The organism is Mesorhizobium sp. (assembly GCF_005063415.1).
Lineage (GTDB): Bacteria > Pseudomonadota > Alphaproteobacteria > Rhizobiales > Rhizobiaceae > Mesorhizobium.
This window is the reverse complement of sequence record NZ_SUEG01000007.1, coordinates 17,989-71,245: the sequence shown is the minus strand read 5'-3', so window position 1 is coordinate 71,245 and position 53,257 is coordinate 17,989. Positions and strand designations below refer to the sequence as shown.

Here is a 53,257-nt window from a genome sequence, read left to right as displayed (position 1 = left end):
GCATCCGTTGTCCTCGACATCGGCGGCAGCGTCGACGGCTATGCAATCCCGCCGACAGGTGGCGCCGGCATGAAATTCGGCTCGGGCCTGCACAGGGCGCCGACCAGCGATGCCGACTGGAACCGCCAGCCGGTGCCGGGCGAGGGTGAGGCGATCCGCAACCTGTTTTCGCCGCCGATTGCCCGCATCGAGGAATACAAGGTCACCGAAGTGGTCACCTGCGCCTACACCTTCACCGCCGAGAAGTTCCTGGCCCACCGCAAAGGCAAATGCCTGGTCGTCTCGGCCTGCTCCGGCCACGGCTACAAGTTCGGCGCGGCAGTTGGCAGAAGGGTTGCGGCCTGCGTCAGCAATGGCGATGTCGACGGCCTGAAGAAATGGCTCAGGGCCGAGGCGGCCTGAGCGCCTAGTATCGGCAATGCCTCGGAATATGCACGCGCCGCCAGCTCGATGAGCCCTCCCTAACAACCACGCGGCGAACCACTGTCTGATAGGACGCCGGAATGTCGATGATGCGCCGCTGCTCCGGCCGCACCAGCACCTCTTCGGCGACGCTCTCATATTCGGCGGGGAGGACAACGCGCCGACGGCGTTCCGGCTCAACCACGACGATTTCGGCCACGCGTTCATAGCGCGCCTTGTGCCTGACCTTGCACAGCACCTTGCGGCCATTGATGATGCGCCATTCCCAGGAATAGCCGCCGTCATCGACCCTCACGGAGCGGTAGATGGTGCGGGTAATGGCGGGCACGATCTCATAGCTGACGCGCGCCGACGCGATCTGCACCACGCGCTCGCGCGTCCCGTAGATTGGCGCCTCGTATTCCACCTGCTGGCCGGCTGGGCTGACGAGCACGTCCTCATAGACCGTGTCGTAGACGGCCGGCCGGTTGACCTGCTCGTAGCATTCGACCGCGCGTCCGCCGGCCGCCGCCTCGGACGCCATGCCGAGAACGGTGATGCCGGTAAGGGCCAAGGAAGCAGTTTTCCTGATCATCGCACTCCCCCTTATTTGAACTGCGTGAAGCGGGTTCAACGTTGGATTGTAGGGCAAGCCGCGGCCGGAAAAAGCGGTTTCACCACTTTTCGTTAAGCGATGCGGTTAAGAAACTGCTAAACAACGGCCAGGCATGAGCGCCCCTTCCCACCGCAGGAGAGGGGCTGCCGGCACGGCGACAGGCGAAACTGGTTTGGAAACCTTGATTCGACTTAACCGGATGGCTAGGAGAGGCGGCCTTGCGCTAGGGTGAGCCGGCATCCTATTTACACAATAACGATCCAGAACCGATTCTGCCCGATTGCAAATCTCCGGCGCCGGAATCCCATCCTCAAAAAGGGATAGTCCATGAAGAACCCCGTCGAAACCTACATGAACCTCGTTCCGATGGTGGTCGAACAGACCAATCGCGGCGAACGGGCCTACGACATTTTCTCGCGGCTCCTCAAGGAGCGCATCATTTTCATCACCGGCCCGGTCGAGGACGGCATGGCGACGCTGGTCTGCGCGCAGCTGCTGTTCCTCGAGGCGGAGAATCCGAAGAAGGAAATCAACCTCTACATCAACTCGCCCGGCGGCGTAGTGACCTCCGGCATGGCGATCTACGACACAATGCAGTTCATCAAGCCCGCTGTGTCGACGCTGTGCATCGGCCAGGCCGCATCGATGGGCTCGCTGCTTCTCACTGCAGGCGAGAAGGGCATGCGCTTTGCCACGCCGAACGCCCGCATCATGGTTCACCAGCCTTCCGGCGGCTTCCAGGGCCAGGCTTCCGACATCGAGCGTCATGCCCAGGACATCATCAAGCTGAAGCGCCGCCTCAACGAGGTTTATGTCAGGCACACCGGCAAGAGCTACGATGAGATTGAAAAAACGCTCGACCGTGACCATTTCATGACTGCCGACGAGGCCAGGGATTTCGGCCTCATCGACAAGGTCATTTCGTCACGTGAGCCAGTCGAAGGTATTGCCTTATAGGTCCGCGGTGGCCCCGCGGTGGCAATGAGTGGCGGGATCACGCGCTTTTGGCGCAGCTTGCGGCATTTCGGCCACAATTGGCTGTTCCCTCGACGGGTGCAATTGCCTACGTTAAGGCTATGTTGATTTTCGACGGCTTAGCTTTGCGCGTGGGGTTGTTCGAATCATTGCCCCGTTTTCCGATTTGTGTTTCGTACGGAATGCGTTGCGGGAGCCGGGGCACTGGCGGCAGCGGATTCCCGCGATAGATTGAATATACGCCCTTTCAACCAGACCATCGGCGGGCGGCCATGAAAGGACAGGAAAATGAGCAAGGTCGGCAACAACAGCGGTGATTCCAAGAACACGCTTTATTGCTCGTTTTGCGGCAAAAGCCAGCACGAAGTGCGCAAGCTGATCGCCGGGCCGACGGTGTTCATCTGCGACGAATGCGTCGAACTGTGCATGGACATCATCCGCGAGGAGAACAAGACCTCGATGGTGAAGTCGCGCGAGGGCGTGCCGACCCCGCAGGAAATCCTGAAAGTTCTCGACGACTACGTCATCGGCCAGCCCTACGCCAAGCGCGTACTGTCGGTGGCCGTCCACAACCACTACAAGCGCCTCGCCCATGCCGGCAAGAACAACGACGTCGAACTGGCGAAGTCGAACATCCTGCTCATCGGCCCGACCGGTTGCGGCAAGACGCTGCTGGCGCAGACGCTGGCCCGTATCATCGACGTCCCCTTCACCATGGCCGACGCGACGACGCTGACCGAGGCCGGCTATGTCGGCGAGGATGTCGAGAACATCATCCTGAAGCTGTTGCAATCGGCCGACTACAATGTCGAGCGCGCCCAGCGCGGCATCGTCTATATCGACGAGATCGACAAGATATCGCGCAAGTCGGACAATCCCTCGATCACCCGCGACGTATCGGGCGAGGGCGTGCAGCAGGCACTTTTGAAGATCATGGAAGGTACCGTTGCCTCCGTGCCGCCGCAGGGCGGCAGGAAGCATCCGCAGCAGGAATTTCTGCAGGTCGACACCGCCAACATCCTGTTCATCTGCGGCGGCGCTTTCGCCGGCCTGGACAAGATCATCTCGGATCGCGGCAGGAAGACCTCGATCGGTTTCGGCGCCATCGTCGCTTCGCCCGAGGATCGTCGCACCGGCGATGTTTTCCGCCTGGTCGAGCCTGAAGATCTCTTGAAGTTCGGCCTCATTCCCGAGTTCGTCGGCCGTCTGCCTGTCTTGGCCACGCTCGAGGATCTCGACGAGCCGGCACTGATCCAGATCCTGACCGAGCCGAAGAACGCGCTGGTCAAGCAGTATCAGCGGCTGTTCGAGATGGAGAATGTCGACCTGACCTTCCACGAGAACGCGCTGTCGGCAATCGCCAAGCGCGCCATCGAGCGCAAGACCGGCGCACGCGGCCTGCGTTCGATCATGGAAGCGATTCTGCTCGACACCATGTTCGAGCTGCCGGCACTGGAAGGCGTGCGCGAAGTGGTTATTTCGGAAGAGGTGGTGTCAGGCAACGCCAGGCCGCTCTACATCTATTCCGAGCAGAAGGAAAAGAAGGGCAACGTCAGCGCCTGACGTGAGCCGGCAATGGATTTTTCTGAAACGGCGCCGCAGGGCGCCGTTTTGCTGTCGCACACCGCGTACGGCGCCGCGAAATGGCCGCGTATTGGAGGGACGGACCGTGTTGACCCTTGATCTTTACCCACTGTGCCTCCAACTAATGCCAGAAGGCCGTGGTGCCGAATTCTGTGCTGTAAAACTCCCGTCACAAACGGTGGTAGGCGGAACGATCCCCGGTCGTTAATATGAGATTCGCGGTTGGCCGATTGGCGGCCGCGACATGAAAGGTTGGACAATGGCCAAATTATCCAAGGCTCCCAGCGACGGCGTCTTTGCAGTCCTCCCACTGCGCGACATCGTGGTGTTCCCGCACATGATCGTTCCGCTCTTTGTCGGGCGTGAAAAGTCGATCAAGGCGCTGGAAGAAGTGATGGGTCAGGAAAAGCAGATCCTGCTCGCGACCCAGATGAATGCCGCCGACGACGATCCGGAGCCCGATGCCATCTTTGACATCGGCACGCTCGCCAATGTGCTGCAATTGCTGAAACTGCCGGACGGCACCGTGAAGGTGCTGGTCGAAGGCGCCTCGCGCGCGAAAATCGTCGCGTTCACCGACCGTCCCGACTTCCACGAGGCCCGTGCTGCTGCGCTGGTCGAACCGGATGAGGAAGAGGTCGAGGTCGAGGCGCTGGCGCGTTCCGTGGTCACCGACTTCGAGAACTACGTCAAGCTGAACAAGAAGATCTCGCCCGAAGTGGTAGGTGCCGCCAGCCAGATCGACGACTATTCCAAGCTCGCCGACACGGTCGCTTCGCATCTTGCCATCAAGATCCCCGAGAAGCAGGAGATGCTCGCCACGCTGTCCGTCAAGGAACGGCTGGAAAAGGCGATGGGCTTCATGGAAGCCGAAATCTCGGTGCTCCAGGTGGAGAAGCGCATCCGCTCGCGCGTCAAGCGCCAGATGGAGAAGACGCAGCGCGAATACTACCTCAACGAGCAGATGAAGGCGATCCAGAAGGAGCTCGGCGAGGGCGAGGACGGCCGCGACGAGGCCGCCGAGATCGAGGCGCGCATCAAGAAGACCAAGCTCTCCAAGGAGGCCCGCGAAAAGGCGGAAGCCGAACTGAAGAAGCTGCGGACGATGTCGCCGATGTCGGCTGAATCGACCGTCGTGCGCAACTATCTCGACTGGCTGCTGTCGATCCCGTGGGGCAGGAACTCCAAGGTCAAGCAGGATCTGGCCTTTGCCCAGAACGTGCTCGATACGGATCATTTCGGCCTCGACAAGGTCAAGGACCGCATCGTCGAATACCTCGCCGTGCAGAGCCGCCAGAAGAAGCTGAAGGGGCCGATCCTGTGCCTCGTCGGACCTCCCGGCGTCGGCAAGACCTCGCTCGGCAAGTCGATCGCCAAGGCGACCGGCCGCGAGTTCATCCGCATGGCGCTGGGCGGCGTGCGCGACGAGGCCGAGATCCGCGGTCACCGCCGCACCTATATCGGCTCGATGCCCGGCAAGGTCATCCAGTCGATGAAGAAGGCGAAGAAATCCAACCCGCTCTTCCTGCTCGACGAGATCGACAAGATGGGCCAGGATTTCCGCGGCGATCCGTCATCGGCTTTGCTCGAGGTGCTCGATCCCGAGCAGAACTCGACGTTCATGGACCATTACCTCGAGGTCGAATACGACCTGTCGAGCGTGATGTTCGTGACGACCGCGAACACGCTGAACATCCCTGCGCCCTTGATGGACCGCATGGAGATCATCCGTATCGCCGGCTACACCGAGGACGAGAAGATCGAAATCGCCAAGCGTCACCTGATGCCCAAGGTGATCCGCGACCACGCGTTGCAGCCGAAGGAGTTCTCCGTCGGCGAGGACGCGATCCGCGGGATCATCCAGACCTACACCCGTGAAGCGGGCGTCAGGAGCCTGGAACGCGAGCTGATGAAGCTCGGCCGCAAGGCGGTGACCGAGATCCTGAAGACGAAGAAGAAGACGATCAACATCACGGCGGACAATCTTGCCGATTACCTTGGTGTTCCGCGCTTCCGCTTCGGCCAGGTCGAGAGCGACGATCAGGTCGGCGTGGTCACCGGGCTCGCCTGGACGGAAGTCGGCGGCGAGCTGTTGACGGTGGAAGGCGTCATGATGCCCGGCAAGGGCCGCATGACCGTGACCGGCAATCTGCGCGACGTGATGAAGGAATCGATCTCTGCGGCGGCCTCTTACGTCCGCTCGCGGGCCATCGATTTCGGCGTCGAGCCGCCGCTGTTCGACAAGCGCGATATCCACGTCCACGTGCCAGAGGGTGCAACCCCGAAGGACGGACCGTCGGCTGGCGTGGCGATGGCGACGGCGATCGTCTCGGTGCTGACCGGTATCCCGGTCAGGGCCGATGTGGCGATGACCGGCGAGATCACGCTGCGCGGCAGGGTGCTGCCGATCGGCGGCCTTAAGGAAAAGCTGCTTGCCGCACTGCGCGGCGGCATCAAGAAGGTGCTGATCCCGGAAGAGAACGCCAAGGATCTGGCGGAGATTCCGGAAAACGTGAAGAGCGGCATGGAAATCATCCCGGTCTCACGCGTTGGCGAAGTGTTGCGCCATGCGCTGGTGCGCATGCCGGAACCGATCCAGTGGGTCGAACCCGTTAGTGCACCGGCCGTGGTCGATGTCGGAGACGAGGCTGGTAAATCGCTGGCGCATTAGTTCTTGCTAAAGTTGCAATGCACAAAGAGAGAGCCGGGCCTTGAGCCCGGCTTTTTCATGTGAAGAACCCCGGATTTCCGGGCTTTTTTCGACATTCTTGGCGCTTTTCGACTTGGTTGCCGGAGCGCTTCTTTCTAAAGTCCGTTTCCTGCCGGATCGAGTCGAGTGTTCCGGTTTTCTCATGGAAGGGAATTTTTATGAACAAGAACGAACTGGTATCCGCTGTCGCCGATGCCGCGAGTATTTCGAAGGGTGACGCGCAGTCGGCGGTTGATGCGGTGTTTTCCGTCATCACCGGCGAACTGAAAAAGGGCGGCGATGTCCGGCTTGTCGGCTTCGGAAATTTCACCGTGTCAAAACGCGCCGCGTCGACCGGCCGCAATCCGCAGACCGGTGCGGAAGTGAAGATCCCGGCGCGCACCGTGCCGAAGTTCTCGGCCGGCAAGGGCCTCAAGGACGCTGTCAACTAAGCGTCTCCTTAAGTCTTTCAGAGAAAAGAAAAGCCGGCATATCCGGTTTTTCTTTTCTGTTGGAAAAGGCGGCGCTATGCCGTCGGCGCGTCCGTGCGCATCAAGCCTTCTTTCTTGAGATCGGCCCACAGCGCCGATGGCAGCTTCGCGTCGAGCAGCGAGCGATTGCTTTCGACTTCGCCCGGCCGCTGGCCGCCGGGGATTACCGAGACGACCGAGGGATGCAGCAGCGGGAACTGCAGCGCCGCCTCGATCAGGCGCACGCCGTGGCGCTTGCAGACGGCCTCGATGCGGGTAACGCGGTCGATGATGTCCTGCGGCGCCTCCGAATAATTGTAGTAGGCGCCGGGCTTCGGCCCGGTTGCGAGGATGCCGGAATTGTACGGCCCGCCGAGAACGATGCCGATGCCGCGTTGCTGGCATAGCGGCAGGAAAGACTGCAGCGCTTCCTGCTCCAGCAGCGTGTAACGCCCGGCAAGCAGGAACAGATCGAAATCGCCGCGCTCCGCCAACGTCTGGGCAACCTGCCACTCGTTGATGCCGCCGCCGAACGCCTTGATCACGCCCTGGTCGCGCAATGCCAGCAATCCGTAGTAGCCGGAGCTCATGAATTCCTGGATGCGCTGGTCCGAGGCTTCCTTGCTGCCATGGGTGAAGATGTCGACATCGTGCACGAAGAGGATGTCGATGCGGTCGACGCCGAGCCGTTCCAGCGAGGCTTCGAAGGAGCGCATGACGCCGTCATAGCTGTAATCGTAGACCTCGCGGCGCGATGGGGTGTCGAAGAATTTGCCGATGCCGGTGCGCTGTTCCGGCGGGCAGGCGCGCATGATGCGCCCGACTTTGCTGGACAGCACGTAGTCGTCGCGCTTCTTCGAACGCAGGAACGGATTGAGCCGCGTTTCGGCAAGGCCCAGCCCATAAAGCGGCGCGGTGTCGAAGTAGCGGCAGCCGACCCGCCATGCCGTCTCCAGAGTGGCACTGGCATCCTCGTCGGAGACGGCGCGGTAGAGATTGCCGAGCGGCGCGGTGCCGAAGCCGAGCTCGGTGAAGTTGATGCCGCCATTGCCGATGCGGTCGAAATGCCGTGTCTTCATATGCTGTCGTTTCCTCATTTGGATTTGCCGTGACACTATCACGGCTATAGCGCATCAAAAGCACTGCGTGTCGTTGGACACCGATTTTCGCGGTGATAGCATGAGTGAAAACAAGCTGTTCGGGGCAGATGTGACTGAGATATTCAAGTGGTTCTCCGGCACCTGCAAGCTGGTGCAAATGTCATGACGGAGGCTGGCGAAAACCTGTTTGGGATTGCGCTGAGCGAGCTTGGCACCGTGCTGGAGCGTATCGACGAAAGCCGCATCGACGCCGCTTGCGCCATCTTGGCCGGAGCTAGAAAGATCGTCACCTATGGCTGCGGCCGCGAGGCGCTGCAGGTCAAGGGTTTTGCCATGCGGCTCCACCATCTCGGCCTGCCGGTGTCGGTTGTCGGCGACATGACCACGCCGCCGCTGGGCGCGGGCGATGTCTTCTTCGCAAGTTCCGGCCCGGGGGAGACATCGACGGTGCTGACCTTGATGCGGGTCGCACGTGAGGCCGGTGCCGCCGTCCTGCTGCTCACCGCGCACGCCGACAGCAATGCCGCGAAGCTGGCCGACTTCACACTGCTTATCCCCGCTCAGACCATGGCCGACGACCAGGGCCCGGAAAAGACATCCGTGCTGCCGATGGGCTCGGTTTTCGAAGGCGCGCTGTTCGTCCTCTTCGAAGTGATGGTGCTGAAGCTCAGGGATCTGACCGGCGTCTCGCCGGAAGCGATGCGCGCCCGCCACACCAATATGGAGTAGGTGTCATGCGCTACGAATTGATGCTGCCGCACCAGATCCGCAAGGCTATCGCCGAGAACCGGCCGGTCGTGTTGCCGCTCGGTGTGCTCGAATATCATGGCGAGCACATGGCCGTCGGCATGGACACGCTGGCGGTGATCAAGAGCCTGGAACTGTTCGAAAAAGAAGCCGAGATCGTCATTCTGCCGCCCTTCTATTACGGCGCGGCGAGCTATGCGGTGGCGGCGCCGGAAGGCAGTGGTTCGGTGCAGGTCGGCGGCAATGTGCTGGCGCCATTTGCGGAAGAACTGTTCTACAGCCTGCTGCGCATCGGCTTCCGCAACATCCATGCCATCATTCACCACCAGACCGAAAACTTTGCCGCCGGCATGCCGACCGATCTCGCCTTCAAGGCCGCCGGCCGGCAGGCGATCTTCCGCTTCCTGGAGAAAGAACGCGGCGAAGGCTGGTGGGGCTCTGCGGCGATGGCCGACTATTATGCCGAGCACGCCGAGGGCATCAATTTCTTCAACTGGGTGCAGGTGCATCCGCTGATGCCGGCTTCAATGCACAGCCTGTACCCGTTTGACCATGCCGGCACCGGCGAGACGTCACTGATGCTTGCGCTGTGCCCGGAAGCGGTGGATGCCGGCCGCTTCGCCGACAACACCGGCTGGTACACGGCAAGTGCGCCCGAAGCCTCGGCGGAATTGGGGCAAAAAGGGGTTGCTATGATTCTCGATCATTTGCGGGGAACACTTTCGGGTTAGCCCGGTTTTCCGTTCTCCCCTTATTGTGGAGAAGGGAGAGCCGGCGCAGTTACTTCACCGCGCCCGCTGTCATGCCCATGATCAGGTAACGCTCGAGCGCGATGCCGATGACGGCGAGCGGTGTGATGGCGGCGGTGGCAAGCGCCGCCATCGACCACCAGTTGATGCCTTGTGAGCCGGTCTGGCTCGCCACCATGACAGGAATGGTCTTGGCGTCGGTCGAGGTCAGAAGCGCGGCGAAGAAATACTCGTTCCAGCACAGCACCATCGCCAGGATGAAGGCGGCGACCATGCCCGGCAGCGCGATCGGCATGACGATGCGCAAGAAAGCGCCCCAGATCGACAGGCCGTCGACGAGTGCTGCCTCCTCCAGCTCCACCGGGATGGAGTTGAACTGGTCGCGCATGATCCAGATGACGATCGGCAACACCATCAGCGTGTAGAGCAGGATCAGCCCGATGCGTGTGTCGAGCAGGCCGACCTCCCGGTAAAGCACGAGGAAGGGCAGGGCCAGCACCACCGGCGGCAGGATCAGCTGTGACAGGAAGAAGAAGGAAATATCCTCGTTCCTGAACCAGGCGAACTTGTAGCGGTAGCGGGTCAGCCCGTAGGCGGCGAGGCTGCCGATGACGATGGCGAGGGACGACGCGCCGACCGAGGTGATGACCGAATTCATGAAGCGCTTGATGAATTCGTCGCGAACCGTCGACGTCCGAAAGATCGAGTCCGGCGACAGGCCGAGCGAACGCCAGCCCTTCCAGTCGGGGTTGAAATCGACGAACGGGATCAGATGGCCCTGGGTGACGTCGACCGCGGTCTTGAACGAGGTGGTTATCGTCCAATAAATCGGGAACAGGCAGATGAAAGCCCAGAAGATGAGGGCGCCGTAGATGAAGACGCGGTTGGCGACGAAGCCCGCCGGCGAGCGGATTTCGGAGGCGGCAAAGTCGGTGGTTTGAACGCTCATCTTGCCGGCCCGATCAGTTGACGTTGCGCACGAAGCGGCTGGCGAATTTCAGCAGCCAGGTCACGAACACGATGATGATGATCAAATAGGCCATCGCCAGCATCGTGCCGTAGCCGACGTTCGAGCGGTCGCGATATTCGCGGTAGATGAAACTGGACACCGAATCGGTCGCGCCGCCCGGTCCGCCGGAAGTGACGGTGATGATGATGTCGGCGAGCTTCAACTTGAAGATGATGCGCAGGATGACCGCCGTCACCGACACCGGCAGCATCAGCGGGAAGGTGACTTGCCAGAAAGTCTGCCAGGCGGTGGCGCCATCGACACGCGCCGCCTCGAGCACCTCGCGCGACATCGCCTGCAGGCCGGCGAGCAGCATGATCATCATGAACGGAATGAAAGTCCAGGCATCGAGCACCATGATCGAGATGCGGGCGGTGATCGGGTTGGAGAAGAAGGCCGGGTTTTCCCAGCCGAGATGCCGCGCCAGCGTCGCGGCGGGCCCGAAGCGGTATTCCATCAGCGACTTGCCGATCATCCACGAAACCGCGACCGGCGACAGCATCAGGGGCATGAGAAACACGACGCGGAAGAATTTTCGTGCCCTAATCTGCGCGTTGAGCAGCAGCGCCAGGCCGAAGGCGATGACATATTCGACGAACACCGCCAGCACGTAGAGCACCATATTGAACAGCGCGTTGCGATAATAGGCGTCGTTCAGCATCTGCCAGAAATTGTCGAGCCCGTTGAATTGCCGGCCGCTGAAGGAACTGAGGTTCCAGTCGGTCAGCGCGATGTAGAAGCCGAACAGCGTCGGGAAGATCACCATGGCAATGGTGAACAGCAGCGCCGGCAGCAGGAACAGCGCGCGCTGGCCGTCCTCGCCGCGCGTCAGCACCTGGCCGATGCCAAGCGCGACACCCCACAGCACATAGGCGTAGACCACCGGCCGCCAGGTCTCGAAGCCGATAGCGTCGACATCGCTCTTGTAAAGGATCTGCAGCGCAATCACCGCCAGAAGGCCGAGCGTTGCAGCAGCCATCAGCGCCCAGCCAAGCCGTTTGCGGCTCCGCGGTATCAGGTCGGATGGCACGGCGCCTGCCGGCCATTCACTTGTCGACAAAGTCTGGTCAGCCAGGGTCCGGTCAGCCACGCGTCTTGCCCGTTCACAGGAGGCTCGATGACCGGCCGAGCCGGTCGAGGCCAAGTCGGTCAAGGGGAGGTCCGGCGGCTGTGCGCTGCCGGACCAAGTTTCACGATCTCAGCCTACATGCCGAGCGAGGCCTTGTAGAGCTTGACCTGGTTGTCGCGGCCGATCTGGTCGGTCAGCTTCTCCCAGGCGGCGGCGATGGCGTCGGCGCCTTCCTGCGCTTTCATCTTGCCGGCAAAGGTGTTGGCCAAAATGTCCTCGGCGGCGCTGTAGTATTGGAAGATGCCGGGGATGCGCGGCTCGATCGCCGCGTTCGGATGGTTGTAGCTGTCGGCTTCCGACTTCAGATACGAGGTGATGAACGCCTCGTCGTAGCCCGCCGCCACCCATTCCGGAATGTTGAAATGCGAGTTGCGATAGGGCTGGAAACCCGACGGATAGGCCGCGCACCAGAGCGACAGGTCCTTGCCGCCGAGATGGGCAGCGGCAGACCATGCCGCCTTCTTCTTCTTTTCGTCGCTGTCGACACGGGCCATGACATAGACGCCCCAGCCGAGATAGGCGCAGTTCGGCGCATGGTTCGGGCCGCTGGCGAGCTTGTCCCACTGGCCGGTCTTGGAGTTGTAGACATCGTCCGAGCCCGGCAGGATCGAGAAGCCGGTGATGTCGCCGACGACCGAGGAATCGTTGGTCTTGACGTTCGAACCGACGTCGCCCCACCAGGTGACCATCGAACCGGTGCCTGCCAGGAATTGCTGGAAGGCGGTGGTGTTCGGGTCGGCGTTGATCTGGTCGGCAGGCTCGGAGGGCAGGGCATCGATGACGTCCTGGATCGCCCGCACCCATGCCGGATTGTTGACGCGCGGCTTCATCGTGTCGGCATCGAATAGCCAGGCCTTGTCATCGGGATGCTTGGCGTAGGCGCTGGCGCGGCTGCCGAGGAAATAAAAGCCGAAACCGCCCCAGGGCTTGGGCGCATCGAGATAGCCAAAGACATCCTGGCCCTTCACCTGCTTGCCCTTGAGGAATTTCGTCACCGCCTGCACCTGCTGCCAGGTCTTCGGCACGCCCCATGCGCCTTCTCCGCCGCCGTCCTTCCAGGCCTTGGCGAGGTCGGCATCGGCGAACACGTCGGTGCGGTAGTTGAAATTATGTGCGTCGCCGTCAACGGTCACGCGATATTGCTTGCCGTCCCATGTGCCGACCGGCGGCTGCAGATAGGCCACGACATCCTTCATGTCGATCTGGTCCTTGACCCAGTCCGGCATTTCGGAGGTGAGACCCTTGCCGCAGACGTCGCCTTCGAACGGTGCCCCCATTTCGATGATGTCGAAATCGACGGTGCCTGTCGCGATCGACTGCTGCAGCCGGGCGTTGTAGTCAGCCTGCGCCAGGTCGATCCAGTTGATCTTGGCGCCGGTATAGGTCTCCCACGGCTTCAGGAAGCCGCGAAACAGCACATTGTGCAGGTTCTGGTTGTTGAGACCCATGAAGGTGAGTTCGACACCGGCGAATTCGCCTTCCTTGACGTTGGCCTTGGTGGCTCCCAGGCAAAGCTCGCCGACCTGCTGGAAATCGGCATCGGTCGGCTGACCCTTGCCGACGCCCGGGATCTGCAGGATCTGCGCGCGCAGGTCATCGGCGGCCGCAGCCGGGCGCGACAGGGCACCAAGTCCGGCGCTTGAGGCCGCGGCGAGGGCGGCCATGCTGGCCGCTCCCTTCAGCACGTCGCGGCGGGTGGCTCCGGCGCGGACAAGTTGGTTATAAAGGCTGACTTTCATCTCGTTCCTCCCAGAAGGTCAATTGTGAATTGGTTCAGATAGTGGAGCGCCGATTATGTCCCCAACGACAGCGACTCCCGTAAATAGCGGCCCGAATTCTCCCTCCCGCGACGCTTGGCATTCAGTACCGGACAAGCGTACCGGTGCGCCCGGAACAGGGTCATAAACCGGGCAGTTGTCACTATTCGCACAACGAAGTGCGGTGTCAACGTGAATGGGTTTTTTATCTATAAGAGACCGACTTGCCCTCGCCGTTTGCGTTGTTTAGCTTCACGGCAAATGAAGGGGGAATGATGGCTCAAGTCGCGATCCGCAATGTGGCCAAGGCGTTCGGAACCGTCAAGGTTCTGCACGATGTCAGCGTCGACATCGCCGACGGGCAGTTCGTGGTGCTGGTCGGGCCTTCCGGCTGCGGCAAGTCCACGCTGCTGAGGATGGTGGCCGGGCTGGAAACGGTCTCCGGCGGCACCATTGCCATCGGCGAGCGCGTCGTCAACCATCTGCCGCCGGCCAAGCGCGACATCGCCATGGTGTTCCAGAACTACGCGCTCTATCCGCACAAGACGGTCGAGCAGAACATGGCCTTTGCTCTCAAGCTGCGCAAAACCGACCCGGCGGTGGTCACTGACCGGGTCAAGCGCGCCGCCGACATCCTCGACCTCAACCCATACCTCAAGCGCTATCCGCGCCAGCTCTCCGGCGGCCAGCGCCAGCGCGTCGCCATGGGCCGCGCCATCGTGCGCAACCCGCAGGTGTTCCTGTTCGACGAGCCGCTCTCCAATCTCGATGCCAAGCTGCGTGTCCAGATGCGCACCGAGATCAAGGAACTGCACCAGCGGCTGAAGACCACCACCATCTACGTCACCCACGACCAGATCGAGGCCATGACCATGGCCGACAAGATCGTGGTGATGCGCGACGGTCGCATCGAACAGGTCGGCGCGCCGCTGGAATTGTTCGACCGGCCGGCCAACCTGTTTGTCGCCGGCTTCATCGGCTCGCCCTCGATGAACCTGCTCAAGGGCGTCGTGCGCAAGGGCGACAAGTCCGTCGTCGAGATCGCCGGGACGCCGTTCCCGATTGCGGCCAAGAGTGCCGTGGAAGATGGCCGTAATGTCGTCTACGGCGTGCGGCCCGAGCATCTCGAAATCCATCCCGATGGTGTTCCGGCGAAGATTTCGGTGGTCGAGCCGACCGGTTCCGAGACTTTGGTGTTCCTGCGCTTCGGCGAGGGCGAGATGGTGGCGCTGTTCCGTGAGCGCCACGACTTCAAGCCGGGCGACACACTGCACCTGAAACCGCGGCTCGACCAGGTGCATCTCTTCGACGCAGAGACCGGCAAGCGTCTCTGATTTCGCCCCAGCAAACTTCGCGAGGAATACCATGCTCAAAGGAATCAATCCGCTGCTCAATGCCGATGTGCTGCAGGCGCTGCGGGCGATGGGACACGGCGACGATCTGATTATCGCCGACACTAATTTCCCGTCCGATTCGGTGGCGCGCCAGACTGTGCTTGGCCGGCTGCTGCGCATCGATGCGTCGGCGGCCGACGTGGTCAAAGCGGTGCTTTCGCTCTATCCGCTGGACACCTTCGTCGACGATGCCGCCGCGCGCATGGAGATCGTCGGCAGGCCGGACGAGATTCCCGCCGTGCAGCAGGAAGTGCAAAAAGAGATCGATGCCGCCGAGGGCAAGGCCTGGCCGATGATCTCGGTAGAGCGCTACGCCTTCTACGAACGCGCCAAGAAGGCCTATTGCGTCATCCAGACCGGCGAGCGCCGCTTCTATGGCTGTTTTGCCTTCCGCAAGGGCGTCGTGCCACCGGATGCGGAGTAGCGGCATGCCGGCGAGACCGATCGTCATGAAGCCTGTTGTCATATTGGGCGTCTTCGTCGCCGACACCGCCTACCGCGCGGCCCGCCAGCCGCGCATGGGCGAGACGATCCTGGGCACGTCCTTTACGCTCGGCCCCGGCGGCAAGGGTTCGAACCAGGCGGTGGCGGCCGGCCGGCTCGGCGCCGACGTCACCTTCCTGACCCGCCTCGGGGTCGACCCCTTTGCCGATATGGCGAGACAGACCTGGTCGCAGGCCGGCGTGAAGAGCGCCGTCATCGACACGCCGGAAAGCTACACCGGTGCCGCCTATATCTTCATTGAGGAGACGAGCGGCAACAACGCCATCATCGTCAGCCCCGGCGCGGCGATGCTGATCTCGCCCGCCGACATCGAGGCAAATGCCGGGCTGATCCGCGCGGCCGGCGTCTTCGTCACCCAGCTCGAACAGCCGATCGAGGCGGCGCTGCGGGCGCTGGAGATCGCGCGCGGGGCAGGGGTGACCACCATCCTCAACCCGGCGCCGGCGGCAAAGCTTCCGGACCGCATCTATACGCTTTGCGACTATGTCACGCCGAACGAGACTGAGGCCGAGGAACTGACCGGCATCAAGGTGTCCTCCATCGACGATGCCCGCCGTGCCGCCGACAGTCTGCTGGAGAAAGGCGTTGGCACGGTCATCGTGACGCTCGGCGAAAAGGGTGCGCTGCTGCATGCGGCCGATCGTTCCGAGCATGTCGCGGCGGTCGCCGCCGGCCCGGTCATCGAGACCACCGGCGCGGGCGACGCCTTCAATGGCGGCCTGGCTGCGGCGCTGTCGAGGGGGATGGAACCCCTGCAGGCGGTGCGCTTCGCCTGCGCCGTCGCCGGCATCTCGGTGACGCGTCCAGGCACGGCCCCGTCCATGCCGGCGCTGCCGGAAGTCGAGGCACTGCTGGCCAGGGAGTGAAGCCGTCGCTGCGGGATGAGACTGTAAGCGGGAGCGAATGGGTTAGACCCGGCGCCTGTCCGAGAGATTATCGTCTTCAGGCTGGACCACAACAGGCTGGCAGGTCGATGGATGAGGATCGATGCCAGAATTTCGAAAGCAATGAACCTGGACTGGGTCACGAAAGAAGATAGTTTTGACAAATCAACGTGGACATTTCTCCGACATCAAGGGGACGTGACCCCAAGGAGAAATGGCGCGAGTGACGGGGCTCGAACCCGCGACCTCCGGCGTGACAGGCCGGCACTCTAACCAACTGAGCTACACCCGCGCATGGACGAGCACGTGTCAGCCGTGTTCGTCGTTGGGGCGGTGGATAAGGGGTAAGCCACCGGGTGTCAAGCGGACCCGGACAGCATAACAGCAAACAGCAGAAGGTTTTTTGACAAGCAGAACTTTGTTGCCGAAACCGGCTCCCGGCCAAGCCGCTGGCCGCTCATTTGGCCTTGCGAAGCCGGTCCTAACTGCTTAAAGGTCCGGCCCGGAGCGGGCGATTAGCTCAGTTGGTAGAGCGCTTCGTTTACACCGAAGATGTCGGCGGTTCGAGCCCGTCATCGCCCACCATATTTTCTTAATAAAATCAAAGCGGTCTGTCTTCACTCGAAGGCGGGCTGCGGCCGGTGCGCCCAGCTATGCGCTCAGAAACGATGGTTTTGAGGCGCTTTAGTACGGTCTTATGTAGCAAAAGCACCAAGCATTTTTCGGCCGGTTGCATTTTATCAACGTCTTCGCTCCATTGTTGCGGCATGCGAGAGGGGAAACGCATGGACCGTCTGAATCTGTACCTAGACTTGGCGCCGGGTGAACTCGCCGACCTGGAGGTTGTGGCAAAAGCCAGTTTGGCATTTGCGAATGCGGTACGGGAAATAGCCTATATCGTCGATCCATCGCTCGTGATCCGCCTTGAACTTGAAAGCGGCACCGAGGGGAGCCTCACCCTCAATTCGGTTGTCCGATTCATCAAACAACAGGTGAGTGACCCGGTAACCAGAAAGGTCATTATCCTCGGCATCGTGCTTTGGTTCGCGAACGAAACAGGCTCTGCGCTACTTGGTGTCGCAATAAATGACCTTATCGCCGACGAGACGCCAATATCAGAGGAGGATGCGCAACGGATAGCCGAAAAGGTCCAAGAACTTCTCGAAAAGAAGGTAGGCGCCAAGCCGGTACAGGAAGTGTTCAAAGAGCTTCAGAAAGACAAGAGCATTAAGGGTGTCGGCGTTAGCACCGAAAAGGGCGCAAGGCCGCGCTCAGTTGTGCCGAGAGAGCAATTCTCCGAGCGCAGTCAGGGAGATGAGGACGATGCTCCGGATGGCGAAGCGCGCACCCGCTCCGAGCGTATGATCCTAACGTTGATTAGTCCCGTCTTGCAGAACAATAGGAACAAATGGCGTTTCCTGTCGAAGGATGGAAACATCTATGCCGGCATAAAGGATGAGAGGTTTCTTAATAGCATACTTTCAGGTCAGGCCGACCTTAAAATGCGCAGTGGGATTATTTTACTAGCAGACGTTGAGATAATAGAGAGAAAAAAGGATGGTGTGTGGCAAATTGCCGAACGAAACATTTCCAATGTTATTGAAATCAGAACAGATGACGACATCAGTGATTTATTTTCGTCTGAATGAAGAAACAGCATAAATCAAAACAAAAAGGCCTAACACATAAGCAACATACGGATGGATACGAAACTTGACGGCCTCAAGCGTGATGTATACCGTGAAAAACACAGCAATCAAGAATAATATCTGTGGCCATTTCATATTAACAGTCATTAGGTATTGATAGTATTAACATTGATCACCGTCAAGCATTGAGAACAAAAGCTGCCGTAAACGTGCTTATCGATAGTCCTACATAAGGCCGCTTTAGTAGGCATCGGCGGCAGCCTGCTGGAAGTCCGGATGATGGTGGCCGTATGTCGTTTCCATCTGCTTGACGGTCATGCCGAGCGAGCCGGCAGCATCCCAGATCGGAACGCGGCGCTGCATCAACCAGGTCGCGCGCGTGTGGCGCATGATGTGCGGGGTGACTTCCTCGCCAAGCTTGGCCTCGACGCGCGCGGCGTCGAACGACTTGCGCATCAGGCCGATCGGCTCGCCGCCCTTGGCGTGGATCACCGGACCCTTGCCGCCGTCGATCCGGCGCCACCGTTTCAGATGCGCTATCAGCCGCCGCGGCAGCCGCATCGGCGGCCGGCGCTTGGTCGTTTCGCGCACGCGCTCGCCACGCCTGTAGAGAACGCCGGCGTCCAGATCCGGCCAGCCGCCGGCCGGGCCGCGGTTCCAGTTGAGATCCAGGATCGCCGCGTGCCTGGTGCCGGTATAGAGCCCGATCAGGATGAAGCGCGGCAGGCACTCATAGGTCTTCGGCCTGGCGCGGCGCAGGCGAAGTGCTGCGCGCAGCAGCTCGGCCGCCTCCTGGCGCGTGAGCCAGCGTTCGCGGGCGACGGGCTTGTCGGGAAGGTCGAAATACGGCCGGAAGTTCAGCCGCTTCTCCTTGCAGAACATGTAGACGGCGGCTCGAAGATCCTCGAGCTCGCGGCGCGCGGCCGCCTGGTGGATGCGGCTTTCGGCGTATTCGCGGCAGGTCTCGCCGTCGATCGCCGACAGCGGCTTGTCGCCCCAGAAGAGCGTCAGGAAGGCGATTCGGCCCTCAAGCGGGCTGGTATCTTCGTCACGGGATTGCTTGGCGGCGAGATAGTAATCTAGAGCTGCCGCGCACGCGATGTGATCTGGACCACGTTCGACGACGACGGGCTTTTGCTTTTTTTGGCCGATGTATTCCGCGAGCTTTTCCGCCGCGCTCTCAGTTTCGCCAACAAGGCATCCCGTTCGCTTGTAAACGGACCCGTCGCGGATGACGAGCCGCTTGACGCCGTCCCGGTCGAGCCGGGGGACGATGCGGGGAGGGCTTTTCCGACGCGGCATTTGAGGCGCATTTCCATGATTGCGGAAGGGGTGACGAAATCCTTGTTTGCAATCCGCTCGATTGTCAAATTCCCCTTGCGCGCCTCGGCGCGCAGCCCCTTTGGCGTCAGCCTGCCACCGAAGAACCGGTCGCAGGCTTCCTGGAGCCGAATCGGCTTGTCGTCGTCGGTCACCGCGTCACCTTCTGGATGGCGTTGCCGCTGGTGACCATCGCGTAGCCGTCGGCGAACTCAACGCGGACCGAGTTGAAGCGCGCCGGCTTTGCCCGCCCGAAGCCCGGCAGTGTGAACGATGCCGCGCATGGCTTGCTGCGTGCCGTCACGGCGCAGGGCTGGCCCTTGCGGCCTTGGCGGTCCCATCGATAGATGTAGGGCAGGGCGTCCAACTATGCCCTCCAATCCCAGAAGCCCTGCGCGCCTTTGGCGGGCTGGATCGGCTCCAGCGGCTCGATGTCGGTCAGCGGCCACGCCCAGTTGCTATGCTCGTGGCGATCGCTGTCGTTCAGCTTGGCGCCGAATTCGGAAACGATGTCAAAGGCGCGCTTCGGTTCGCCGAGCACGGCCGTGCCGAGGATCGAGGCGAGCGGCAGGGCGAACGGGTTGGAATGCCAGCGCTCGAGCATGGCCAGAGCCTCCGGCTTCAACGCCGTCGACCACGATTCGGCCGAACGCAGGCGCAGGATCAGGTCTGCGATCTCCGCCTTCTTCACCGGCCGGGCGCCGGCGTGGATGGCGATCCTTGTGCCGCGCAGCGCCTTTGGCGCCGGCCAGCCGCGAAATTCGTAGGGCTTGACGCCGGCCATGATCAACGTCGCCCAAGGCTGCCAGATTGTCAGCGCTTTCATGCCGCCACCTCGTAGCCGATCGGGAAGGTTTCCATGCGGTAACCATGCTGCGCGGCGTTCTCCCAGAACTGATCGCAGAAATAGCCGCTCGTCTTGCTGGTGAGACCCTGGAACAGAAATGCGCGCAGGAATGCTCGCTTGAGACCTTCCCTGACGCGGATGGTCTGCGCCTCCTTAAGAGTGAAGCCGCCGTAGCCCTGGCGTTCAAAATCCGAGTGTGTGGCGACGACGTGCCCGTCCGGTGCCGTCACGACGCCGCAAACGCCTTGATGCTTGATGCTCATGCGCTGGCTCCCGCCACCTTTGGAAAGTCCTCGGGATCGAGGCTTTCCCTTTTTTCCAGAGCGAGTTCTGCGCCGGCCCGGGTGAGGCGAAATAGGTCACCACCACCTGTTAATTCTGAGCCGGCGCGGCGCTGGGCGTGGCCGGCCTCGACGAGCGCCATCCATTCGCGATGATCGTTGCCGCCTTCGCCTGTGACGAAGTGGTTTCGATATGATCGCCGTTGCCTGTTCAGTCCAAGCGCATGCCGCGCGAGTTCCTTCTGTGCCGGGGTCATGCTGCCACCTTTGGAAATTCTGAGTGTTCACGGCCGTCGAGTAGCCGGCCGGCGGCTTTCTTGCCGACCTGCTCCAAACTCATGCTGGGTCGATCGAGGCCGTAGCCAGCGCCCATCCAATAGGGTTTAGCTGGCGCTATCGTTCCGGCCGGCAGCGGATGTGCGCAAAGCTGCCAGTCAGTCTCGCGCCATGCGCCCCACTGCTTGAAGAAGAACGGCACGCCAGCGGCGGCGCATTGGTTTCGGATTGACCGTGCCCAATCCGGATGCATCGGCCGGGCGTTTTGGCCGCTCTCGCCGCCGACGATGATCCAGTCGAGTTTTCCGCCCTCGTGACGAAGCCCGACATCGATGTCGCCCAGCCGCTTGCCGTAAGGGTCGCGCGCCTCCGCCTGCATCCTGCCGACGAGTGCGTTCAACCAAGTTGCGTCTTGAGAAGTTGCCGGCCAATGCGGATCTGGATGGCCGCCGCAATCTTCGAAGGTGTCCAGAAACTCGCCTATGCGATCAAACCTGATCGGCCCAAGCAGCGGCTCGGCCGAGACGAAGCGGATCGCCGCCGGCGTGGCGAGCAGCTCGGGCACGCGATCGTCGGCTTCCTGCTGGCGCTCGGCGGAAACGCCAAGCCAGACGTTCGGCAGGGGCCAGGGAACGGAACAATACAGGCTGTAGACGTTGCCATGGCGTTTCAGCGTGTCCATGAAGCCGCCATCGCCTTCCATGTGGCCGGACGCTTCGAGGTGGATGCGCTCAAGGGGCATCCTGCCGAGAAATGGGACCGAAGAACGCGTTCCGTTCACGTACTCCCGCATGCGCTTCGCGCGCTTGGTCAGCACCTGAAAGGTATGCTGTGGTGCCAGCGCCATGACGGCGAACACCCTGTCAATCCATTCGTCCGGCACGTTCTCGGCGAACAGGTCGCCATGCGCGCAGACGAAGATTCTGCGCGGCTGTTTCCAGCGCAACGGCTGATCGAGCCATTGCTCATTAAGGCGCACCTCGCCGGTCCAGACCGGGCCGATTGCTGTCTCGCGGGTCAGGCCTTTGCGGCTGTCGATGTGCTTCAGCCGGGTGCCGGCGAGCTTCATGGCATAGCAGCGGACGCAGCCGGGCGAGACGATCGAGCAGCCGGTGATCGGGTTCCAGGTCGCGTCAGTCCATTCGATGGAGGAATGGTCAGCCATGGGCCAATCCCCCGTCGAGGCATGCGCCGCGAATTGCTTCCTTCTTAGCCTGAGCTATTGTGGTGATGCCTTCGGGTGAATAGCCGTTGTAGAGATAGCCGCCGTCCTTCCACCTCACGATGATGTAGAAATGCCGATCCGGATAATCGTGGTCGCGCGTGATTTCGATCTCGCCGCCCTTGTGAGTGCCGCGGAAATAGCCGCGGCGCTTCTCGATCACACGCATTCCCCGCTCCCAGCTTTCGAGGCGGCGGTGACTCGATCGAGGCGTTCGATTTCAGCGAGGATCAGAGCACCGGCTTTGACAAGGTTGCGCCGGCGATCGGTTGGCTTCCACCACGCTAGGTCCCAAGGCCAAAGCCTTTCGAGCCAAGGCAGGAATCTTTTTCCAAACTGAACGCTGCCGGATAATCTAGGCAGCCCGATTGAATAGGCCGCAGCAGCCCACGCCATCTCGGCGTTGTCATGCTTATCGTCATGCTCCGGCGTCCAGCCTTCGGACTCGATCTGCCGCTGCCGTTCTGCCGCGATGTCCCGCAAAGCATCCACGATGCCTTCAGGCTTGGGAGGGGAGGCGAAGAGGGGGCGTGTCTCGACGCGGTATTTATCCGGGCTGCGCTTCGCGAGCGCCTGCCATCCGGCCATGTCACCATAGCCGACTGGATACCAGCTTGTTCTCGGTTCGCCACTCTCAAGCGCTCGCCATTGCCAAGCAATCGGATCGGGGCGGATTTCGTTAAGGCCCTTTTCTCGACAGTCCTCGCATAGGTTGGGCGCCTGGAACCCATGTCCCTTGCAATAGTCGCAGCGTGGATCAATCGGAGCGGCCATCACGACGCGACCTCCGCTTTGGCGATGGCTGCGCGGGCGAGGTCGAACTCATCGCTATTCCTGTCGGCAACCCTCACGACGGCTTTCAGCGCAGCGAGCAAATCGTCTCTTTGGCACCGAAGACCGATGACTTGATCGTTGAATTCGTTGCAACGCTTGGCGAGGACGATTTCGGTCTCTCCAGCCTTAAGAGCCTTGCGGGCGATCTCCTGCATGGTCCGCGCCGCGCTTTCGAAGTGGCCGAAGTCAACGGCGACGGCGTCGATGCTTTCAAGCGCGTCGAGATATTTCTGCGCGTCCGAAACTTGTGTGTTCTTTCCGGACAGGAATGAGCGGATGCGAACAGCCAGCCCTTCCATCTCAGTTGCGACATGAGCTACCGGCGTGCGGCAGGAATATTCCTCGATCGCCGTCTCAGCCTCTCTAAGTAAATCTGCGGCACTATCGTCGCGATGATCGAACGGGAAGGCTGTCGCATAGAAGCCACGAATGTTCCCTGCGATGAGCGTCCGCTCGTGGTCCGTGAGGCTGGAAGAGGTTTCCAGCAACTCGCGAATGTATTTCTCCGCAAATTCGAAATGCGCGACTTCTGCTTTAGTTTGTTCGGCGGCGTTCATCTGTCGTCTCCAGTGGTGGCGGCTGCTTCGTCCTCGCGATATTTCACGCCACAGAACGGGCAGAACGTCGGGATGGCCCCGACCTTGTCCCGGTTGCGCTTGTCGATCTTTTCGGTGGAGAGAGCAGGGAAGACGTATCCGGGCCGCTCCGCCGTGCCGAACGTGAAGCCTACCGCAAGCCGGCTGTTGCGCTCGGCCAATTGAGCGTCGAGTATTTCGATACATTCGCAGGCCATCTTCAAACCCTCATTGGCATCAGGACGAAGAGCGGCTTCAGCTCGTCATCGGTTTCCGGCTGGATCAAGGTCGGCGAGCCGGGGTCGCCGAGGCTGAACACCAGGCGCTTGCCTTCCGCGGCGTTGAGCAGGTCGAGGCAGTAGCGGCCGTTGAAGCCGATCTCGACGCTGTCGCCCTCGCCATGCTCGATCGTCACCTCGTCATTGGCGCTGCCGGCATCAGGATTATTTGTGGTCAGGGTCAGATTGCCGCCGGGCTCGAAGGCGAATTTCACCGCGCTGCCGCGTCCGCTCGATACGGTGGTGACGCGATCGACGGACTTGGCCAGCGCTTCCCGCTCGACGGTGAAATGGTTGGCGTTGCTGGCCGGGATGACGCGCTGGTAATCCGGATAGCTGCCGTCGATCAGCTTCGACAGGAGCGTGCCCTGGCCGGTCTCGACGCGGATCTTCAGGTCGGAAAGGGAGACCTTGACCGCGTCCTTGTCGCCGATCAGCTGGCGGATCAGCCCGACCGTGCGGCGCGGGATGATGATGGCCGGCATGCCGGAGGCGCCCTCGGGCAAGGGGGCGGCGAACTTGGCCAGGCGGTGGCCATCGGTGGCAACGGCGTTGAGCGTTTCGCCGGCATGCCAATAGATGCCGTTGAGGTAATAGCGCGTCTCCTCGCTCGAGATGGCGAACGAGACGGTGTCGAGCATGCGCGCGACCAGCCCGGCGTCGAGTTCGAAACTGTGGCTAAGGCTGCCGGCATCCATGGTCGGGAAATCGGTTGCCGGCAGGATCTGGATGCGGAAGCGCGAGCGGCCTGCGCTCAGCGCGGCGAAATCCTTTTCAGCGACAAGCGCGATCTCGGCGCCGTCCGGCATCTTGCGCACCGCGTCGTGCAGGATCCCCGAAGGCAGCGTGAACGCCTCGTCCTTGCCAGCCTGGCACGAAAGCGTGGTGCGCAGCTCGCAGTCGAGGTCGGACCCGGTGATCGTCAGCGTGCCGGCCGCGGCGTCGACGGCGAGCAAGACGTTGGCCAGCACCGGAATGGTGCTGCGCCGCTCGACGGCCTTGCTGACCAGGCCGAGCGCGGGAAGCAAAGCCTCCCGCGCGAGAATGATGGCGTCTGGCTTTTTCACGCCGACATCTCCGGCGTGCCTTCGTAGGCCGGTAGGTCGGTCTTACTGCGCACCTCGGCAAGCGTGCTGCGCACATGCTCGTTGATCGCCTGGTCGGGCCGATAGATCTGATACGACCACATGATCATGGCGCCCGACGGACGGTAACGCAGCCTGACCGGAATGCGCACCTTCTCGCCCATGAAGAACGGCGCCAGGTTGAGCATGAACAGGCCGGGCACCTTCAGCGGCTTGCCATCGACATCGTTGTGCGCCTCTTCCCAGGCGATCTGGCCTTCGCCGCTCTGCAGCGTGGTTGCCGTCTTGACCTTGGTGTCGATGTTGATCTTCAGCCCGCGCGATAGCTCGACCACTTGCGCAGGCGTCGCGATCTTGGTCTGGAACTGCTGTTCGAAGGTGGCCCGCTCATGCTCGGTCGGCGAGGAGAGCTCGGCAACGCGATCCTCGAGGAAATAGGCGAACTCGGCCTGCTTCATCGGTTCGCCGTTCATCTCGATCCACTTCTTCCACTCCTCGGACAGCGGGAAAGCGTAGTGGACGCGGTGCTTGCCGAACGCGGCGAGGCCGCCCGATAAGTTTTGGTGATAGTCGATGACGGCGGTGAAGGACGGATTGCGCCAGTCGGCGTCGGCGAAGATGACGCTGTCGACAGTCTTGTGGCGATTGGTCAGGTCGCAGAACGCTTCGAAGGTCTGCGCGACCGCCTGGCCGCTTTTGCGGGCAGGGTGCTGGCGGAACGGTTCGAACAGGTTGGCGACGCCGCGGGCTTCGGGCGAGCGGCCGTTGACCAAGGCCACGGGGATCGAAGCGGGCACGCCGACCATGCCTGCGGGTGCGGCCAGCATCGACAAGGTGATGGCGCTTGCATCGGCGCCGAGCTGGGCGATGGCCTTGATGTCGATGCCGGCGGCTGGCGCTATAAGTTCCGACGTCTCGGCGGCAGGCGTGGTCTTGGCGTTCATCGTAAAGGATCCTCTTCAGGGGTTGGGGGGCAGGACTACTGGCGATCGGCGGCCGCGCGCGGGCCGGCGAACATGTCGGTCTGTTGCGGATGCTCGGTCGACAGCGAGCCGTCATCCAGCACCCAGTAGAAGGACGAGCCGCGCGCCGGCTTCGGTCGCTTCGAATCGATCTCGCAGGTGATCGTCGCCGTGCCGGCCTCGACCTCCACGTTGATCTTGAGCGAGACGTGGCCCTTGATCTTGGTCTTTGGCCGGTCGCCGGAAAGCTCCTTCAGCTTGGCCAGCGTCTCGGTGATCTCGGTCGACATGGCGGCGGCGACTTCGCCGCCCTCCAGCATGCCGATGATGGTCTGGGCATCGCGTATTTTCTTCATGGTTTCCTCACGGCCGTGCGCCTGCCGTCAGTGTTGGCCGAACCGAAGCCGCCGGCAGGCTGGCCTCCGGACGGGGCGGCGAACGATCGCCGGCCCGCAGTCGCGGGCTAGAAGGGGATATGGTCGTCGTAAGGGCTGCCGCGATCGCAGCGCTCGACAAAGCCTCCGATATCGATGCGTGCGAGATTTGAGATCGAGCGAAGGGTGCCCTGAAGAGCCTGCAACTGGTGCTCCAGACGCTCCACTTTTCGTCTGTCCTCGTGCCACCAGTCGGAAAACTTCTTTACCTCTCCAGCCAGGCGCTTGATGGTTGCCTCCGGTGTCTCGGTCTGGTTAATCGCCTGATCGACGGCAGACTTCTTCCTGGCTTGCGCCATGCTCTTGCTCCTCTGGTTAGAACGGGATTTCGTCGTCGAGCGCTTCGCGCATGCCAGGCGATTGCTGCTCGGCCGGGCTGCGCTCCTGACGCGTTGAGGCGCCGCGCTGGGTGCCGTAATCGTCAGGGCTGCGCGCGGGATGGTCTGACTTGTCGAGCATCTGCAGTTCGCCGCGGAACTTCTGCAGCACGACTTCCGTCGAGTAGCGCGCGGCGCCTGACTGGTCTTCCCATTTGCGGGTCGAGAGCTGACCCTCGACATAGACCTTCATGCCCTTCTTCAGATACTGCTCCGCGACCTTGCAGATGTTCTCGTTGAAGCAGACGATCGTGTGCCACTCGGTCTTTTCCTTGCGCTCACCCGTCGTCTTGTCGCGCCAGCTTTCGGATGTGGCGATGCGGAAATTGACCACGCTGTCGCCGCTGTTCAGCCGGCGGATTTCCGGGTCGGCGCCGAGATGGCCGATCAACATCACCTTGTTTAGGCTTCCGGCCATCAGGCGGTCCTTTCTTCGGGCAGTGTGACCAGCGCATGGCCGGCCGGCGCATTCGGATCAGGCGGCGTCAGGCCGGCGATCTGCGCCTCGATGTCGGCGATCAGATCCTTGCGCAGGCTGGCCGCGAACGGCGCGGCGAGCATGATCTCGCTCGAATTGTAGAGCTTCTCGCCGATCAGCAGGCGCAGCGGCTCGCCGCCGCGCAGGCGCTCGACCGTGTCGTGCCAATGGCGGATGGTGGGCTCGCTCATGCCGCCCTCACGACGATGCCGAGATAGCGCTCCAGCCGGTCGAGGAAGGCGATCTCGGCCTTCATCGCGCCCCATGGCTCGATCGCGCCGGTCAGTTTCGGCGGCGGCAGATCGCATCGAACGAGCGGGAAATCGCCTTTGGCGCCATAAAGCGCACGGGCTTCCGCCATGCACATGCGTTCATCCATCTCGGCGACCTGGCGGGCATAGAGCGGCATGCGCGAAATAGGTGGAAGCTGCGCCGCCTCGATTATCGGGGCGTCCAGGGCGAGTTTCGAGCGCTTGATGCCATGCGCCACGGCACCGTGAGCAATCGCGGCGGGCACGCCATTCTCGATCAAATATTCCGCGGTCTTGAGGTCGATATCCAGAACGGTCGGCCGGCTGATATCGCCGAGCAGATATTCATGGGCATCATGCAACAGGAAATAGCCGGCCAACACGCCATCGCCGCTTTCACGGAACAGAGCGTCGGCCCCCATGACGCAATGCTGCGCCACCGACAGCGCGCCGCCACGATGGCGACCCGCGAAACGCGCTGTCTTCGACAAGGCCGCCGCGATATGGGCGAAATCGACCTGGTTGGCCCTTAAGTCGGCAAGGTCAGCGATCCGCCCGTCCAGCATGACGATCGGAACCATCTTGCTGGCGCGGCGGGCCGCTTGCTGGCCGGCCCGCCGCGCGTCTTTCGAGATGTGCCGCACCTCCTGGTTCACTGGCTCACCTGCGGAAGCGACTGCTCTATCGCGCGCATCACCGTTTCACGGTTGGCCGGGAAGATCGGCAGGCGGTTGAGGTAGAGCGACAGAAGATTTAAACAGCGCTCGCGTTGGCCGGACCAAGGGTCGAGCACGAGTGCCGCGCGTGCCGTGCAGTAGGTTCCCCACGCGACAAGCAGCGCTTGGCTTTCCTTGGTGTCGCGCGGCAGCGGCGGCCGGTTCGGTAGCGGCGCGCGCGCCTTCTCGATGATGTCGGCCAACAGGTCGGGCCGGCTGGTGAGATGGCGTACGCTGGCGTCGTATGCCAGTTTTGCCGCCGCATCGCTGAACTCGGCGATTTCGGCCCAGGTGAAGCCGGCGCTGATCAGGTCCTTCGAGCGGACACCGCCGCCGACCGAGAACAGCTCGCGCATCGCCTCGGCCATTTCGCGGCAGCGCGGATGCGCGTCGTCGGCTTGTTCGGGGAACACCGGCCGCGTTTGCGGCGAGCGAAAGTCGGCGTGGTTAAGCATAACAATTGGCCTCCCGGGTCCGTGCCATTGCGGAAAGAAGTTCTGCCTGCCGGGCAAGCGCAGCCTGCTCTTCGAACCGGCTTTCGATATTGGTTATGATCGTCCGGAGATCGTCGTTGGACGAACTGTCGCGCCAGTCGGCCCAGTCGCGTTGAACGCCTGGCATGGTGTCGTAGCCGAGGCATTCGAGCGTCTCGATCAGATCGCGCCTTTCGGCCGACATGCCCTCAGGATGCTCGCCGACGTTCATGATAGGAGCCGAGCATCGCCGCGGCGGCACTGGCTGCGAGGCCACGCGCTCGACAAAGCTCACCTGTGCCCAGCCTTCGTTGGCGCAGTTGGGAGACCAGTCTACAACCGGCCGCTGAGGATGATCGTCGGTATCGACCCTGACAAAGATCTGGTCGCCGTCCAGGGTGACAGAGAACCAGACGCCGTCCTTCCGAAGAAACCGGACCGTCGTGTTTTCGTCGGCGATGACTTGAACAGACATCAGAGCGCCCCCATGACGACAGCGGCGCAGGACAGGACCGCCGCGAGCGCCGCGAGCGAGGCGAGGTTCTTGGCCAGCGAGTAATCCTCGTGATAGCCTCGCGACCGCTGCAGGCGCTCACCTTCGATGACGCCGAGATTGCGCGGGGGGATTGGATGAGACGCTTGATGATCGCGGCGGCGCTGGTGACGGCTTGGGCCGGACTGGGCCGAGCAGACGATCCGGCCTTGCTCGGCCGGCCGGGCATGGAACAGATCTACGTTTGGCTGAATTACGAATCGTGGAGCGAAGGGCTGGCGCTCATTCGGGCCGGTGTGCATGAGACCGACCCGCAGATGGTCATCCGCCTGTTGGCGTGCATCGCCAAGAAGGGCGACCATGCGGTCATTGTCGGGCGCCCCTCGCTGGCCGCAAAGACCATCCTTGTCATCGACGGCGCCCACAAGGGCTGTCGCGGTTTTGTGACCGACGAGGATCTTGGAATGTAGGGACACGGGGAACGCTCCATCGAATGAGACGATGGGCAAAGTGTGAATTACTCACATCGCAGTGTCAAGCATAAATGTGATAAACTCACACTTTCAAAATGCGGGAGTGAGAATCATGCAGGCTTATGGGGCCCGTTTGCGCGGCTTGGCCATCAATAGCGCCGCCAGTTCGCTCGCCAGATCCACGACCTTGGCGCGGTCCTCATCGTCGAGCGGCGCAAGATAGGCGGCGATGACGTCGCCAAACTGCGAGGCCAAGTCCTCTCCGAACGACCGCTCCAGCCTGTCGACCACCTCCCGGTTGAGGCTCTTGCCGCCGCGAACCGCCTCGAGCCGTGCTTTGAGCTCAGGCGGCAGGCGGACATGGAAGCTGGGGCGTGGCGATCGGGACATGCCCCGACTTATCGCCGAAAGGTCAAGTGTTCGAAATGGTTCCAGATTTTGTCGAAAACTGGTACTACTTTCCCCGCTATTCACAGGGGATCGTTACAGGTTGAAACAATCTGGTGATCATTCAGCAACGGTTGTATGCGTACCGAAATGGGACACTGGACGGCGTGAAAAACTGATTTGACAGCCTAGAGGAAATTGTTCCTAACTTCACTGCCGTTCGGTTTGGGAGAAGAGACAAGTGATCCAGTACGAATCGCGCGAAGCTGCGGGCGATCAGGCAATGGACAAATTGCGAGCGATCGCGACATCGCCTCAATCAAGAGCAGCGATGATCTCCGAGCGCATTGCCAGGGACACGCGATCGATCGCGGAGGCGATGAGGGAAATCCATGGTGGGCACTGGCACGTGCTTATCGATCACGACGTCGGCGTGGTCGCGGTTTCGCGGGATTTTTCGGTGCCGCTCGGCTCGCCCAGCGCGAATCTGGCATAGGTCAGCACGGCGGCCTGGACCTCCCGTGGCGCCGCCGCCAGGCGCATGAAAATCTCGCGCAGCTCGTCGCTCCCATCTATATCCTGCGGTGAGCCTTCGCCGGTGATAAGCCACGCTTCCCTGACCCGGAAGGCGCGGGCATAATCTTTAACAGCGCGGGTGATGCCGGTCCGGCCGCTTTCGTGCTGGATGTAGGTGTTGTAGTTAAAGCCGAACCGCTTCGCGGCGGCCTTCGCATTGTCGAAGCCGCGCATCTCGCGAGCTTGGCGTAGGCGGGCGGCCTGCTGGTCTGCTCTGGTTACATCCGTCATGGCGTGACTTTTTCACATTTCTGATGTGAGTTTCTACTTGACAGATCGATGTGACTTTCTCACACTATTCGTCATGATGGATCATTCATTCGAACTAGAGACGGACAAGGCTGTCGATGTGGTCGCTCTGCGGGGCGAGCTTGGGTGGACGCAGCAGCAGCTCGCGGACCATTGCGGCGTCGACCGCTCGACAGTGTCCACCTGGGAGACCAGGCCGCCGACCAAAGGGCCGGCCCTGATCCTCCTGCGGCAACTCCAGGCATCGCTTTCCGATGCTGCTCGCCCCGGCGGCGTCGCGGCCGGTCCCGAAATCCCCCAAGCCGGGACCGGCCAACCTCTTTCCCGCGAGGCGGCCGAATGATCCGCGTCTCGCCCTCGCTGACATTGCTGCCGCCGCCGGCTGAGCCGGTGCGCCGGCTGCCGCCAAAAACGCTGCGTCTTTTGAAACTGCTGTCCGCCTTTTCCCGCGAACATCCCGCCGAGCTGCTGGCGCGCCTTCTGCGCGACGAGGCGAAGCGGGTGCTGCGCTGGCTCCCAGGAAGGGAGGCGACAATGCTCACCCATAACCCCCCAGAGCGAAGGGCGGTCAGGTACGGCTCGCGAGGCCCCCTGCACCTGTTGAGGCGCGCCCGGCGAAAGCCGTGCGCAGGAGCAAAGCTCGCCGCCCACTATGACGATGGACCCTGGAGGGCAGGCCTGTGGCTGTCCTCCAGGGGGCCGCCTTGATGATGTGACGTAGACGCGGGTTTTCATGCCCGCGAGTTGAACCCTTTCCCCGTCGTCCCGCCATGGGAAATGCAGCCCGCATTTCCCACGCCGGGAAAACTGTGCCCGAGCATTGAGAAGAGGGGGCCGACATGGCCGAAATTTCCAGTCAGTGGTTTTACCGCCTCAAGGCAGCCCAGCGCGACCTGATCGAACGCTGCGGCACGATCGAGCGCGCAGCTACCATCGCTTCGCTGTCGAAGAGCCAGATGGGCCGCTTCAACAATGCCGGCGATCCGGAACTCATGCCGCTCTCGGCCGTGATGCTGCTCGAGGCCGAATGCGGCACGCCGCTGGTCACCAGCGTGATGGCGGAACTGAACGGCCGCCGTCTTGCCGATGCCGATGCGCCGGGTGCCGCCAACGCCACGATGATGGCGGCGCATGCCGATGTCGTCGTGCAGTTTGGCGAGCTGATTGCCGCCGCCGCCATGGCATTCGCGGACGGCCGGCTGACGCCTGCCGAGCTTGCCGGCATCGATCGTGGTGCGGCGAAGCTGGAAATCGCCCTTGCCGAACTGCGCAAGTCGGCTGCCGCCGCGCGCGGCACCGGCCTCAGCCTTGTCGGCGGAGGCGCAGCATGAGCGACTGGACCGCCGAAGAACTCAAGGCGTTGCACGACCTTGCCGGGCAGGGGCTTTCGGCCCTTCAGATATCCAAGCGGCTGCCGACCGGACGCAGCCGCAACGCCGTCATCGGCAAGCTCATGCGCGGCAAGGGCAAATATGGCCAGTTGATGGGCCAGCCGAAGAACCAGGCGATCGGCCGGGCTACGCCCAAGACCGAGACACCGCCGAAGCGGAAGTATCGGCCGGTCCGCCGGGTGATCATTGCGCCGCCGGTCGAGGCGGCCTCGCCGGTCGAGCTTTTGTTCACGTCTCCGCCTTGCGCGCACTTTTCGAAGCCGGCTGAAGTCAAGGTTGTCGCGAACCTTCCAGCCACCCTGCCGATCACCTTCCTCGAAGCGGTCATGACAGACCGCTGCCTGCACTACGCCGGCGCGCCATACGATCCCGATGGGCCCGACATGCCGGTGTGCGGCGCACCGCGCGCGCATGACGTGCTGGAGACGCGCTACTGCCGTCGGCACCTGATCGCGAAACGACAGGTGGCGGCATGAGGAGCTTCGGTTTCGAGACGATCTATGGCGTTGAGGGCGAGCATAAAACGCCGTTACTGACCCGCATCCGGCTGGGGCGGTTGCGCCTGCACATCTTCCATCGCGGTGATGCCGATCCCGATCCGCATGACCATCCCTGGGATTTTTGGACCTTTCCGCTGACAAGCTACGTCGAAGAGGTTGTCGACCGGGGTTCGATGAATGTGTTCCGCCAGGTCGTGCCGGCATGGCGCTGGTCATACCGGCCGGCCGAACACACGCATCGGGTGCTTGGCCGCTATGACAGCCTGGCGACGATGGAAGCAGCCATGGCCGCCTTCGTCTTCGGCACCCGCCGCGTGCCGCCGCAATGCCAGCCGGGCAAGATCATCACCATCGTCTGGCAAGGTAAGTCTAACCGCAAATGGGGTTTCTTGCGCAACCGCGACGGCAACTGGTGTTGGACGCCCTGGCGTGAATACGTCTTCGGCGGCGGCAAGCACGCGCCCTGCGAGCCCTCGGACGGGGGCTCGTGATGGCCAATCGTCTGACCTACATCGACAAGGGCGCTCAACTCTCCGCCTGTGGCGCCTATCGCTACCGGCTGTGGCGAGAATGGCGGCTGCACCCTGCGCCGGCCCAATGGGACATGTGGACCGACGGGCGCGGCAAGCCGATCGTCGATGGCGCCGGGGCGCAGCTTGGCGAGCCTAAGACCTGCGTCTTCGTCATGCTTAATCCGTCAACTGCCGACGGCAACGAGGACGACCCGACAATCAGGCGGTGCGTCGGATTTGCCCAAGCCTGGGGTTACGATCGGCTCGAGGTTCTCAACCTCTTTGCCTATCGGGCCACCGATCCGAAGGCGCTTCTGGCGCTCAATCATGACGATGACGCCGTCGGCGAAGGCAACCGGGCTGCGTTCGACCACGTCCTGGTCAGAAACTATCCGGTCGGCACCATCATTTGTGCGTGGGGCCAGCATGGCACGTTCCTCGGCCAGGACGAGACGGCCTTGGGCTGGATGGGGAGCCGGGCTCGCTATTCGTTGGGCCTGACGAAGGACGGGCACCCGAAGCATCCACTCTATCTGCCCAAAGACGCGCAGCCGGCGAGGTTCCGGCCATGACGGCGCATCCCGACTATGCCGAATTCCTCAAGGCCAAGGTTCGACTGGCGCCGTCGCTCGGCTTCGATATCGACAAGGCGACGATCAATCCGCTGTTGAAGCCGATGACGCAGGCGATCGTGCCATGGGCCTGCCGCGGCGGCCGGCGCGCGCTGTTCCTGCGCTTTGGCCTTCACAAGACATCGACGCAGCTCGAGATCCTGCGCCAGTCGATGATGCATGCCGGCGGCCACGCGCTGCAGGTCGTGCCGCTTGGCGTCAGGCATGAGTTCTTCCTGGAGCAGGCCGAGCGGCATCCGGACATCGAGCTGAAGTTCGTCAACCGCCCGAACCAGATGGACGAGCCGAACAAGCCCGGCCCGGGCAGGAAGCTGATCCACCTCACCAATTACGAGCCGATCCGCGACGGCAAGCTCGACCCCTGCCTTTTCACCGCGGCCGCGCTCGACGAGGCGGCATGCCTGCGCGGCTTCGGCGGCACCAAGACGTTTCGCGAGTTCATGGCGACCTTTGCCGGAGACGATCGCAAGACCGGCGTAAAACACGCCGGCGTGCGCTATCGTTTCGTCGCCACCGCCATCCCCGATCCGAACGAGTATATCGAGCTGCTCGCCTATGCCGCATTCCTCGGCGTCATGGATGTCGGCGAAGCCAAGACAAGATTCTTCAAGCGCGACAGCACCAAGGCCGACCGGCTGACGCTGCATCCGCACAAGGAGGACGAGTTCTGGCTGTGGGTCGCGAGCTGGGCGCTGTTCGTGCAGAAGCCCTCCGACCTCGGCTTTTCCGACGAGGGCTATGAGCTCCCCGAGATCGACGTGCGCTGGCACGAAATCCCGTCCGACCATGGCGCTGCCGGCGAGGACAGGAACGGCCAGGCGCGCATGTTCGCCGATGCCGCCCATGGCGTGGTCGACGCCAGCCGCGAGAAGAAACGATCGCTCGACGCGCGTGTCGAGAAGATGCTGGAAATCCGTGCCGAGGATCCCTCGGCGCATCGCATCCTCTGGCACGACCTCGAGGCCGAGCGGGTGGCGATCGAGAAGGCGATCCCGACCGTCAAGTCGGTATGGGGCACGCTCGACGACAAATCCAAGGAAGATCGTGTCGTCGGCTTCGCCAGGGGCGAATTCGCCGAACTGGCCACCAAGCCGGTGATCTCAGGCTCGGGCTGCAATTTCCAGAAGCATTGCTGGTGGAACATCTATCTCGGCATCGGCTTCAAGTTCCACGACTTCTTCCAGTCGCTGTTTCGCACCCAGCGATTCGGCCAGACGCGCCGCGTCAGGGCCGATCTGATCTACACCGAGGCCGAGCGCGGCACGCGGCGCGAGCTCGAACGCAAATGGCGCGAGTTCGAGGCGCAGGCCGAGAAGATGTCGGCCATCATCCGCCAGTACGGGCTGGCCGAACAGGCGATGGATGGCGCGCTGAAGCGCTCGATGGGTGTCGTCAGGCAGGAGGTGCGCGGCGAAAACTACCTGGTCGTGCACAATGACACGGTCGAGGAAACCCGGTCGATGGCTGAGAACAGCGTCGACCTGATCGTCACCTCAATCCCGTTCTCGACGCAGTACGAATACACGCCGTCCTTCAACGATTTCGGCCACACCGACAGCGATGCGCATTTCTGGGCGCAGATGGACTTTTTGACGCCGCAACTGCTGCGCGTGCTGAAGCCCGGGCGTCTCGCCGTCATCCACGTCAAGGACCGGATTGTGCCGGGCGGTGTCAACGGCTTCGGCTTCCAGACTGTCAATCCGTTCTCCGACGATTGCTGCGCGCATTTCCGCCGGCACGGCTTCGCCTTCATGTCGCGCGTCACCATCGGCACCGATGTCGTGCGCGAGAACAACGGCACCTATCGGCTCGGCTGGAGCGAGCAATGCAAGGACGGTACCCGGCAGGGCAACGGCATGCCGGAATACACGCTGACCTTCCGCAAGCCGCCAACAGACCGTTCGAACGGCTATGCCGACCAGCCCGTGGTCAAGCAGAAGCCGCTGTCCTTCACCGACCATACCGAGCAGCCGGATAAGTCGCTGCCGCTGGGCGAGGGCGTGCGCACCCAGACCTTCGAGCGTTCGCTGCGCAGCGTGCCCGGCACCGGCTATTCGCGCGGCCGCTGGCAGATCGATGCGCATGGCGTGCGCCGGTCAAGCGGCGACCGGCCGCTGCTGCCCGACGAGTTGCGCCGCCTGATCAAGCTCGACGCCAAGCTGATCTATCGCGGCTGGAAGAAATGGGCGGAAGAGAACGTCTACGATCACGCAATCCATGTCGAATTCGCCGAAGTGCTCGACGCCGAAGGCAGGCTGCCGCCGACCTTCATGATCGCGCCGCCGCACAGCGACCATCCCGAGATCTGGACCGATGTGGCGCGCATGCGCACGCTGAACATGCTGCAGCAGCGCAAGGGCCGCGAAATGCATCTCTGCCCGCTTCAGTTCGACATCGTCGAGCGGGCGATCGAGCAGCATTCCATGCCTGGCGAGACGGTGTTCGACCCGTTCGGCGGCATCATGACCGTGCCCTATTGCGCGCTGCGCATGGGCCGCAAGGCGGTCGCGGTCGAGCTAAACCCGGATTACTTCGCCGATGGCTGCACCTATGCCGAGATCGCCGCCGGCGGCGGGCAGGGCCCAGGCCTGTTCGATCTGATCGCGGCCGAGCAATCGGCGGATGAAGTTGACGAGGCGGCGGAATGAACCTCGCGCCGATCGTCGCCGATGCCTTCGACCCCAACCATGTCGATTTCGACGTGTTCGCCATGTTCCTCGAGGCGCGCCGCGTCCATCGCCGCAAAACTCAGCGGCGTGTTGCCAAAGAGGCCGAGGTCGAGCTCGACGCTGTCCTGCGTGCCGCGCGCGGCCGCAACCCCGGCGCTCAAGAGTTCTTCGCGCTCTGCGACTGGATCGGCGAGGAGCCGGCGCTCTTCCTGAAAAGGGAGTTCCGGCATGGCTAGGCTCGCCACGTATGACTATCGCGCGCTGGGCCGGCTGCTGCGCGCCCGGCTGGAGGATGACGGGCGCGGCTGGCGCGTCTGCGCGGCCGAGATCGGCGTCTGCGCCTCCGACCTGTCGCGCATCTGCAACGGCCAGAGCGTGTCGGCGCCCAAGGTCATCGCCGTCTGCGACTGGCTGAAACTGTCGTTTCGCGCCTTCTACGACCCGCCGCAGGCAGCCGAGCCAGAGCGTGAAACACCAGAAGTGTTTCACGGGAAGAGCACTGAAACAGAGGGGCAGGCCGATGTCGGATGATCCCAGGCGCTACGTCTACTGGGTGCAGCTGGTCAACGGCTTCGGGCCGAAGGCCAGGGCGTTCGTCGTCGTGTTCGAATGCCCATTTGCGACGACTGCCGATCTCGACCGCGAGCTGCGCCAGCACGGCGTCGTCAATGGCTCTCGGCTCGACACGGTCGACGACGGCAAGGGCGGGCGGCTGATCCGCAACCGCTCCGATTTCATGTTCGGCGTCGCCGGCCTGGTCTCCATCCAATCCTATCACAAACCCTGCTGGGAGCCCGACGCATGGCCGCTATGAAGAGACCCGCACCCGGCTTTGGCAAGCCGGGCAGCATCGATCCGGCCAGGCTGATGAAGCTGCCGCTCGCCATGCAGGCCGAAGGCATCCGGCTGCTCTTCGAAATGGGCTTGAGCATGAGCCAGGTGAAGAAATGCGTCGGCCTGTCGGCCGGCACGATCGACCTGATCCTGCAAAAGGCCAAGCCGTTCACCCGCGGCGGCGATGTCAACGTCGTGGCGGAGGGCATGTGATGCTGCGCCACAAGATTTCCACACCCGACTTAGCATCGGAGGTCGAGCTTCGGCAGGCTCTGATGCGGCTGGGCGGGGGCTGGCTGACCGGCGACGCCGCCCTGGCTGCGATCGTGCTCTGGTCCAGCGGCCAGTTCGACACCAACGCCATCGCAGCCGTCCTGACCGTTCGCGAGGATGCCGTCTGCCGCACCCTGGCAATGGCGCATGACGGCGCGCGTGCGGATGCGAGGGCTGCACGATGAACGCGATGACGGGCTTCGCCTTGGACAACCGCATGACGGTGGTTCTCTTCGCCGGCATGGGTGGCGGCTGCGACGGGCTGGAGGATGCCGGCTTCCATGTTCATGTCGCGATCAACCACGATCCGGTCGCGGTCGCGGTGGAGAATAGCCGCAAGGCGATCAACTGGGCACTCAGCATCGCGAAGCGGCCACCGATTGACTTCGCGCCAATTCTCCCTGCTGCGCCGAAGCCGGTGCTGACCGGCCTGCCGCTTCTCGACTTCAGGGTGCCGGCATGAGCCAAGGCTTCGACATCGGCCGTTGGTCTGGCGGCTTAGCCGAGTGGACAGACGTCGACACCGCCTATCTCTCAGTGGCCTTCACCTGGCGGCTCAACGACGCCTATCAGCGAGCTTGCTGGTATAAGGCGGCGGGCTACAAGGTTCGAGCCGGCGGGCCTGGCATCTTCACCCGAAAGCACTTCCTTGCAGATGTGGCCGAGATCGGCGGCTCGATTCCTGATGCTGTCGTTCATCACAACCCGATGGCCACCTTCGCCAGTCGCGGCTGTCCGGTTGGTTGCTGGTTCTGCATCGTGCCGAAGCTCGAGGGGAAGACCTTCACACTGATCCCCGATTTCCCGGTGCGGCCGGTGCTCTGCGACAACAATCTGTCAGCGCTGCCTACGGATTTTCAGGATCACATCATCAGCCGCTATCGGGCTGCCGGCGTGCCGCTTATGGACGCCAACTCCGGTTTCGAGCCGCGCACCTTCGACGACGAGGTTTTCGCGCGCTGGTCCACGATCAATGTCGGGCCGTGGCGCTTCGCCTATGACGACCAGGCCGAGCGGCCGTTCGTCGAGCGCGTCATGCACATGCTGCGCGATGTCCCTTCGCGCAAAAAGCGCGTCTACGTGCTGGTCGGTAATGAACCGATGGCGGCATGCATCGAGCGCGTCCGTGAGGTGATCGCATGGGGCGGCGAGCCTCACGTGCAGCCCTACATGAAGCTGAACGCGCTTGAGCGGAAGCCGCATGTTCGCTTCGACTGGTCTGAGCAATCGCTTCGCGATCTGGCTCGCTGGTCGAACCGCTACCTCTACAAGTACACCGATTTCGAGGGCTATCAGCGCTCGGCCAAAACGGCTCTGCAGAGTGAGCGCTCCCCCGATCTATTTGACGCGGTGCCGGCAGCATGAGCGAGGCGATCAAGCTCTTCGTCGAAGATGCGCGCGCGGTGTCGATCGAGGCCGCGGCGAAAACCATGGGCCTCAAGTTCAAGCGGACCGGCTTCGAGCATCCGCAGCCATGCCCGAATTGCCGTGGCACCGACACGTTCTCCTTCAACACGAGCAAGGAAAAGTGGAACTGCCGCACTGGCGGCATCGGTGGCAATGACGCCATCGGTATGGCGGCTCATTGCGAGGATCTCGACATCAAGAGCCGCGAGGGCCTCCTCGAGGCCTGCTCGATAGTGCTCGGCCGCGACATTCCGGACGAGGGCGAGCGCGAAAGCGACGAGGATCGCGAAGCGCGCAAGAAGCGGCTGGAACAGCGGCGACTGCAGAATGAGACCGACGCGGCAGCGCGCGCGGACAGCCAGGCCGATTTTCGCGAACGGGAGCGAAACAAGGCGCGCGGCATCTATCAATCGCTGGCCGCCCTGCGCACGGCCGCGCAGATGCATGGCCGGTTCTATCTTCAGCGCCGCTGCGGCGGCTATCCTGACGCCATCTGGCTGCGCGTCGGCGCCGACGTGACCTACTGGCACGGGCAGGACGAGCGCGGCAGCCCTCTCGCGCTCTATTCGGGCCCGGCCATGGTCGCGCCCTTCATCATGCCCGACCTGGTGCCGATCGGCTGCCACATCACCTGGATCGATCTTGATCGGCCGCCGAAGTTCCGGCCGGAGCTTTCCGACCCGTCGACCGGCGAACTGCTGCCGGCCAAGAAGATGCGCGGCTCGAAGAAGGGCGGGCTGATCCCGATTGCCGGCCATCCGGACTGCAGCCGCTGGGTCGGCGGTGAAGGCATTGAGAACGGCGTCGCCTTTGGCGTCTGGGAAGGGTTTCGCTCGGACACCTTCTACTTCGCCGCCGGCGATCTTGGCAATTTGTCGGGCCCGGCCGATCCGTCGTCACGCTTCGCCCATCCGGCGCTGAAGAAGCCGGACGCTAAGGGCGTCGCGCGGCCGGTGATGGTCGCCGGGCCGGTGCCGAAGGCGGACCAGGACGCTGATGATGCAATGTGGGTGGAGGATCACGTTAGCGAGCTGGTGCTGCTGGCCGATGGCGATTCCGAGCGGGTGATGACGGCGGCCGCCATGGCCCGGGCCCGTGCCAGGCATGCGCGGCCGGGCCGGCTGATCCCGATCGTCTGGCCGCGCGAGGGCTATGATTTTTCGAGCATGGCGGCCGAGGCCGTTGCGGGGGATTTGTGACCAAAAAGAAGAAAAGCATGCCCGACGAGGTCGCGGCTGTACTCGAGGAAGCTGCGCGCCAGGCAGCCGCGGCGGGACAGAAAGTCCCGTCCCCCTTGCCTGTGGAAGAACGTCCTGACGATCGCATCCCTACGAAGGAAGAACTGCTGGCCGAGTGCGCGGCCGAGCCTGAAACCGATATCGGCAACGGCCGCCGGTTTCTCACCCGTTACGGCGACAAGGTCATCCATGTCGCCCGTGTCGGATGGCATGCCTTCGATGAAAAGCGATGGAAGGAGGATGAGGACGGTTCCGGTGTGCGCCCGCTCGCCCAGCGGACGGCCGAGATGATTTCGGACGAGGCGATGCTTCTCACAGCGACGCAGGACGAGGAAGCCGCGATCGAGGCGGGCCGGGCCGCCAAGATTGAACGCAAGAACATGGGCCAGCCGAAAAAGGACTGGGACCCTGAAAAAATGGCGCACTGGATGGCGCTCGACGACAAGATCGAGGAGGCCGAGGAGTCCAAGAAAAAGGTCAACGGCCGCAAGAGTTCCCGTCACCGGCATGCCAAGTCGACCGCCGGCACTTCGAAGCTGAACAATATGATGATCGAGGCGTCGCCGCATGTCGCCAAGATGGTGAACGACCTCAACCGGGATCTTTATGCGCTGAACTGCGGCAACGGCACCTTGCGGTTTATTCGCGTCGAGGACGAAGAATCCGACCCGGACGACCCGCGCTTTGTCTGGCGCGCGCGGCTCGACCCGCATCGATCGTCGGATTTCATATCGAAGCTCGCGCCGCATGACTATATGGAGCGGGCAAGATGCGAGACCTTCGAGAACTTCCTGAAGGTAGTCCAGCCCGATATCGACATCCGAAATTTTCTGAAGCGGTTTGTCGGCTATAGCCTTCTCGGCATCACTGTCGAGCAATGCCTCGTTTTTTTCCATGGCGCGGGCCGGAACGGCAAATCGACATTCCTCGATCTTCTATGCGACATCCTCGGCGACTATGCCGTGACACTGTCAATCGACAGCTTTGCTGGCGACAGCCGCCGAGGCGGCAACGAGGCGACGCCTGACCTGGCCAGGTTGCCGGGCGCACGGCTAGTTGCGGCGTCCGAACCGGAAATGGGCGTCAAGCTGAAGGATGCGCTGATCAAGGCCTTGACGGGCGGTGAGAAGATCCCTGTGCGACGGCTGCACCAGGACTTCATCGAGGTGCTTCCGCAGTTCAAGATCATCCTGTCTGGCAACCACAAGCCGCGTATTGACGACAACTCCGACGGCATCTGGCGGCGTGTCTATCTGCTGCCATGGGAGGTTCAGGTTCCGCTGGCCGATGTCGATCGAGGCCTGCCTGTGAAGCTGCGCAAGGAGGCGTCCGGGGTCTTCGCCTGGATGGTCGAGGGCGCGCTCGATTATCTCAACTATGGACTGTCGCCGCCCGAGAAGGTGCTGGCTGCGACGCGCGAGTATCGTGAGGAGAGCGATCCTATCGGCGCGTTTATCCGCGCCGCTTGCGTGGTGACGGGCGTGGAGGAGGACAGCGCCACGCCGGGCGATCTATTCATCGGCTATTCGAACTTCGCCACCAAAGAGGGCGCGTCGGAGTTTAAGCAGAACACCTTTTCACGGCGCTTCCCTGACTATGCACGGCTCAGTTGGCCGGGGCCGGACGGCAAGATGCACCAGTTCTGGAAGGCAAAGTCCGGCACGACGGTCTACCGCGGCATTCGCGTGAAGGATGAATTCATCAAGGCAGGCGCCGACCGAACTCCGGCGCCGGAGGACTATGGCTATGACGCGTGACCCTTGTCCCCCCTTTGGCGACAGGCGCATCGGCCTGCACCATCCCCCGCGGTTGGATGTCCGATTGTTTGGGCTTACAGGGGCGCTATCTCGATGCCTTGCGTCCTGCGCCCCAATAAAAGGGTGTGGGAAAGCAGCGGGTTAGGAAGATAGGGACGCTAGGGACGATAAACCCGGGTTTCACATGCGCGCATCATGAACAAAGGGTTTGGGTAAAGGCTTGTGGAAGTGTTCTATATGGAGGCGTGGTTTTGCGTCCCTTGCGTCCCTTGCTCCCCATCTCTCTAGGTTTGTTCTTTATTTTCAACGGCTTGGTAAAGCCAAAAAAGGGACGATAGATAAGAAAATGGGTCGCAAAGCGGAAATTTGGGGCGATAGACCATGAAGACCGTGACCATTGAGGAATTGCTGACATGGGCCTTTGTCCATGAATTGCCGAAAGGCGGCGGGGTTGACGGGCTGGACAACGCCAACTCGGCCTGGCGGATGCTGGAGGCATCGTCATGGGGCAAGATCACCAGCTTTGCCGAGCTTGGCGCAATCGTCGACCAGGGCAGGGGCGATACCGAGAATTACTGGATCGAGCAGGGTGAGCCGCATGACGACGCGGTCGCGGTCGGGCGCGCGGTCGCCGGCCTGTCGCGCTGCGACATTGCGGTACCGGCGGGCTGGAATGCGTTGGCCGACTGGCCGGACACCGAAGGCATGGCTGAGGCGGCGGTCCGCAAGGCGGTCGAGCGCTACATGGTGCGGACACCGCAACGGCGCGCCGCCGGCATCGTCAGCCTTGTCGTCGGCACGGCAATTCTCGGCCGCGAGCCGGACTTCGGCGCCGAGCCGTCCAAGGTCAGGATGATCGAGCGCGGCGGCAGGCCGGCCTGGTTCGTCACACGGCGGATGAAGCACGAGGATGGCCAGACCTACGATCTTGAGGTCGACGGCTACAATGGCCGCACTCAGCGCCCGGTGAAGGGCGCCTACCGCAAGTATGAGTTCTCGATCGATCCGACCGGCGATATCCTCGGCCGGCTCGATTACCAGATCTGGGTTGCCGCGCTGCGCCGGCTCGAGGCCGAGATCGCCACGCAGCTGGTCGGGCACAGGCTGGTGTTCTCGGACCGCTCAATGACGCCATGGCTGGAGGCCGATCGGCCGGGCGTCGCCATCGTCGAAAGGGCGGCTGATCGGCCCGCGAAAAAAACTGCCGTTGCTTGTTGACGTGCAGCAGAAACTTGACATACATCTGAACACGGTAAAAAAGAAATCACCCCGGCGCCCCAAGCGACCGGGGTTTTTCATTGGGAAAAGTGCGTGACCGTCGAGCTTCATGTCGATGCGTCGGACTTTGAGCACCTCGGCCGGGCGATTGCCCGTCTGCCGGAAGAGATCAAGGCCAAAGCCGCTGCCCGCGCCATGCGCCGCGTCACCGATATGGCGCGCAGCCGCATCGTCAAGCGCAATGCCGAGCGCATCGACATCCCGCCATCGCGGGTGCGGGCGGTCACCACGGCGCAGTTCAATGCGGGCGGCAACACGTCCGATGTTATCCTGAGATCGGGCTGGATACCGCTCTACAAGCTTGGCGCGACCCAGACGGCCAAGGGTGTGCGCGTCCGTTTGAGAGGATCATATCGCTCTGCCTTCATCGCCGAGATGAAGAGCGGCCATGCTGGCGTGTTCAGGCGGCAGGGCAAGGCAAGGCTGCCCATCCGGGAACTGTTCGGGCCGAACCCGGCGCATGACATCACCAACAACCCGGAGGTCTACCTCCAGGTGCTGACCGAGGTCATCGAACAGAGCCTGATGCCTCGGTACCTGCATGAGGTCGATCGCCTCCTGCCCCGCTGACCCCACCCCCGGTGTAGGGACCGTATCAGCGTTTCCACCCCATACGGGCCCGGGGGAGCCCGGGATTTTTCTAGTAGGCGCGTCGGAAAGCGGTACACGCAAGAACGTGTGATGCACGCGTGCTGCACGGGACACTGCACGAGATGGTCATCGAAACCGACGCCGCCGCCGGCGAGTGGATTTCGATCACGGATGCCGCGGCGCGTTTGAGCGCGGCCGGTGACCGGATCGACCGCTCGACGCTGTCGCGCTATTTGAAGCAACACTCGGAAGCGCTGCCGACGCGCGAGGAAGGCAAGTCGCACCTGGTCGAGTACGGAGCGCTTGTCGCGCACCGCGGCGAGAACATCCGCCTTCGCAACATCCCTCCGGTTGCCGGGCTGGCTCCAGGCCTCGGCACAAAGGCCAAGTCGCCGCCTTCACGGTTCGCCGGCAGCCAGTCGGACGGCTTCGCCCGCAAGGCGCAGGCCGATGCCGAGATGCGAGAGATGGACCTCGCCAAGCGCCGCGGCGAACTGACGCCGACGGCGGAGGTCGACAAGGCTGGACGCGATGCGATCGCGCTGATGCAAAGCGCCTTCGAGCGGGCGATCGAGAGCGAGGCGGCGAGCCTGTCGGTAAAATATGGCTGGGACGAGCGCGTCGCGCGCATCGCCCTTAAGGCATTCGTCCGTGTCGGCCTCGACGACTTCAACCGCGAGATCCGCGAACGCCTCGACCAGCGCGAGCGGGAGCGGGTGGCCGGCGATGCCAGTCCGTTCGACCAGGCGTCCCTGCAATGAGCTATCACGACGCGCGGCTCTCATTTCCTGAGTTGCCGAATGGTGCGGAGGTGTTGTTTGCTGGCCTCGAGGCCGCAAGCCGCCCCGTCGCCGACCTGACCATCTCCGAATGGGCCGACCGCTACCGTGTCGTCTCGCCGGAATCGGGATCGCCCTGGCCCGGCCAGTTCAAGACCGATCGTGTGCCATACCTGCGCGAGCCGCAGGATTGCCTGCATCCCGACCATCCGGCGCGCCGCGTGACCTGCCGCTGGGCGGCGCAGCTCGGCAAGTCAACGGCGATCGAGAACTGGTTCGGCTATATCGTCGACCAGGCGCCCGGCTCGATGATGATCGTGCTGCCGACACTTGAGGAAGCGACGAAGTTCAACCGGGTCAAGCTGCAGCCGACGATCGAGGCGAGCCCGCGCATCGCCCACAAGGTGATGCCAGTCAACAGCCGCGACGAGCAGGGCTCGACCACGTCGTTCAAGCGCTACGCCGGCGGCTTCTGCCAGATCGTCAATGCAGGCTCCTCGAAGGGCCTGCAGATGGTGTCGATCAAATACCTCGCCATGGACGAGGTCACCGGCTATCCCAGGGATGTCGATGGCCGGGGCAGCCCGCGCGACCAGGCCCGCGCTCGGCAGAAGATGTATGGCGACGCCGCCAAGGAATGGGAAGGCTCGACGCCCGGCATCACCGGCGAATGCGCCATCACCGGCGACTTCGAGGCCGGCGACCAGCGCTACAGCTACGTGCCCTGTCCGCACTGCGGCATCTATCAGGCGCTCGAATTCGACCAACTGCGCGAGGCCGATCCGGTCCGAAACGTTCCGGTCCATATGGCCTGCATCGCCTGCAACGGCGCCATTCTCGACGGTCACAAGGCCGAGATGAATGCCAGGGCCTACTGGATCGCCCGCCGCGTCCATGATGGCGAGGAGCCGGTGCCAGAGGCGATCGAGCCTGCGGGTATCAACCGCTGGCGCTGTGACCCATGCGAGGGCCGCTGCCGAGACTGGCAGCCGAGCTATCATCTGTGGGCCGCCTATGCGCCTCGCGAGCGTTTCGCCGACATCTGGAACCGCTTCAAGGACGCCGAAGGCGATACCACGAAGCTGCGTACCTTCTACCAGCAGGATCTGGCGCTGCCCTATGATCCGGGCGGCGTCGCCGTCGAATGGGAAAAGATCGTCGAGGCGGCGCGCAAGTTTCCGTTCCCGCAAGGCGTCATTCCCGCCGAGGCCGGCATCATCGTCTCGGCCGCCGACGTTCAGGGCTACGGCATCAAGTGGTCGGTATGGGCCATCGGGCCGCGCGATCGCGCCTGGCTGATCGACCGCCAGGTGTTCATGGGCGCGCCTGACCAGGTCGACGACGCATGGATCGAACTGGCCGACGCGCTCGGCAAGACATACCGTACAGCCGCCGGCGCCGAAAAGGGCATCGATCTGTCCGGCGTCGATTCGGGCTTTGCCACCGACCGCGTCTACAGATTCTGCGCCTCGCGGCCAAACGTCTACGCGCTCGACGGCCGCCACCCGATCGGCCTGCCATGGCTTGGCACGCCGGTGAAGAAGGACATTCGCGACCAGCGCAAGCGCAGCGTCGCCAAGGTGATGCTCTATCCGGTAGGGCTTTACGACATCAAGACCTCGGTGATGGCGGCGCTGGCCAATTTCGTGCTCGGGCCGGACGAGCGCGGCAGCTGGCCGCGCAACACCATCCATCTGTCGAACGAGCTCTGCGACGACGAGTTCGCCAAGGAGATGACGGCAGAGCGACTGGTCGATCCAGACGAGGAAGCGCGCGCGACGGTGTCGCGGCGGGCGCGCAACCTGATCAGCCCGAAGGCGCCACGCGAGTGGAAGAAGATCCTCGGTCGCGCCAACGACTGGTTCGACACCACGGTCTATGCCTTCGCGCTGGCCTGGCACCTGAAGCACAAGCGGCGGCTCAACGCCGAGCGCTGGGCCGACCTGTTGACCGAAGTGCACGGTAAGCGGGCAGAACCCGATCTGTTCGAAGCGGCTGAGGACGGCCCGTTCAAAGGCAAGACCAGAAAAGCCGATCCGGAGCGCGACGCGCGCCGTAAGGCAAACCGCGAAAAATGGGCGAAAAGAACGTGAAACTGATCGACCGGCTCCTGGGACGAAAGGCGGGCACGGATGTTTCCGCACGCCCGCTGCCCGGCGCGGCGTTCCTGCGCGATTCTCGATCGGCCATCATCAACACGCGGCCGGCGATCCTGCGCGACAGCCGCGACGAAATCCGCCTTGCCTGGCGCCGCGCCGCCGGCCTCGCCATCGACCTGATCCAGAATTCGGGCCGGCTGAAGGGCGCCGCCGACCAGGTGCTCGCCGACACGGTTGGCGTCGAGCTGGTGCTCAACCCGCAGCCGGACCTGACCGGGCTCGGCTACAGCGACGCCGAGGCGGCGGAGCTGATCAGGATCATCAAGCGCCGCTGGAAGCGCTACGCCTGGAACCCTCGCGAATGCGACATGCGCGGCAAGTTCACCGTCCCGCAGATGGTCGACATCGCGCTGCGCTGGGACATGGCCTATGGGGAGGCGACGGGCCTGATCTCCTACATGCCGATCGCGCAGCGTCGCGGCTACGGCATCACGACCGGGACCAAGGTCTGCATGGTGCCGCCGACAGCACTTGTCCAGGACAGCAGCGAGTATGAAGGCCTTTACCAGGGCGTCATCCATGAGGCGAACGGGCGACCGATCGCCTACCGCTTCGAGGAAAAGGAAAACGGCATCGTCACCAGGCGCGACCATCGCGCCTATGATGCGGCCGGCCGGCTGCAGGTGATGCATGTCTTCGATCCCTGGGATGCGACCGACGTGCGCGGCATCTCGCGCATCGCGCCGGCGTTCCGAAAGCACATCCAGCATGAGATCCTGGTGGACGCCAAGATCCAGACCGGCATCCTGCAGACCGTCTTCGCCGCCGCTCTGACCAGCCCCAATCCGTCGAAGGAAGCTTTCGAGGCCATCGAGGCTTTGCCCGACGACAGCGATCTGCAGGGCGATTTCCATGACTACTTCGCCGCCGCCTTGAGCCGAGCGGCGGAAGGCAAGATTTCTATCAGTGGCGATCCGCAGGTTTCGCATCTGGCGCCGGGCGAGGAGCTGAAGCTGCTGACCACCGGCACGCCCGGCCCCGAATTCCTGCCGGTCTCGGCCGAGCTTTCGCGCGACATGGCCCGCGCCATCGGCATCACCTTCGGCGGCCTGACGATGGACCATACGGCCGCCACCTATTCGAGCGTGCGGATGGAGAATTCGTCGATCTGGCCAGTCGTCACCCGCCGCCGCGAGCGGATTGCAGCACCAGTGTGCCAGGCTATTTACGAGCCCTGGCTGGACGAGGAGATCGGCGAAGGTCGCATTCCGTTCAAGGGCGGCTACGAGGCCTTTGCCGCCAACCGCGACCGCGTCAGCTGGGCGTTGTGGCAGGGGCCGGCGAAACCCTCCGCCGATGACGGCAAGAGCGCCAATGCAGCGACGGAGCGGCTGATCAACGGCACTTCGACGCTGGCCAGCGAATGCGCCGAACTCGGTTACGATCCCGACGAAGTATTCGAGCAGCGCGTGCGCGAGCATCAGAAATATGTTGCCGCCGAAATGCCTTCGCCCTTCGTGCCGCGCAACACCGGCAAGCCGGGCGCGGCCGAGCCGGTCCAGAAAGCGGCACCCTGACATGGCTACTCTCGTCAAGATTGCCGGCGTCTCGGTAGATGCCGAAGACCCGTGCGCGCTCTATCAGGCGCTCTATGCGGCCAAGCTGAAGCTGATCGCCGGCGAACGGGTCGAAGAGACAGAGATCCGCTCGCCGGTCACGCATCGGCGCGTACGTATCTCGGTTGGCAGCGTTGCCGCGCTCGATGCCGAGCTGATGCGGCTCGCCGCTGCCTGTTCGGCAAAGCAGGGCAAGCGCTCGCGCTACGCAAAGTCGATCCGTTTTGTCGGAGGCGGTCCATGTCGCTGATCCACATTGCCGACCGGGTGCTGAACCGGCCGCTGCTGATCACCCGCGACAAGGCCGAGGTCGTTCTTGCGGTTCTCGCCGGCAGGATCGGCGTGAACGCCCCGGAAGCATCGCGCTTCGAAGGTTCGTCAGTTGTCGAGGACGAGAATGGCGCACGCCGAGCCGTCCCGTACAGGGTGACCCGCGAAGGGGTCGGCATCATCACAATCACCGGCTCGCTCGTAAACAGAGGTGCCTGGGTCGGCGCCAGTTCCGGCCTGACCTCCTATGAAGGCATCGGCTTCCAACTGAAGGCAGCGGCCGCCGACCCGGCGGTGAAATCCGTCATCCTCGACCTGCACTCGCCCGGCGGCGAGGCCGTCGGCGCCTTTGAAACAGCCGCCCTTGTCCGCGATCTGGCTGCGAAGAAGCGAACGATCGCAGTTGTCAACGGCATGGCGGCATCCGCCATGTACGGAATCGCGTCGGGAGCCAACGAGATTGTCACCATCGAAACCGGTATCTCGGGCTCGATCGGGGTCGTTCTGCTCCATGCCGATTTCAGCCGGCAGCTGGACCGCGAGGGTATCACGCCGACGCTTATCCATGCCGGCGCGCACAAGGTGGATGGCAATCCATTCGAGCCATTGTCCAAAGATGTTCGCGAGGACCTACAAGCCGAAGTCGACGCCTTCTACGGCGCCTTCCTCACCACGGTGGCGAAGGGACGCGGCAGCCGGCTCACGGCCGCCGCCGCCCGCAAGACCGAAGCTCGCACTTTCATTGGCCAGGCGGCGGTCGACGTAGGTATCGCCGACCGCGTCGGTTCGTTCGAGACCGTGCTTGCCGAACTTTCCCGCGCCTCCACGCTGACCGTCGGGCGCTCAACCTCGCAGAAAAGGAGATCATCCATGAGCGAGACAAACGGCGCGCCCGCCGCTAACGAAGATGCGGGCATCACCCAGGCCGAGCTGAAGACCGCCGTTGCGGCGGCTGAAACCAAGGGCCACGCCGCCGGCATGGCTGCTTCGACCGCCCGCCTGACCGCCGCCCTCGGCGCCGAGGGCGTAAAGGGCGATGCTGGCCGCATGTCGGCCGCGCTCGACCTGGCAGCAAAGTCGCCGGCCATGTCCGGCGAGGACGTTGCCGCCTTCGTCGTTGCCAATGTGGCGGCGAGCAAGCCTGCCGGCGGCGCGGATGCCGCCGCCTATGAGCAGCAGCGCCTTGCCGCGTCCGGACTGGCACAACCTGGCGCGCCGAAGCCGGCCGATGCCTCAGCCGGCTGGAAGAAGGCTGCGGACAGCATCAACAAGCGCAACGGCTGACCGGCCTTTCGCGCATCTCCCACCTCTAAACATCGTGAAGGGCTGAAGCCATGACGACTGTTACCGAAGGCCGGCATGCCGGCGAATTCCTGCTCAGCGAGGCGAACTTCCACCGCTCGCGCGAGAACGCCACCATCGCCTTTTCGCAGACTCTTCTTGCCGGCACCGTGCTCGGGCGGATCGCGGTCGTGGCCGGCGTCGTTGCCACCGCTGCCGCCGATGCCGGCAACACGGCCGGCGCCGGCGCACTGACGCTCGCCAATCCCGCCGTTTCATCCAAGGTGAAGGACGGCGTCTACAACATCGTCTGCACCGAACCGGCGACCAATGGCGGCACGTTCGAGGTGACCGACCCGACCGGCAAGTCGATCGGCAAGGCGACGGTCGGTGTCGCCTTCAACAAGGAAATCAAGTTCACCATCGCCGACGCGAACGACTTCGTCGCCGGTGACCGCTTCACCGTCACGGTCGAGGCCGATGCAGAGGATTTCCAATACGTCGCCTACAATCCGGCAGGGGCGGACGGGTCCGAAGTGGCTGTCGCCCTTGCGATCTACGGTGTCGTGACGCCCGCCGACGCAACTGCGCCGGCCGTCATCATCGCCCGTGATGCGGAAGTCAACGGCCACCAGATCGAATGGCCGGCCGGCATCACCGCTGCGGCCAAGGCCGACGCCATCCAGGCGCTCGAGGCGCGCGGCATCATTATCCGCAACTGACGGCACGGCGGGCGACCGCCGGCCTCTTTGAATTGAGCCCGCGGCACGCCGCGTCGACCATCTCCTGCCTGGCAGGATTTCCAAGGGAAACCCAAAATGGACAACATCCTCGACATCTTCAGGAATGACGCGTTCAGCTGCACGTCGCTGACCGACTTCGTCAATGACCTGAAATACCGGCCCGGCCGCATCGGCCAGATGGGGCTGTTCTCGGCCCATCCCGTCACCACGACTTCGATCGCCATCGAGCGCGTCGGCGACATCCTGCAGCTCGTCAAGCCGTCGCCGCGCGGCGGCCCCGGCGAAACGCGCGATATGCCCAAGCGCAAGATGACCGATTTCAAGGTGCCGCATTTCCAGCGCGACTGGGCGGTCTACGCCGACCAGGTGCAGAACGTACGCGCCCGCGGCACCGAGGGCGAACTTGCCACGGTCCAGCAGATCGTCGGCGAAGTGATTGCCGCCAACACGTCGGACATGGACCTGACTGAGGAGCATGCGCGTCTTGGCGCCATCACTGGCATCATCACCTATGCCGACGGGTCCACGCTTAACCTGTTCACCGAATTCGGCGTTGCCCAGGTGGCGGAAGTCGACTTCGATCTCGACAATGCCACACCAGCCGACGGCGCGCTGCGCCTCGCGGCCACCAAGGTCATTCGGGCGCAAAAGAAGGCGCTTGGTGCTGTGCCCTTCACCGAAGTCCACGCCTTCGTCGGCGACACCTTCTTCGATCAGCTGCTGACCCACAAGGAAGTGCGCGACACCTATAAGGGCTGGTCGGAAGCGCAGATCCTGCGCGAATCGTATATCGGCAAAAACCGCTCGGAAAATCCGATGTTCGAGTTCGGCGGCATCGTCTGGGAAAACTACGGCGAGATCGATGGCGAAGGCGTTGGCATCCCGACGACCAAGGCGCGTTTCTTTCCGATCGGCGTGCCGAACCTGTTCAAGACATATCAGTCGCCGGCCGACTACATCGAGACCGTCAATACGCTTGGCCAGCGTCTTTATGCCAAGCAGTGGCCGATGCCGAACGACAAGGGCATCAATGGCGAGTTGCAGATGAACGAGCTTCAGCTCTGCACTCGGCCGGGCGTGCTGATGGGCGCCCGCAACACCTGATCGGGACTGCCATGATCGACTGGAACGAGGCTTTGGCGGCGACCGACTCGACCGTCGCCGAAGTCTTCGACCGCGAAAGCTTCCGCGTGGTGCCGACGGCGCGGCGCGTTGGTGTCAACGAAACCCGCATGGCCGATCCGGATCGCGTGGGATTTCCCTTCCTCGGCTCGATCGACTTCGGCCCGGCTGTCCTCACGCCTGGCTTTTCGCATCCCTCCACATTGACGTCGAACCGCGACCGGTCCCGTGAGATGCCGAGCCATGAGGCGGTCATCACTGCGCTCTCGGCCGACTGGCCGGAGCCGGTGAAGGTCGAGGACCAGATTGTGTGGGAGGGGCCGGCCGGCGAGGTGAAGGGTCGCTTTCTCGTTGCAGCCATCCCTGTCGACGGCGGAAAAAGGCTGGCCATCTTCGTCAACCGGACCAAGGGCAAGCCATGACCATCGCTGCCGAGATCACCCGGCTGGCGGCCGTCGAGAGTTTTTGCCCGACCGCGGCCATCCTGGCCGAGACAGGGTTCCCGACCCTCGCCCGCGCCCGCGTCTTCGACAGCCGCCGCCCGTCGGTCGACCTGCTCGATCCCGGCGAGGAATACACGCCGGTTCTGTCGCTGTTCACGCGCCGGTCGCAATCGCCGCGCCGTGGACCCGGGCAGGGCAGTGTTGCCCGCAATGGCAGCACCATTTTGGAAGTCGTCGCCGAACTGGCGGTCGCGGCAAGGGACGAGGACGGCGCGGAATTCGTAGACGCCATGGCTGGCTCCGATCCGAAGGCGCGCCTCGTGCTGTCGGCGCTGTGTGCGCAGGCTCGCTACGTCCTGACGCAAGGGCCGACCGGAGCGATCTTCCGCAAGATCGTCATGGCGATCGAGAGCATCGACGAGGAAGGCTTTGCCGTTCCCGAGCTCGGACTGCGCTGGCAGCGCACGACGATGCTCTTCGAATGTCAGATCCCTGACGACGAATTCTCGCCGGCCGGCGGGTTGCCGATGCCGGCAGCTACCATCGCGGCTTTGCTACCTGAGAATTCCTATGCCCGGGCCACGCTGGACAACATGGCGGCACAGTTCGCGGCTTCAGCGCCGCTGCCCGTCATGGACACGATCGCCTTCGACGTGAAACAGGCCGGTGTGTCCGGACAGGCCGGTACCGCCGCCGCAGTCGAACCGCCGTTCCCCGATATTGAGGACTAGACCATGGCCAAATTCGTTCACGCCAGACTGGCGGATGCCTCGCACCGCCTGCCGCATCCATTCCGTCCGGCCACCGATTTTCCGGCCGAAGGCCAGTCCATCGACCGCGAAGATCCGGTCTGGATGCAGCTCATCAATGACGGCTCGCTGATCGTCGACGAAATCGAAGCGCCTGCCGTCCCGGCTGCAGGCAAGCGCAAGGAGAAAAACTGATGGGCATCCTGTTCAACAACATCCCCGGCGCCGGCCTGGTCGCGCCGCTCTTCGCCTTCGAGGTCACCTCGGGCGGCAGCTACCAGTCGGAATCGCGGCTGCTGCTGATCGGCCACAAGAATGCCGGCGCGGCGATTGCCGACAATTTGCCGCAGGCGATCGGTTCGGCGCAGGAGGCCGTTGCCCTTGCCGGCGCCGGCTCGATGCTCGCCGAAATGGCCCGTGTCGCCTTCCTCAATGCGCCCGTGCAGGAGACCTGGATCGTTGCCGCCGCCGCAGTTGGCGTGGCGCGCGCCGACACCATCAAGGTCAATTCCGTTCCGGCCGGTGGCGGCGTCGGCACGATCGAGATTGCCGGCGAGCCGGTGCAGGTGCAGATCGCCGCCGGCGACAGCGTCAACACCGTGGCCGCTGCCCTTTCCGCCGCGATCAATGCCTACTTCAATCCGCTGACCGGCGCCTCGCTGCCGGTGACGGCGGCGGTTGTTACCGATACCGTCACCACCACGGCCCGGCATGCCGGCGCCATCTTCGGCGATCTCGACTTCTATGTGCCGACGACGATCGCGGCCAACGCCTTTGCCGGCGCGGCACTCACGCTGATCAACACCGTAGCGGCGGCCGGCGATCCCG

67 protein-coding genes and 2 tRNA genes (1 of these 69 cut by a window edge) are annotated in these 53,257 nt (G+C 63.1%); 42 read left to right on the top strand and 27 right to left on the bottom strand.

The annotated features are described in order from the left end of the window. Positions 1-402, top strand: the 3' portion of a protein-coding gene (locus E5W70_RS04020) for an FAD-binding oxidoreductase (protein ID WP_292654177.1). It extends 699 nt beyond the left edge of the window; 402 of the gene's 1,101 nt are visible here — the last part of the coding sequence; its start codon lies beyond the left edge, outside the window; the stop codon is at positions 400-402. A gap of 4 nt (positions 403-406) precedes the next feature. On the opposite strand, the gene E5W70_RS04015 is transcribed toward E5W70_RS04020, so the two are convergent. Next, positions 407-997 (bottom strand): hypothetical protein, encoded by a 591-nt coding sequence (locus tag E5W70_RS04015; protein WP_292654174.1) that lies wholly within the window; start codon positions 995-997, stop codon positions 407-409. Between the two features lie 348 nt (positions 998-1,345). On the opposite strand from E5W70_RS04015, the gene clpP reads away from it, so the two are divergent. From clpP to E5W70_RS03995, 4 genes are all read left to right on the top strand, one after another. Then, complete coding sequence (gene clpP, locus E5W70_RS04010) at positions 1,346-1,975, top strand: ATP-dependent Clp endopeptidase proteolytic subunit ClpP (protein ID WP_292654171.1); 630 nt, start codon at positions 1,346-1,348, stop codon at positions 1,973-1,975. Between the two features lie 306 nt (positions 1,976-2,281). Continuing rightward, a complete protein-coding gene (gene clpX, locus E5W70_RS04005) occupies positions 2,282-3,556 on the top strand; it encodes an ATP-dependent Clp protease ATP-binding subunit ClpX (protein ID WP_006332719.1) in 1,275 nt (424 codons plus the stop codon). Between the two features lie 280 nt (positions 3,557-3,836). Continuing rightward, positions 3,837-6,248, top strand: a complete 2,412-nt coding sequence (gene lon / locus E5W70_RS04000; protein WP_292654237.1) for an endopeptidase La — start codon at positions 3,837-3,839, stop codon at positions 6,246-6,248. Between the two features lie 197 nt (positions 6,249-6,445). Then, positions 6,446-6,718: an HU family DNA-binding protein gene (locus tag E5W70_RS03995; protein ID WP_006201846.1), complete on the top strand. Its 273-nt coding sequence runs from the start codon at positions 6,446-6,448 to the stop codon at positions 6,716-6,718. Between the two features lie 74 nt (positions 6,719-6,792). Here E5W70_RS03995 and E5W70_RS03990 read toward each other — a convergent pair whose 3' ends face one another. Further along, positions 6,793-7,815, bottom strand: coding sequence for an aldo/keto reductase (locus tag E5W70_RS03990; RefSeq protein ID WP_292654165.1), 1,023 nt, complete (start codon positions 7,813-7,815; stop codon positions 6,793-6,795). A 183-nt stretch (positions 7,816-7,998) separates the two neighbouring features. Here E5W70_RS03990 and E5W70_RS03985 point away from each other — a divergent pair, with 183 nt between their 5' ends. Both E5W70_RS03985 and E5W70_RS03980 read left to right on the top strand, forming a co-directional pair. After that, entirely contained in the window at positions 7,999-8,565 is a 567-nt protein-coding gene (locus tag E5W70_RS03985; RefSeq protein ID WP_292654163.1) for an SIS domain-containing protein, read from the top strand. 5 nt (positions 8,566-8,570) lie between these two features. Beyond that, the gene (locus tag E5W70_RS03980) at positions 8,571-9,314 is read left to right on the top strand and encodes a creatininase family protein (RefSeq protein ID WP_292654160.1); all 744 of its coding nucleotides are present in this window, start codon (positions 8,571-8,573) and stop codon (positions 9,312-9,314) included. A gap of 49 nt (positions 9,315-9,363) precedes the next feature. Here E5W70_RS03980 and E5W70_RS03975 read toward each other — a convergent pair whose 3' ends face one another. From E5W70_RS03975 to E5W70_RS03965, 3 genes are all read right to left on the bottom strand, one after another. Next, the gene (locus E5W70_RS03975; protein WP_292654158.1) at positions 9,364-10,281 is read right to left on the bottom strand and encodes a carbohydrate ABC transporter permease; all 918 of its coding nucleotides are present in this window, start codon (positions 10,279-10,281) and stop codon (positions 9,364-9,366) included. A gap of 13 nt (positions 10,282-10,294) precedes the next feature. Next, positions 10,295-11,416 (bottom strand): sugar ABC transporter permease, encoded by a 1,122-nt coding sequence (locus tag E5W70_RS03970; protein WP_292654234.1) that lies wholly within the window; start codon positions 11,414-11,416, stop codon positions 10,295-10,297. Between the two features lie 128 nt (positions 11,417-11,544). After that, positions 11,545-13,209: a sugar ABC transporter substrate-binding protein gene (locus tag E5W70_RS03965; RefSeq protein ID WP_292654155.1), complete on the bottom strand. Its 1,665-nt coding sequence runs from the start codon at positions 13,207-13,209 to the stop codon at positions 11,545-11,547. Between the two features lie 293 nt (positions 13,210-13,502). On the opposite strand from E5W70_RS03965, the gene ugpC reads away from it, so the two are divergent. From ugpC to rbsK, 3 genes are read left to right on the top strand one after another with little or no spacing between them, the layout of a single operon-like run. Continuing rightward, complete coding sequence (gene ugpC, locus E5W70_RS03960; protein ID WP_292654231.1) at positions 13,503-14,561, top strand: sn-glycerol-3-phosphate ABC transporter ATP-binding protein UgpC; 1,059 nt, start codon at positions 13,503-13,505, stop codon at positions 14,559-14,561. Positions 14,562-14,592: 31 nt separating this feature from the next. Further along, the gene (locus tag E5W70_RS03955) at positions 14,593-15,045 is read left to right on the top strand and encodes an RbsD/FucU family protein (protein WP_292654152.1); all 453 of its coding nucleotides are present in this window, start codon (positions 14,593-14,595) and stop codon (positions 15,043-15,045) included. A gap of 4 nt (positions 15,046-15,049) precedes the next feature. Continuing rightward, positions 15,050-15,991 carry a ribokinase gene (gene rbsK, locus E5W70_RS03950; protein ID WP_292654149.1) on the top strand — a complete coding sequence of 314 codons (942 nt, stop codon included), beginning with the start codon at positions 15,050-15,052 and terminating at the stop codon, positions 15,989-15,991. Between the two features lie 233 nt (positions 15,992-16,224). On the opposite strand, the gene E5W70_RS03945 is transcribed toward rbsK, so the two are convergent. Then, positions 16,225-16,301, bottom strand: a tRNA-Asp gene (locus tag E5W70_RS03945). A gap of 217 nt (positions 16,302-16,518) precedes the next feature. On the opposite strand from E5W70_RS03945, the gene E5W70_RS03940 reads away from it, so the two are divergent. Together E5W70_RS03940 and E5W70_RS03935 are read left to right on the top strand one after the other, a co-directional pair. After that, positions 16,519-16,594 (top strand) — tRNA-Val (locus E5W70_RS03940). A gap of 200 nt (positions 16,595-16,794) precedes the next feature. Further along, entirely contained in the window at positions 16,795-17,658 is an 864-nt protein-coding gene (locus E5W70_RS03935; protein WP_292654146.1) for a hypothetical protein, read from the top strand. A gap of 240 nt (positions 17,659-17,898) precedes the next feature. Here E5W70_RS03935 and E5W70_RS03930 read toward each other — a convergent pair whose 3' ends face one another. From E5W70_RS03930 to E5W70_RS03840, 19 genes are all read right to left on the bottom strand, one after another. Then, positions 17,899-18,960, bottom strand: coding sequence for a site-specific integrase (locus E5W70_RS03930; RefSeq protein ID WP_292654143.1), 1,062 nt, complete (start codon positions 18,958-18,960; stop codon positions 17,899-17,901). A 169-nt stretch (positions 18,961-19,129) separates the two neighbouring features. Next, positions 19,130-19,345, bottom strand: coding sequence for a hypothetical protein (locus E5W70_RS03925; RefSeq protein ID WP_292654141.1), 216 nt, complete (start codon positions 19,343-19,345; stop codon positions 19,130-19,132). Next, positions 19,346-19,804, bottom strand: a complete 459-nt coding sequence (locus tag E5W70_RS03920) for an ASCH domain-containing protein (RefSeq protein ID WP_292654112.1) — start codon at positions 19,802-19,804, stop codon at positions 19,346-19,348. Further along, the gene (locus tag E5W70_RS03915) at positions 19,801-20,088 is read right to left on the bottom strand and encodes a hypothetical protein (RefSeq protein ID WP_292654110.1); all 288 of its coding nucleotides are present in this window, start codon (positions 20,086-20,088) and stop codon (positions 19,801-19,803) included. The genes E5W70_RS03920 and E5W70_RS03915 overlap by 4 nt, the downstream gene beginning before the upstream one ends. Further along, a complete protein-coding gene (locus E5W70_RS03910) occupies positions 20,085-20,363 on the bottom strand; it encodes a hypothetical protein (RefSeq protein WP_292654108.1) in 279 nt (92 codons plus the stop codon). The genes E5W70_RS03915 and E5W70_RS03910 overlap by 4 nt, the downstream gene beginning before the upstream one ends. Beyond that, positions 20,360-21,547, bottom strand: coding sequence for a phage Gp37/Gp68 family protein (locus E5W70_RS03905; RefSeq protein ID WP_292654106.1), 1,188 nt, complete (start codon positions 21,545-21,547; stop codon positions 20,360-20,362). Before E5W70_RS03905 ends, E5W70_RS03910 begins: the two co-directional genes overlap by 4 nt. Continuing rightward, positions 21,540-21,773: a hypothetical protein gene (locus E5W70_RS03900; protein WP_292654104.1), complete on the bottom strand. Its 234-nt coding sequence runs from the start codon at positions 21,771-21,773 to the stop codon at positions 21,540-21,542. The genes E5W70_RS03905 and E5W70_RS03900 overlap by 8 nt, the downstream gene beginning before the upstream one ends. After that, positions 21,764-22,381, bottom strand: a complete 618-nt coding sequence (locus tag E5W70_RS03895; RefSeq protein WP_292654102.1) for a hypothetical protein — start codon at positions 22,379-22,381, stop codon at positions 21,764-21,766. The genes E5W70_RS03900 and E5W70_RS03895 overlap by 10 nt, the downstream gene beginning before the upstream one ends. Next, positions 22,378-22,995, bottom strand: coding sequence for a hypothetical protein (locus E5W70_RS03890; protein WP_292654100.1), 618 nt, complete (start codon positions 22,993-22,995; stop codon positions 22,378-22,380). Before E5W70_RS03890 ends, E5W70_RS03895 begins: the two co-directional genes overlap by 4 nt. Continuing rightward, entirely contained in the window at positions 22,992-23,231 is a 240-nt protein-coding gene (locus E5W70_RS03885) for a hypothetical protein (RefSeq protein ID WP_292654099.1), read from the bottom strand. Before E5W70_RS03885 ends, E5W70_RS03890 begins: the two co-directional genes overlap by 4 nt. A 2-nt stretch (positions 23,232-23,233) precedes the next feature. Beyond that, positions 23,234-24,358 carry a DNA polymerase III subunit beta gene (dnaN, locus tag E5W70_RS03880; protein ID WP_292654098.1) on the bottom strand — a complete coding sequence of 375 codons (1,125 nt, stop codon included), beginning with the start codon at positions 24,356-24,358 and terminating at the stop codon, positions 23,234-23,236. Beyond that, positions 24,355-25,320 (bottom strand): DUF2303 family protein, encoded by a 966-nt coding sequence (locus tag E5W70_RS03875; protein WP_292654097.1) that lies wholly within the window; start codon positions 25,318-25,320, stop codon positions 24,355-24,357. The genes dnaN and E5W70_RS03875 overlap by 4 nt, the downstream gene beginning before the upstream one ends. A 35-nt stretch (positions 25,321-25,355) precedes the next feature. After that, positions 25,356-25,694, bottom strand: coding sequence for a hypothetical protein (locus tag E5W70_RS03870; RefSeq protein ID WP_287061680.1), 339 nt, complete (start codon positions 25,692-25,694; stop codon positions 25,356-25,358). Between the two features lie 107 nt (positions 25,695-25,801). Further along, positions 25,802-26,071: a hypothetical protein gene (locus E5W70_RS03865; protein ID WP_292654096.1), complete on the bottom strand. Its 270-nt coding sequence runs from the start codon at positions 26,069-26,071 to the stop codon at positions 25,802-25,804. A 16-nt stretch (positions 26,072-26,087) separates the two neighbouring features. Next, positions 26,088-26,567, bottom strand: a complete 480-nt coding sequence (gene ssb, locus E5W70_RS03860) for a single-stranded DNA-binding protein (protein ID WP_292654095.1) — start codon at positions 26,565-26,567, stop codon at positions 26,088-26,090. After that, positions 26,567-26,818: a hypothetical protein gene (locus E5W70_RS03855; RefSeq protein ID WP_292654094.1), complete on the bottom strand. Its 252-nt coding sequence runs from the start codon at positions 26,816-26,818 to the stop codon at positions 26,567-26,569. Before E5W70_RS03855 ends, ssb begins: the two co-directional genes overlap by 1 nt. Then, positions 26,815-27,534: a hypothetical protein gene (locus E5W70_RS03850; RefSeq protein WP_292654093.1), complete on the bottom strand. Its 720-nt coding sequence runs from the start codon at positions 27,532-27,534 to the stop codon at positions 26,815-26,817. Before E5W70_RS03850 ends, E5W70_RS03855 begins: the two co-directional genes overlap by 4 nt. Then, entirely contained in the window at positions 27,531-28,049 is a 519-nt protein-coding gene (locus E5W70_RS03845; RefSeq protein ID WP_292654092.1) for a hypothetical protein, read from the bottom strand. The genes E5W70_RS03850 and E5W70_RS03845 overlap by 4 nt, the downstream gene beginning before the upstream one ends. Further along, positions 28,042-28,542: a hypothetical protein gene (locus tag E5W70_RS03840; RefSeq protein WP_292654091.1), complete on the bottom strand. Its 501-nt coding sequence runs from the start codon at positions 28,540-28,542 to the stop codon at positions 28,042-28,044. Before E5W70_RS03840 ends, E5W70_RS03845 begins: the two co-directional genes overlap by 8 nt. A 155-nt stretch (positions 28,543-28,697) precedes the next feature. On the opposite strand from E5W70_RS03840, the gene E5W70_RS03835 reads away from it, so the two are divergent. Then, positions 28,698-29,030 (top strand): hypothetical protein, encoded by a 333-nt coding sequence (locus E5W70_RS03835; protein ID WP_292654090.1) that lies wholly within the window; start codon positions 28,698-28,700, stop codon positions 29,028-29,030. 123 nt (positions 29,031-29,153) lie between these two features. Here E5W70_RS03835 and E5W70_RS03830 read toward each other — a convergent pair whose 3' ends face one another. Both E5W70_RS03830 and E5W70_RS03825 read right to left on the bottom strand, forming a co-directional pair. Then, on the bottom strand, positions 29,154-29,423 hold the full coding sequence (locus E5W70_RS03830; protein WP_292654089.1) for a hypothetical protein: 270 nt from the start codon (positions 29,421-29,423) through the stop codon (positions 29,154-29,156). Between the two features lie 417 nt (positions 29,424-29,840). Next, positions 29,841-30,170, bottom strand: coding sequence for a hypothetical protein (locus E5W70_RS03825; RefSeq protein WP_292487756.1), 330 nt, complete (start codon positions 30,168-30,170; stop codon positions 29,841-29,843). Between the two features lie 130 nt (positions 30,171-30,300). Here E5W70_RS03825 and E5W70_RS03820 point away from each other — a divergent pair, with 130 nt between their 5' ends. The 29 genes from E5W70_RS03820 to E5W70_RS03680 all read left to right on the top strand — a co-directional run. Beyond that, on the top strand, positions 30,301-30,588 hold the full coding sequence (locus tag E5W70_RS03820; protein ID WP_292654088.1) for a helix-turn-helix transcriptional regulator: 288 nt from the start codon (positions 30,301-30,303) through the stop codon (positions 30,586-30,588). After that, positions 30,585-30,953 (top strand): hypothetical protein, encoded by a 369-nt coding sequence (locus tag E5W70_RS03815; protein WP_292654087.1) that lies wholly within the window; start codon positions 30,585-30,587, stop codon positions 30,951-30,953. Before E5W70_RS03820 ends, E5W70_RS03815 begins: the two co-directional genes overlap by 4 nt. A gap of 131 nt (positions 30,954-31,084) precedes the next feature. Beyond that, on the top strand, positions 31,085-31,576 hold the full coding sequence (locus tag E5W70_RS03810; protein ID WP_292654086.1) for a hypothetical protein: 492 nt from the start codon (positions 31,085-31,087) through the stop codon (positions 31,574-31,576). Beyond that, positions 31,573-32,112: a GcrA family cell cycle regulator gene (locus E5W70_RS03805; protein WP_292654085.1), complete on the top strand. Its 540-nt coding sequence runs from the start codon at positions 31,573-31,575 to the stop codon at positions 32,110-32,112. The genes E5W70_RS03810 and E5W70_RS03805 overlap by 4 nt, the downstream gene beginning before the upstream one ends. Beyond that, the gene (locus E5W70_RS03800; RefSeq protein WP_292654084.1) at positions 32,109-32,627 is read left to right on the top strand and encodes a hypothetical protein; all 519 of its coding nucleotides are present in this window, start codon (positions 32,109-32,111) and stop codon (positions 32,625-32,627) included. The genes E5W70_RS03805 and E5W70_RS03800 overlap by 4 nt, the downstream gene beginning before the upstream one ends. Continuing rightward, complete coding sequence (locus E5W70_RS03795) at positions 32,627-33,220, top strand: DUF1643 domain-containing protein (RefSeq protein ID WP_292654083.1); 594 nt, start codon at positions 32,627-32,629, stop codon at positions 33,218-33,220. The genes E5W70_RS03800 and E5W70_RS03795 overlap by 1 nt, the downstream gene beginning before the upstream one ends. Then, positions 33,217-35,928, top strand: coding sequence for a DNA methyltransferase (locus tag E5W70_RS03790; protein ID WP_292654082.1), 2,712 nt, complete (start codon positions 33,217-33,219; stop codon positions 35,926-35,928). The genes E5W70_RS03795 and E5W70_RS03790 overlap by 4 nt, the downstream gene beginning before the upstream one ends. After that, positions 35,925-36,185, top strand: coding sequence for a hypothetical protein (locus tag E5W70_RS03785; protein WP_292654081.1), 261 nt, complete (start codon positions 35,925-35,927; stop codon positions 36,183-36,185). The genes E5W70_RS03790 and E5W70_RS03785 overlap by 4 nt, the downstream gene beginning before the upstream one ends. Next, positions 36,178-36,480, top strand: a complete 303-nt coding sequence (locus E5W70_RS03780) for a hypothetical protein (RefSeq protein ID WP_292654080.1) — start codon at positions 36,178-36,180, stop codon at positions 36,478-36,480. The genes E5W70_RS03785 and E5W70_RS03780 overlap by 8 nt, the downstream gene beginning before the upstream one ends. Continuing rightward, complete coding sequence (locus E5W70_RS03775) at positions 36,470-36,763, top strand: hypothetical protein (protein ID WP_292654079.1); 294 nt, start codon at positions 36,470-36,472, stop codon at positions 36,761-36,763. Before E5W70_RS03780 ends, E5W70_RS03775 begins: the two co-directional genes overlap by 11 nt. Continuing rightward, positions 36,751-36,996 carry a hypothetical protein gene (locus E5W70_RS03770; RefSeq protein ID WP_292654078.1) on the top strand — a complete coding sequence of 82 codons (246 nt, stop codon included), beginning with the start codon at positions 36,751-36,753 and terminating at the stop codon, positions 36,994-36,996. Before E5W70_RS03775 ends, E5W70_RS03770 begins: the two co-directional genes overlap by 13 nt. Then, positions 36,996-37,241, top strand: coding sequence for a hypothetical protein (locus E5W70_RS03765; RefSeq protein WP_292654077.1), 246 nt, complete (start codon positions 36,996-36,998; stop codon positions 37,239-37,241). The genes E5W70_RS03770 and E5W70_RS03765 overlap by 1 nt, the downstream gene beginning before the upstream one ends. Further along, positions 37,238-37,519 (top strand): hypothetical protein, encoded by a 282-nt coding sequence (locus E5W70_RS03760; RefSeq protein ID WP_292654076.1) that lies wholly within the window; start codon positions 37,238-37,240, stop codon positions 37,517-37,519. Before E5W70_RS03765 ends, E5W70_RS03760 begins: the two co-directional genes overlap by 4 nt. Continuing rightward, positions 37,516-38,421, top strand: coding sequence for a hypothetical protein (locus E5W70_RS03755; protein ID WP_292654075.1), 906 nt, complete (start codon positions 37,516-37,518; stop codon positions 38,419-38,421). Before E5W70_RS03760 ends, E5W70_RS03755 begins: the two co-directional genes overlap by 4 nt. Next, positions 38,418-39,662, top strand: a complete 1,245-nt coding sequence (locus E5W70_RS03750; protein ID WP_292654074.1) for a P4 alpha zinc-binding domain-containing protein — start codon at positions 38,418-38,420, stop codon at positions 39,660-39,662. The genes E5W70_RS03755 and E5W70_RS03750 overlap by 4 nt, the downstream gene beginning before the upstream one ends. Before the next feature lie 17 nt (positions 39,663-39,679). Further along, on the top strand, positions 39,680-41,458 hold the full coding sequence (locus tag E5W70_RS03745; protein WP_292654073.1) for a phage/plasmid primase, P4 family: 1,779 nt from the start codon (positions 39,680-39,682) through the stop codon (positions 41,456-41,458). A 381-nt stretch (positions 41,459-41,839) separates the two neighbouring features. Beyond that, positions 41,840-42,676, top strand: a complete 837-nt coding sequence (locus E5W70_RS03740) for a hypothetical protein (RefSeq protein WP_292654072.1) — start codon at positions 41,840-41,842, stop codon at positions 42,674-42,676. A gap of 93 nt (positions 42,677-42,769) precedes the next feature. Then, a complete protein-coding gene (locus tag E5W70_RS03735; RefSeq protein ID WP_287248715.1) occupies positions 42,770-43,306 on the top strand; it encodes a phage tail protein in 537 nt (178 codons plus the stop codon). A gap of 119 nt (positions 43,307-43,425) precedes the next feature. Beyond that, on the top strand, positions 43,426-44,088 hold the full coding sequence (locus E5W70_RS03730) for a hypothetical protein (protein WP_292654071.1): 663 nt from the start codon (positions 43,426-43,428) through the stop codon (positions 44,086-44,088). Beyond that, complete coding sequence (locus E5W70_RS03725) at positions 44,085-46,199, top strand: terminase gpA endonuclease subunit (RefSeq protein WP_292654070.1); 2,115 nt, start codon at positions 44,085-44,087, stop codon at positions 46,197-46,199. The genes E5W70_RS03730 and E5W70_RS03725 overlap by 4 nt, the downstream gene beginning before the upstream one ends. Then, complete coding sequence (locus E5W70_RS03720; RefSeq protein ID WP_292654069.1) at positions 46,181-47,782, top strand: phage portal protein; 1,602 nt, start codon at positions 46,181-46,183, stop codon at positions 47,780-47,782. Before E5W70_RS03725 ends, E5W70_RS03720 begins: the two co-directional genes overlap by 19 nt. 1 nt (position 47,783) lies before the next feature. After that, a complete protein-coding gene (locus tag E5W70_RS03715; protein ID WP_292654068.1) occupies positions 47,784-48,071 on the top strand; it encodes a hypothetical protein in 288 nt (95 codons plus the stop codon). Next, entirely contained in the window at positions 48,062-49,375 is a 1,314-nt protein-coding gene (locus E5W70_RS03710) for a S49 family peptidase (RefSeq protein ID WP_292654067.1), read from the top strand. The genes E5W70_RS03715 and E5W70_RS03710 overlap by 10 nt, the downstream gene beginning before the upstream one ends. Positions 49,376-49,425: 50 nt before the next feature. Next, positions 49,426-50,094: a head decoration protein gene (locus tag E5W70_RS03705; RefSeq protein ID WP_292654066.1), complete on the top strand. Its 669-nt coding sequence runs from the start codon at positions 49,426-49,428 to the stop codon at positions 50,092-50,094. A gap of 96 nt (positions 50,095-50,190) precedes the next feature. Further along, a complete protein-coding gene (locus tag E5W70_RS03700) occupies positions 50,191-51,219 on the top strand; it encodes a major capsid protein (RefSeq protein ID WP_292654065.1) in 1,029 nt (342 codons plus the stop codon). A gap of 11 nt (positions 51,220-51,230) precedes the next feature. Beyond that, positions 51,231-51,659 carry a hypothetical protein gene (locus tag E5W70_RS03695; RefSeq protein WP_292654064.1) on the top strand — a complete coding sequence of 143 codons (429 nt, stop codon included), beginning with the start codon at positions 51,231-51,233 and terminating at the stop codon, positions 51,657-51,659. Continuing rightward, positions 51,656-52,411 (top strand): hypothetical protein, encoded by a 756-nt coding sequence (locus tag E5W70_RS03690; RefSeq protein WP_292654063.1) that lies wholly within the window; start codon positions 51,656-51,658, stop codon positions 52,409-52,411. Before E5W70_RS03695 ends, E5W70_RS03690 begins: the two co-directional genes overlap by 4 nt. Before the next feature lie 3 nt (positions 52,412-52,414). Continuing rightward, a complete protein-coding gene (locus E5W70_RS03685) occupies positions 52,415-52,624 on the top strand; it encodes a hypothetical protein (protein WP_292654062.1) in 210 nt (69 codons plus the stop codon). Beyond that, on the top strand, positions 52,624-53,257 hold a 634-nt coding region (locus E5W70_RS03680; protein WP_292654061.1), incomplete at its 3' end, for a hypothetical protein. The genes E5W70_RS03685 and E5W70_RS03680, both read left to right, overlap by 1 nt.

Bases quoted from the DNA above. Each gene is read 5' to 3' on its own strand.
- E5W70_RS04015 (WP_292654174.1), bottom strand. From the start codon at position 997: ATGATCAGGAAAACTGCTTCCTTGGCCCTTACCGGCATCACCGTTCTC.
- clpP (WP_292654171.1), top strand. From the start codon at position 1,346: ATGAAGAACCCCGTCGAAACCTACATGAACCTCGTTCCGATGGTGGTC.
- clpX (WP_006332719.1), top strand. From the start codon at position 2,282: ATGAGCAAGGTCGGCAACAACAGCGGTGATTCCAAGAACACGCTTTAT.
- lon (WP_292654237.1), top strand. From the start codon at position 3,837: ATGGCCAAATTATCCAAGGCTCCCAGCGACGGCGTCTTTGCAGTCCTC.
- E5W70_RS03995 (WP_006201846.1), top strand. From the start codon at position 6,446: ATGAACAAGAACGAACTGGTATCCGCTGTCGCCGATGCCGCGAGTATT.
- E5W70_RS03990 (WP_292654165.1), bottom strand. From the start codon at position 7,815: ATGAAGACACGGCATTTCGACCGCATCGGCAATGGCGGCATCAACTTC.
- E5W70_RS03985 (WP_292654163.1), top strand. From the start codon at position 7,999: ATGACGGAGGCTGGCGAAAACCTGTTTGGGATTGCGCTGAGCGAGCTT.
- E5W70_RS03980 (WP_292654160.1), top strand. From the start codon at position 8,571: ATGCGCTACGAATTGATGCTGCCGCACCAGATCCGCAAGGCTATCGCC.
- E5W70_RS03975 (WP_292654158.1), bottom strand. From the start codon at position 10,281: ATGAGCGTTCAAACCACCGACTTTGCCGCCTCCGAAATCCGCTCGCCG.
- E5W70_RS03965 (WP_292654155.1), bottom strand. From the start codon at position 13,209: ATGAAAGTCAGCCTTTATAACCAACTTGTCCGCGCCGGAGCCACCCGC.
- ugpC (WP_292654231.1), top strand. From the start codon at position 13,503: ATGGCTCAAGTCGCGATCCGCAATGTGGCCAAGGCGTTCGGAACCGTC.
- E5W70_RS03955 (WP_292654152.1), top strand. From the start codon at position 14,593: ATGCTCAAAGGAATCAATCCGCTGCTCAATGCCGATGTGCTGCAGGCG.
- rbsK (WP_292654149.1), top strand. From the start codon at position 15,050: ATGCCGGCGAGACCGATCGTCATGAAGCCTGTTGTCATATTGGGCGTC.
- E5W70_RS03935 (WP_292654146.1), top strand. From the start codon at position 16,795: ATGGACCGTCTGAATCTGTACCTAGACTTGGCGCCGGGTGAACTCGCC.
- E5W70_RS03930 (WP_292654143.1), bottom strand. From the start codon at position 18,960: ATGCCGCGTCGGAAAAGCCCTCCCCGCATCGTCCCCCGGCTCGACCGG.
- E5W70_RS03920 (WP_292654112.1), bottom strand. From the start codon at position 19,804: ATGAAAGCGCTGACAATCTGGCAGCCTTGGGCGACGTTGATCATGGCC.
- E5W70_RS03915 (WP_292654110.1), bottom strand. From the start codon at position 20,088: ATGAGCATCAAGCATCAAGGCGTTTGCGGCGTCGTGACGGCACCGGAC.
- E5W70_RS03910 (WP_292654108.1), bottom strand. From the start codon at position 20,363: ATGACCCCGGCACAGAAGGAACTCGCGCGGCATGCGCTTGGACTGAAC.
- E5W70_RS03905 (WP_292654106.1), bottom strand. From the start codon at position 21,547: ATGGCTGACCATTCCTCCATCGAATGGACTGACGCGACCTGGAACCCG.
- E5W70_RS03900 (WP_292654104.1), bottom strand. From the start codon at position 21,773: ATGCGTGTGATCGAGAAGCGCCGCGGCTATTTCCGCGGCACTCACAAG.
- E5W70_RS03890 (WP_292654100.1), bottom strand. From the start codon at position 22,995: ATGAACGCCGCCGAACAAACTAAAGCAGAAGTCGCGCATTTCGAATTT.
- E5W70_RS03885 (WP_292654099.1), bottom strand. From the start codon at position 23,231: ATGGCCTGCGAATGTATCGAAATACTCGACGCTCAATTGGCCGAGCGC.
- E5W70_RS03875 (WP_292654097.1), bottom strand. From the start codon at position 25,320: ATGAACGCCAAGACCACGCCTGCCGCCGAGACGTCGGAACTTATAGCG.
- E5W70_RS03870 (WP_287061680.1), bottom strand. From the start codon at position 25,694: ATGAAGAAAATACGCGATGCCCAGACCATCATCGGCATGCTGGAGGGC.
- E5W70_RS03865 (WP_292654096.1), bottom strand. From the start codon at position 26,071: ATGGCGCAAGCCAGGAAGAAGTCTGCCGTCGATCAGGCGATTAACCAG.
- ssb (WP_292654095.1), bottom strand. From the start codon at position 26,567: ATGGCCGGAAGCCTAAACAAGGTGATGTTGATCGGCCATCTCGGCGCC.
- E5W70_RS03855 (WP_292654094.1), bottom strand. From the start codon at position 26,818: ATGAGCGAGCCCACCATCCGCCATTGGCACGACACGGTCGAGCGCCTG.
- E5W70_RS03845 (WP_292654092.1), bottom strand. From the start codon at position 28,049: ATGCTTAACCACGCCGACTTTCGCTCGCCGCAAACGCGGCCGGTGTTC.
- E5W70_RS03840 (WP_292654091.1), bottom strand. From the start codon at position 28,542: ATGTCTGTTCAAGTCATCGCCGACGAAAACACGACGGTCCGGTTTCTT.
- E5W70_RS03835 (WP_292654090.1), top strand. From the start codon at position 28,698: ATGAGACGCTTGATGATCGCGGCGGCGCTGGTGACGGCTTGGGCCGGA.
- E5W70_RS03830 (WP_292654089.1), bottom strand. From the start codon at position 29,423: ATGTCCCGATCGCCACGCCCCAGCTTCCATGTCCGCCTGCCGCCTGAG.
- E5W70_RS03825 (WP_292487756.1), bottom strand. From the start codon at position 30,170: ATGCGCGGCTTCGACAATGCGAAGGCCGCCGCGAAGCGGTTCGGCTTT.
- E5W70_RS03820 (WP_292654088.1), top strand. From the start codon at position 30,301: ATGATGGATCATTCATTCGAACTAGAGACGGACAAGGCTGTCGATGTG.
- E5W70_RS03815 (WP_292654087.1), top strand. From the start codon at position 30,585: ATGATCCGCGTCTCGCCCTCGCTGACATTGCTGCCGCCGCCGGCTGAG.
- E5W70_RS03810 (WP_292654086.1), top strand. From the start codon at position 31,085: ATGGCCGAAATTTCCAGTCAGTGGTTTTACCGCCTCAAGGCAGCCCAG.
- E5W70_RS03805 (WP_292654085.1), top strand. From the start codon at position 31,573: ATGAGCGACTGGACCGCCGAAGAACTCAAGGCGTTGCACGACCTTGCC.
- E5W70_RS03800 (WP_292654084.1), top strand. From the start codon at position 32,109: ATGAGGAGCTTCGGTTTCGAGACGATCTATGGCGTTGAGGGCGAGCAT.
- E5W70_RS03795 (WP_292654083.1), top strand. From the start codon at position 32,627: ATGGCCAATCGTCTGACCTACATCGACAAGGGCGCTCAACTCTCCGCC.
- E5W70_RS03790 (WP_292654082.1), top strand. From the start codon at position 33,217: ATGACGGCGCATCCCGACTATGCCGAATTCCTCAAGGCCAAGGTTCGA.
- E5W70_RS03785 (WP_292654081.1), top strand. From the start codon at position 35,925: ATGAACCTCGCGCCGATCGTCGCCGATGCCTTCGACCCCAACCATGTC.
- E5W70_RS03780 (WP_292654080.1), top strand. From the start codon at position 36,178: ATGGCTAGGCTCGCCACGTATGACTATCGCGCGCTGGGCCGGCTGCTG.
- E5W70_RS03775 (WP_292654079.1), top strand. From the start codon at position 36,470: ATGTCGGATGATCCCAGGCGCTACGTCTACTGGGTGCAGCTGGTCAAC.
- E5W70_RS03770 (WP_292654078.1), top strand. From the start codon at position 36,751: ATGGCCGCTATGAAGAGACCCGCACCCGGCTTTGGCAAGCCGGGCAGC.
- E5W70_RS03765 (WP_292654077.1), top strand. From the start codon at position 36,996: ATGCTGCGCCACAAGATTTCCACACCCGACTTAGCATCGGAGGTCGAG.
- E5W70_RS03760 (WP_292654076.1), top strand. From the start codon at position 37,238: ATGAACGCGATGACGGGCTTCGCCTTGGACAACCGCATGACGGTGGTT.
- E5W70_RS03755 (WP_292654075.1), top strand. From the start codon at position 37,516: ATGAGCCAAGGCTTCGACATCGGCCGTTGGTCTGGCGGCTTAGCCGAG.
- E5W70_RS03750 (WP_292654074.1), top strand. From the start codon at position 38,418: ATGAGCGAGGCGATCAAGCTCTTCGTCGAAGATGCGCGCGCGGTGTCG.
- E5W70_RS03745 (WP_292654073.1), top strand. From the start codon at position 39,680: ATGCCCGACGAGGTCGCGGCTGTACTCGAGGAAGCTGCGCGCCAGGCA.
- E5W70_RS03740 (WP_292654072.1), top strand. From the start codon at position 41,840: ATGAAGACCGTGACCATTGAGGAATTGCTGACATGGGCCTTTGTCCAT.
- E5W70_RS03725 (WP_292654070.1), top strand. From the start codon at position 44,085: ATGAGCTATCACGACGCGCGGCTCTCATTTCCTGAGTTGCCGAATGGT.
- E5W70_RS03720 (WP_292654069.1), top strand. From the start codon at position 46,181: ATGGGCGAAAAGAACGTGAAACTGATCGACCGGCTCCTGGGACGAAAG.
- E5W70_RS03715 (WP_292654068.1), top strand. From the start codon at position 47,784: ATGGCTACTCTCGTCAAGATTGCCGGCGTCTCGGTAGATGCCGAAGAC.
- E5W70_RS03710 (WP_292654067.1), top strand. From the start codon at position 48,062: ATGTCGCTGATCCACATTGCCGACCGGGTGCTGAACCGGCCGCTGCTG.
- E5W70_RS03705 (WP_292654066.1), top strand. From the start codon at position 49,426: ATGACGACTGTTACCGAAGGCCGGCATGCCGGCGAATTCCTGCTCAGC.
- E5W70_RS03700 (WP_292654065.1), top strand. From the start codon at position 50,191: ATGGACAACATCCTCGACATCTTCAGGAATGACGCGTTCAGCTGCACG.
- E5W70_RS03695 (WP_292654064.1), top strand. From the start codon at position 51,231: ATGATCGACTGGAACGAGGCTTTGGCGGCGACCGACTCGACCGTCGCC.
- E5W70_RS03690 (WP_292654063.1), top strand. From the start codon at position 51,656: ATGACCATCGCTGCCGAGATCACCCGGCTGGCGGCCGTCGAGAGTTTT.
- E5W70_RS03685 (WP_292654062.1), top strand. From the start codon at position 52,415: ATGGCCAAATTCGTTCACGCCAGACTGGCGGATGCCTCGCACCGCCTG.